At 62.4% G+C, this 57,671-nt stretch carries 45 protein-coding genes and 1 tRNA gene (1 of these 46 running past the window's edge); 38 read left to right on the top strand and 8 right to left on the bottom strand.

Annotated features, from left to right (window positions below):
* Together folP and GT571_RS09120 are read left to right on the top strand one after the other, a co-directional pair.
* Positions 1–167, top strand: the final stretch of a protein-coding gene (gene folP, locus GT571_RS09125; RefSeq protein ID WP_161156810.1) for a dihydropteroate synthase. The gene continues 1,564 nt to the left of window position 1, outside the view; only the last 167 of its 1,731 coding nucleotides appear in the window; its start codon lies off the left edge, out of view; its stop codon occupies positions 165–167.
* Entirely contained in the window at positions 168–869 is a 702-nt protein-coding gene (locus GT571_RS09120) for a hypothetical protein (RefSeq protein WP_161156808.1), read from the top strand.
* Between the two features lie 20 nt (positions 870–889).
* Here the strand turns inward: GT571_RS09120 and GT571_RS09115 are convergent, their stop codons facing one another.
* Complete coding sequence (locus GT571_RS09115; RefSeq protein ID WP_161156806.1) at positions 890–1,663, bottom strand: type III pantothenate kinase; 774 nt, start codon at positions 1,661–1,663, stop codon at positions 890–892.
* Positions 1,664–1,860: 197 nt separating this feature from the next.
* Here GT571_RS09115 and GT571_RS09110 point away from each other — a divergent pair.
* The 8 genes from GT571_RS09110 to GT571_RS09075 all read left to right on the top strand — a co-directional run bounded on the left by GT571_RS09110 (position 1,861) and on the right by GT571_RS09075 (position 11,237).
* A tRNA-Met gene (locus GT571_RS09110) sits at positions 1,861–1,937 on the top strand.
* A 608-nt stretch (positions 1,938–2,545) separates the two neighbouring features.
* The gene (gene bilR, locus GT571_RS09105; RefSeq protein ID WP_240136256.1) at positions 2,546–4,576 is read left to right on the top strand and encodes a bilirubin reductase, long form; all 2,031 of its coding nucleotides are present in this window, start codon (positions 2,546–2,548) and stop codon (positions 4,574–4,576) included.
* Positions 4,577–5,025: 449 nt separating this feature from the next.
* On the top strand, positions 5,026–5,421 hold the full coding sequence (locus GT571_RS09100; protein WP_161156802.1) for a helix-turn-helix domain-containing protein: 396 nt from the start codon (positions 5,026–5,028) through the stop codon (positions 5,419–5,421).
* 180 nt (positions 5,422–5,601) lie between these two features.
* Positions 5,602–8,484 (top strand): proton-conducting transporter transmembrane domain-containing protein, encoded by a 2,883-nt coding sequence (locus GT571_RS09095; RefSeq protein WP_161156800.1) that lies wholly within the window; start codon positions 5,602–5,604, stop codon positions 8,482–8,484.
* A 12-nt stretch (positions 8,485–8,496) separates the two neighbouring features.
* Positions 8,497–9,075, top strand: a complete 579-nt coding sequence (locus tag GT571_RS09090) for an NADH-quinone oxidoreductase subunit B family protein (protein WP_117648242.1) — start codon at positions 8,497–8,499, stop codon at positions 9,073–9,075.
* Positions 9,075–9,794 carry an NADH-quinone oxidoreductase subunit C gene (locus tag GT571_RS09085; protein WP_117648241.1) on the top strand — a complete coding sequence of 240 codons (720 nt, stop codon included), beginning with the start codon at positions 9,075–9,077 and terminating at the stop codon, positions 9,792–9,794. The genes GT571_RS09090 and GT571_RS09085 overlap by 1 nt, the downstream gene beginning before the upstream one ends.
* Positions 9,795–9,799: 5 nt before the next feature.
* Complete coding sequence (locus GT571_RS09080) at positions 9,800–10,888, top strand: hydrogenase large subunit (RefSeq protein ID WP_161156798.1); 1,089 nt, start codon at positions 9,800–9,802, stop codon at positions 10,886–10,888.
* Positions 10,889–10,895: 7 nt separating this feature from the next.
* The gene (locus GT571_RS09075) at positions 10,896–11,237 is read left to right on the top strand and encodes a 4Fe-4S dicluster domain-containing protein (protein ID WP_117648239.1); all 342 of its coding nucleotides are present in this window, start codon (positions 10,896–10,898) and stop codon (positions 11,235–11,237) included.
* Between the two features lie 299 nt (positions 11,238–11,536).
* Here GT571_RS09075 and GT571_RS09070 read toward each other — a convergent pair whose 3' ends face one another.
* Complete coding sequence (locus GT571_RS09070; RefSeq protein ID WP_161156796.1) at positions 11,537–12,166, bottom strand: response regulator; 630 nt, start codon at positions 12,164–12,166, stop codon at positions 11,537–11,539.
* The gene (locus GT571_RS09065; protein WP_161156794.1) at positions 12,163–13,308 is read right to left on the bottom strand and encodes a sensor histidine kinase; all 1,146 of its coding nucleotides are present in this window, start codon (positions 13,306–13,308) and stop codon (positions 12,163–12,165) included. Before GT571_RS09065 ends, GT571_RS09070 begins: the two co-directional genes overlap by 4 nt.
* 196 nt (positions 13,309–13,504) lie before the next feature.
* On the opposite strand from GT571_RS09065, the gene GT571_RS09060 reads away from it, so the two are divergent.
* The 5 genes from GT571_RS09060 to GT571_RS09040 all read left to right on the top strand — a co-directional run bounded on the left by GT571_RS09060 (position 13,505) and on the right by GT571_RS09040 (position 20,314).
* Positions 13,505–14,443, top strand: a complete 939-nt coding sequence (locus GT571_RS09060; RefSeq protein ID WP_161156792.1) for an ABC transporter ATP-binding protein — start codon at positions 13,505–13,507, stop codon at positions 14,441–14,443.
* Between the two features lie 9 nt (positions 14,444–14,452).
* Positions 14,453–15,640 carry an ABC transporter permease gene (locus GT571_RS09055; protein ID WP_161156790.1) on the top strand — a complete coding sequence of 396 codons (1,188 nt, stop codon included), beginning with the start codon at positions 14,453–14,455 and terminating at the stop codon, positions 15,638–15,640.
* Positions 15,627–16,832 (top strand): ABC transporter permease, encoded by a 1,206-nt coding sequence (locus tag GT571_RS09050; protein ID WP_161144991.1) that lies wholly within the window; start codon positions 15,627–15,629, stop codon positions 16,830–16,832. The genes GT571_RS09055 and GT571_RS09050 overlap by 14 nt, the downstream gene beginning before the upstream one ends.
* A 93-nt stretch (positions 16,833–16,925) precedes the next feature.
* On the top strand, positions 16,926–17,639 hold the full coding sequence (locus tag GT571_RS09045; RefSeq protein WP_161144992.1) for an ABC transporter ATP-binding protein: 714 nt from the start codon (positions 16,926–16,928) through the stop codon (positions 17,637–17,639).
* 8 nt (positions 17,640–17,647) lie between these two features.
* Positions 17,648–20,314 (top strand): ABC transporter permease, encoded by a 2,667-nt coding sequence (locus GT571_RS09040; RefSeq protein WP_161144993.1) that lies wholly within the window; start codon positions 17,648–17,650, stop codon positions 20,312–20,314.
* 48 nt (positions 20,315–20,362) lie between these two features.
* Here GT571_RS09040 and GT571_RS09035 read toward each other — a convergent pair whose 3' ends face one another.
* Complete coding sequence (locus GT571_RS09035) at positions 20,363–20,662, bottom strand: transposase (RefSeq protein ID WP_338400878.1); 300 nt, start codon at positions 20,660–20,662, stop codon at positions 20,363–20,365.
* A 62-nt stretch (positions 20,663–20,724) separates the two neighbouring features.
* Between GT571_RS09035 and GT571_RS09030 the strand changes: the two genes are divergently transcribed.
* From GT571_RS09030 to GT571_RS09020, 3 genes are all read left to right on the top strand, one after another.
* A protein-coding gene (locus tag GT571_RS09030) for an IS3 family transposase (RefSeq protein ID WP_417575370.1) occupies positions 20,725–21,866 on the top strand; the annotation gives its coding sequence in 2 pieces (ribosomal slippage) (positions 20,725–20,983 and positions 20,983–21,866; 1,143 coding nt in all).
* Between the two features lie 438 nt (positions 21,867–22,304).
* Positions 22,305–24,131: a magnesium transporter gene (locus tag GT571_RS09025; protein ID WP_425458738.1), complete on the top strand. Its 1,827-nt coding sequence runs from the start codon at positions 22,305–22,307 to the stop codon at positions 24,129–24,131.
* 74 nt (positions 24,132–24,205) lie between these two features.
* On the top strand, positions 24,206–25,402 hold the full coding sequence (locus GT571_RS09020; RefSeq protein WP_006235731.1) for an Nramp family divalent metal transporter: 1,197 nt from the start codon (positions 24,206–24,208) through the stop codon (positions 25,400–25,402).
* 544 nt (positions 25,403–25,946) lie between these two features.
* On the opposite strand, the gene GT571_RS09015 is transcribed toward GT571_RS09020, so the two are convergent.
* On the bottom strand, positions 25,947–28,163 hold the full coding sequence (locus GT571_RS09015; protein WP_161156788.1) for an acyltransferase family protein: 2,217 nt from the start codon (positions 28,161–28,163) through the stop codon (positions 25,947–25,949).
* A gap of 187 nt (positions 28,164–28,350) precedes the next feature.
* On the opposite strand from GT571_RS09015, the gene GT571_RS09010 reads away from it, so the two are divergent.
* From GT571_RS09010 to GT571_RS08965, 10 genes are all read left to right on the top strand, one after another.
* Positions 28,351–29,313 carry a ribokinase gene (locus GT571_RS09010; protein WP_161156786.1) on the top strand — a complete coding sequence of 321 codons (963 nt, stop codon included), beginning with the start codon at positions 28,351–28,353 and terminating at the stop codon, positions 29,311–29,313.
* A 30-nt stretch (positions 29,314–29,343) separates the two neighbouring features.
* Positions 29,344–30,318, top strand: coding sequence for a nucleoside hydrolase (locus GT571_RS09005; protein ID WP_161156784.1), 975 nt, complete (start codon positions 29,344–29,346; stop codon positions 30,316–30,318).
* A gap of 203 nt (positions 30,319–30,521) precedes the next feature.
* Positions 30,522–31,532 (top strand): LacI family DNA-binding transcriptional regulator, encoded by a 1,011-nt coding sequence (locus tag GT571_RS09000; RefSeq protein ID WP_117769779.1) that lies wholly within the window; start codon positions 30,522–30,524, stop codon positions 31,530–31,532.
* A 257-nt stretch (positions 31,533–31,789) separates the two neighbouring features.
* The gene (locus GT571_RS08995) at positions 31,790–33,190 is read left to right on the top strand and encodes an L-fucose/L-arabinose isomerase family protein (RefSeq protein ID WP_161156782.1); all 1,401 of its coding nucleotides are present in this window, start codon (positions 31,790–31,792) and stop codon (positions 33,188–33,190) included.
* A gap of 2 nt (positions 33,191–33,192) precedes the next feature.
* Positions 33,193–34,029, top strand: coding sequence for a transketolase (locus tag GT571_RS08990; RefSeq protein ID WP_192934687.1), 837 nt, complete (start codon positions 33,193–33,195; stop codon positions 34,027–34,029).
* The gene (locus GT571_RS08985; RefSeq protein ID WP_161156780.1) at positions 34,022–34,963 is read left to right on the top strand and encodes a transketolase family protein; all 942 of its coding nucleotides are present in this window, start codon (positions 34,022–34,024) and stop codon (positions 34,961–34,963) included. Before GT571_RS08990 ends, GT571_RS08985 begins: the two co-directional genes overlap by 8 nt.
* A gap of 56 nt (positions 34,964–35,019) precedes the next feature.
* Positions 35,020–36,510: an FGGY family carbohydrate kinase gene (locus GT571_RS08980; RefSeq protein ID WP_161156778.1), complete on the top strand. Its 1,491-nt coding sequence runs from the start codon at positions 35,020–35,022 to the stop codon at positions 36,508–36,510.
* Between the two features lie 152 nt (positions 36,511–36,662).
* Positions 36,663–37,151: an S-ribosylhomocysteine lyase gene (locus GT571_RS08975; RefSeq protein WP_161156776.1), complete on the top strand. Its 489-nt coding sequence runs from the start codon at positions 36,663–36,665 to the stop codon at positions 37,149–37,151.
* Positions 37,152–37,295: 144 nt separating this feature from the next.
* The gene (locus GT571_RS08970; RefSeq protein ID WP_161156774.1) at positions 37,296–37,940 is read left to right on the top strand and encodes a DUF4867 family protein; all 645 of its coding nucleotides are present in this window, start codon (positions 37,296–37,298) and stop codon (positions 37,938–37,940) included.
* Positions 37,941–38,283: 343 nt separating this feature from the next.
* A complete protein-coding gene (locus GT571_RS08965; protein ID WP_161156772.1) occupies positions 38,284–39,714 on the top strand; it encodes a 6-phospho-beta-glucosidase in 1,431 nt (476 codons plus the stop codon).
* Between the two features lie 154 nt (positions 39,715–39,868).
* Here the strand turns inward: GT571_RS08965 and GT571_RS08960 are convergent, their stop codons facing one another.
* Together GT571_RS08960 and GT571_RS08955 are read right to left on the bottom strand one after the other, a co-directional pair.
* The gene (locus GT571_RS08960) at positions 39,869–41,380 is read right to left on the bottom strand and encodes a nucleoside hydrolase-like domain-containing protein (protein ID WP_161156770.1); all 1,512 of its coding nucleotides are present in this window, start codon (positions 41,378–41,380) and stop codon (positions 39,869–39,871) included.
* 266 nt (positions 41,381–41,646) lie between these two features.
* Complete coding sequence (locus GT571_RS08955; protein WP_161156768.1) at positions 41,647–42,984, bottom strand: prolyl oligopeptidase family serine peptidase; 1,338 nt, start codon at positions 42,982–42,984, stop codon at positions 41,647–41,649.
* A 490-nt stretch (positions 42,985–43,474) separates the two neighbouring features.
* Between GT571_RS08955 and GT571_RS08950 the strand changes: the two genes are divergently transcribed.
* The 9 genes from GT571_RS08950 to GT571_RS08910 all read left to right on the top strand — a co-directional run bounded on the left by GT571_RS08950 (position 43,475) and on the right by GT571_RS08910 (position 53,492).
* The gene (locus GT571_RS08950) at positions 43,475–44,902 is read left to right on the top strand and encodes a PTS transporter subunit EIIC (RefSeq protein WP_161156766.1); all 1,428 of its coding nucleotides are present in this window, start codon (positions 43,475–43,477) and stop codon (positions 44,900–44,902) included.
* Positions 44,903–45,111: 209 nt separating this feature from the next.
* Positions 45,112–46,425: a glycoside hydrolase family 140 protein gene (locus GT571_RS08945; RefSeq protein ID WP_161156764.1), complete on the top strand. Its 1,314-nt coding sequence runs from the start codon at positions 45,112–45,114 to the stop codon at positions 46,423–46,425.
* A 336-nt stretch (positions 46,426–46,761) separates the two neighbouring features.
* Complete coding sequence (locus tag GT571_RS08940; RefSeq protein WP_161156763.1) at positions 46,762–48,306, top strand: helix-turn-helix transcriptional regulator; 1,545 nt, start codon at positions 46,762–46,764, stop codon at positions 48,304–48,306.
* Positions 48,307–48,374: 68 nt separating this feature from the next.
* Entirely contained in the window at positions 48,375–48,872 is a 498-nt protein-coding gene (locus GT571_RS08935) for a helix-turn-helix domain-containing protein (RefSeq protein ID WP_099431658.1), read from the top strand.
* 20 nt (positions 48,873–48,892) lie between these two features.
* Complete coding sequence (locus GT571_RS08930) at positions 48,893–49,744, top strand: IS3 family transposase (protein WP_099431659.1); 852 nt, start codon at positions 48,893–48,895, stop codon at positions 49,742–49,744.
* Between the two features lie 164 nt (positions 49,745–49,908).
* The gene (locus GT571_RS08925; RefSeq protein ID WP_117637196.1) at positions 49,909–50,358 is read left to right on the top strand and encodes a hypothetical protein; all 450 of its coding nucleotides are present in this window, start codon (positions 49,909–49,911) and stop codon (positions 50,356–50,358) included.
* A 20-nt stretch (positions 50,359–50,378) separates the two neighbouring features.
* The gene (locus GT571_RS08920) at positions 50,379–51,938 is read left to right on the top strand and encodes a zinc ribbon domain-containing protein (RefSeq protein WP_161156762.1); all 1,560 of its coding nucleotides are present in this window, start codon (positions 50,379–50,381) and stop codon (positions 51,936–51,938) included.
* A 76-nt stretch (positions 51,939–52,014) separates the two neighbouring features.
* Complete coding sequence (locus GT571_RS08915; protein WP_117634531.1) at positions 52,015–52,770, top strand: hypothetical protein; 756 nt, start codon at positions 52,015–52,017, stop codon at positions 52,768–52,770.
* Positions 52,771–52,805: 35 nt separating this feature from the next.
* A complete protein-coding gene (locus GT571_RS08910; RefSeq protein WP_117634529.1) occupies positions 52,806–53,492 on the top strand; it encodes a hypothetical protein in 687 nt (228 codons plus the stop codon).
* Between the two features lie 79 nt (positions 53,493–53,571).
* Here the strand turns inward: GT571_RS08910 and mgtA are convergent, their stop codons facing one another.
* Positions 53,572–56,340, bottom strand: a complete 2,769-nt coding sequence (gene mgtA / locus GT571_RS08905; protein ID WP_161156761.1) for a magnesium-translocating P-type ATPase — start codon at positions 56,338–56,340, stop codon at positions 53,572–53,574.
* 435 nt (positions 56,341–56,775) lie between these two features.
* Between mgtA and pyrE the strand changes: the two genes are divergently transcribed.
* Positions 56,776–57,456 carry an orotate phosphoribosyltransferase gene (gene pyrE, locus GT571_RS08900; RefSeq protein ID WP_117655467.1) on the top strand — a complete coding sequence of 227 codons (681 nt, stop codon included), beginning with the start codon at positions 56,776–56,778 and terminating at the stop codon, positions 57,454–57,456.
* Positions 57,457–57,671 lie beyond the last annotated feature (215 nt).

Genomic DNA, 57,671 nt, shown 5'->3' with positions numbered 1-57,671 from the left:
AAAAGCTGCGCCTGCCGCATCCGCTGATCGGCGAGCGTGACTTTGTGCTGGTGCCGCTCGAGGATCTGATGCACGACCCGGCGCGGTTCTTCCGCTACAACGGCGTCGAGGTCAAGGAGCCCGAGGACCGCGTGGGCCATATCGTGGGCGAATTGGGGCGTATGTAGATGATTGAGATGAATGCTGTAGCCGTCGGTACCGAGCTTGACGCCGCGCGTGACGCGGGCCGCGAGGGCGTGTCCGCGGGCTGGTGCGCGTGGAGCGCGGGCGATGCTTCGCTGACGTTTTCGCTGGTTGTGCGCCCCGATGTGAACATGCACGCCTTCCACGGCCTGCCGTTTGTAGCGGCGATGGGCATGATGGACGCGCTCGTGGGCACGGCGTCGACGCCGGGCCTGGGCCTTGCCGGCAAGGTGGGTATCCAGTGGCCGAGCGATATCGTGTGCGGTGCGCCTGCGTTTGAGACGTCGCTCGCGCGTGTTGCCGTGAACGGCGGTGCCGGTGCTGCGGGCATCTTCGGTGCCGTGACGGTGGATATTGAGCGTTCGGCGCTGAGCGAGCTTGGTGTGGACGTGGCTGACGAAGCGCTGGTCGAGGCATTGGCCGCCGCCGTGCTGGTCCGCGTGGACACCTGGGCAGTTGCCGCCAACACGCCGCAGGGCGCCGCCGGCCCGCTGGCTCCGGTGCTGGGCGAGTACTTTGACATGGTGCCACTGCTGGGTCGTCAGGTCGCGGCGGTGTCGCCCAACGGCCTGCCGCTCGCGGTGGGCGTGTTTGCGGGCCTGGACATCTGGGGTCGCGCGACCATCAAGACCGACGCCGGCGAGCAGGAGTTTCCGCCCGAGGCCGTACGGATTCGCGGTCTGTAGCGTCTCGGCTTCGCCAGAGCCTACGCTAGCTTCTGCATGCGGCGGTAGATTTCGCAGATGCCCTTGATGGTGAGTTGGCCGTCTACCACGTCGAAGGCGTCGGTCGAATCGGCGACGATGCTGGCGAGGCCGCCCGTGGCGATAACGGTGGCATCCTCGCGGCCCAGCTCGCGCTTCATGCGCGCGACCAGGCCCTCGGCCATGGCGGCGGCGCCCATCACGGCGCCCACCTTGATGCACTCCTCGGTATCGCGGCCGATGGCATGCTCGGGCGCCTCGAGCGGCACGCTGGCGAGCTTGGCGGCACGGGCAGCAAGCGCGTCCATGGAGATGCGGATGCCCGGCGCGATCGCTCCGCCAATGTAATAGCCGTCCTCGTCGATGACGTCGATATTGGTTGCGGTGCCAAAGTCCACCACAATCGCCGGCGCGCCGTAGAAGGTCTCTGCCGCAACGGCGTTGGCGACGCGGTCGGCGCCCACGGCCTGGGGACGCGCCGCCCGCAGCTTGGTCACCGCGGCCGTCTGCGGCCCGATGACGATGGCGTCCGCGGCAATGCGGTCGGCCACGGCGTGCCACTCGCGCGAGAGCTGCGGCACCACGCCGGCAAAGGCGATCGCGTCGACCGCATCGAGCGAAAGGCCGTACATCTTAAAGAAACCCATCAGGCGCACATGAATCTCGTCGGCGGTATAAGAGCGGTCGGTGGGCATGCGCCACGACTGCACCAGCTCGTCTCCGTCAAACAGGCCCATGGCCGTCTGCGTATTTCCCATATCGATAGCGAGCAGCATGTCTACTCCCGGTGTTGGCATAAAAGGACGCGCACCATTGTATACGTGCCGTCGACGGCGCTCGGCTGCGATTCGTTTACGGTGATAGGGGCTGAGGGGTTTTAAATATGAAGGAATTATGCTCTACGAGATTTTCCTTGCCGCTTACCGAACTCCCGCGTAATATTCTTTTTTGCGCACATGAGGCGCCCAGACATTGCGGGGTGGAGCAGTCTGGTAGCTCGCCGGGCTCATAACCCGGAGGTCGTAGGTTCAAATCCTGCCCCCGCGACCAAGAACTTGCAGCTCGTCGGCCTGGCCGGCGAGCTTTTTTGTTATTTCGGGACCGTGTTTTCGGTCCAATTCTCAGCCTCTCAAACAAAATCTCGATCTGTAACATCTAGACCCGATTTGGGCGGCTAGGTGTTACAGATCGAGATATACCGGTGGGTTGGATCCCGTTTGTCTCAATCTGTAACATCTGGGGCCCATTTTGCCGAGTAACCGTTACAGATCGAGATCTTTCGGCAGGCTAGATTGGTTTGTCTCGATCTGTAACAGGCAGGGGCCAACAGTGGGTCTAGATGTTACAGATTTAGATTGTTGAGGATGGGTTGAGAGGAATGTCTCGATCTGTAACATCTAGGGTCGTTTTTGGCCTGTAGGTGTTACAGATCGAGATTTTCCGACGGAACGCTCTCGTTTATCTCGATCTGTAACAGTAAGACCCGGTTTTGCTGAGTAACTGTTACAGATCGAGACAAACCGACGGGCCGCCCCGCCCCATCCACCTGCCGCTACCTGCTATCCGCCGATTTCCGTTGTGCTGCTGCACTTCCATGTCATATCCTCTAGACAACTACGCGGCAACATCGCCGCCGCGCCTATAAGAGAGGAATGTCCATGACCGCACCTGCATCCAAGCTGCTCCAGCCCATTACGGTTGGCCCCCTTGAGCTCAAGAACCGCATTATGTTCCCGCCGCTAACCACCGGCTATGAGGAGCGCGACGGCTCCATCGGCGAGCGCAGCCTGGCCTTTTACGAGCGTCTGGCCCGTGGCGGCGTGAGCTACATCGTCATCGGCGACGTTGCTCCCGTTATGACCGCAAGCCCCACGCCCAAGTTGGCGACCGACGCCCAGATCCCCACGTTTAAGGCGCTGGCCGACGCCGTTCACAAGCACGGCGCCAAGGTCGCGCTGCAGCTGTTCCACCCCGAGTACGACGTGCCCGGTGTCGGCCGCATGGTCATGGGTTCCATGGCCGCCGCCAAGGCCGCGCAGGAGGCCAAGGCCGCCGGCGACGAGGAGACCTTCGCCGCCAAGATGGCCGAGTCCAACGAGATCCGCAAGCAGGCATATGCCAAGCTGCACCACGATATGCAGCACTTTGTGAACGAGGCGAGCGTAGAGCAGCTCACCCAGATCAAGGAGGCCATCGCCGCCTCGGCCGCTCGCGCGCAGCAGGCCGGCATTGACGCCATCGAGGTCCACGGCGACCGCTTGGTGGGTTCGCTATGTTCGGCCATCCTCAACAAGCGTACCGACGAGTACGGCGGTTCGTTCGAGAACCGCGTTCGCTATGCGCTCGAGGTCGTCGCCGCCATTAGGGAGGCCGCGCCGCAGCTGATGGTGGAGTACAAACTGCCCGTGATCATGGAGAACCCCGACGGCACGCCGCGCGGCAAGGGCGGCCTGCAGCCCGATGAGGCCTGCGAGTTTGCCAAGCTGCTCGAGGGCGCCGGCATCGACATGATCCAGGTCGCACAGGCAAACCACACCGGCAACATGGGCGACACCATTCCGCCCATGGGCGCCATGCCCTACAACTGGACGCTGCCCGTGGCCGAGCGCGTCAAGGCCCTGGTCTCCGTGCCGGTGGCAACCGTCGGCCGCGTGGTTTCGGTCGAGGCCGGCGAGAAGATTCTGGAAGACGGTTCGGCCGATATCATCGCGTACGGCCGCTCGCTCATGTGCGACCCCGACATTGCGCTGAAGGCCGCCACGGGTGAGCCCATTCGCGAGTGCCTCAATTGCAACAAGGGCTGCGTCGACGCGATTCAAAACCGCAAGTACATCTCGTGCGTGCTCAATGCCGAGAACGGCGACGAGGCGACCATCGCCATCAAGCCGGGCGAGGGCGACAAGAAGGTCGCCGTGGTGGGCGGCGGTATTGCCGGCTTGGAGGCCGCGCGCGTGGCGGCCAAGCGCGGCTACGACGTGACCGTCTATGAGGCGAGCGATCACTTGGGCGGCCAGATTGTGCTGGCAGCCGCGCCCCCGCGCAAGGACGAGATCATGCGTTCGGTCGAGTATTACGAGAAGATTCTGCCCGGCCTGGGCGTGAAGGTCGAGCTCAACCATGCCGCTACGGCCGAGGATCTCAACGCCGCCGACGCCGCGATTGTGGCCGTGGGCGCACACGACGTGGTCATCCCCGTTCCGGGTGCCGACTCGGACAAGGTCGTCTCGAGCTGGGACGTGCTGGCCGGCAAGGTGGAGCTCAGCGGGCGCGTCGCCGTCATTGGCGGTGGCCTGGTGGGCACCGAGACTGCCGAGTACCTGCTGCAGCACGGCTGCGAGGTGGCGATCGTCGAGATGCTCGACAAGATTGCCGCGGGCGAGTCCGAGACCATTCTGCCGCTGATCATGAGCGACTTCGCCGCCCACAACGTGGAACAGCACGTTAAGACCCGCCTGACCGCCATTACCGACGAGGGCGTGGAGGCCGTGCACACCACCGAGGACGGCCCCGAGGAGCCGGTGAAGATCGCCTGCGATTACGTGGTGATGGCCGTGGGATCCAAGGCCAACGCGTTTGACCTGGATGGCGTGACGGTGCCCGTGACCTGCGTGGGCGACTGCTCGGGCGAGCGCACCGCCGACATTGCGAGCGCCATTCGCACGGCGTATCACGCGGCCAACGAGCTGTAGTTGAACATCGCGGCCAGGCAGGGCGGTAGCACGGATCCGCCTCGCCCGGCTGTGTCCCGTCGGGTGTCAACCGGTGCGGGGCCTGCAAGCGCAGCAGGCCCCGCCCTTTTTGTTTTGCTCCGGTGGATGGCAATGCGCGGTAATCATGAGGAGTAAGGACGTCTACTGCCTTGCCGATTACTCAAAATTATTGGGGGAGGGGTTAATAATCATATCAGCTATAGCAAAGGACATAAAGAGGTGTCAATTTTGTTGACAGGCGAATGACGATTGGCTGCGAGCTAGCTACCAGCGTAAATAATCGATAAAGAAATGTCGTAAATTGGTACCAAATGCCCAGATAACGCCGCATCTTTTTTAATTAACTGTTACGCGGGAACAGCAAAATGCTACTATCTAACATGCACGTAAGAAAGCAGGTTAACGGTTAAGGCTAAGAAGTGGCAGGTATGTCGGAAGCAACAAGGACTCGCGCGCATGCGCCCGAGGTTAGGCAGCGCGCTGTCGAGGTCCTCCAAGAGGGGGTCGGTCATCGCGCCCTCGCCGCGGAGCTTGGCATTCCCCAGGCCACGGCTCGTCAGTGGGCCCGCGCGTATGCCGTGGGCGGTGCCGACGCCGTTCTCAATGCCGGTTCGCATCATCACACCTATTCGTACGACGTAAAGCTCGCCGTGGTTAAGGACCGCTTGGAAAACGGCCTGACGGTTCGCGAGGCCATGATCAAGCACAAGATTCCTAGCGAGTCTTCGGTCAAGGCTTGGTGCCGCCAGTATCGCGAGAGCGGTGAGTCCGCACTGGTCGATAAGCCGTGCGGTCGCAAGCCGCGCGTTAAAAAGGCGGAATAGCGAACGGGATGGTGCGCCCACGGGGGCGCATTTTTCTTGCCGCCCCTCTGCTCCAATGCGGGCGTGCCCTTACCCCGTACGCCTAAAACTCCCCAGTTGACCGAAAACCTGCCGCCGCTACTCCTCAATTGAGCTATAACGTTAAACAATTGCAGCGTTTTTGCATGGGGGAGTGATGATATGACGCTACTGTATTTCCTTACCCTGTTTCCGCTGGTACCGGCACTGGGCATGCTGGTCGCGCGCGGCGACCGCGCCCGCGATGCGGTGGGGCTCATAGGTTCCGGCATTATTATGGCGGTGACAGCTGTAGTCGCCGTCATGTTTTTTGGCACGGGTCCGCAGAGCTTTGAGGTTGCCCCCGGCACCTCGCATGTGCTCTCGATCATCAGCTCCGCCATCGACGTCGTCCTGTGCGCCGTCATCCTGTACAACGCGTACAAATATAGGAACGCGCTCACCACGGTGCTCGGCATAGTCCAGCTGGTGGGCTCGCTCGCCTTTGCAGCCATGACGCTGCCCGCGGCCGAAGCCGTCACGGCGACGCCGCTCTACCTGGACTACATGAGTGTGATCATGGTCCTCGCCGTCGGCATTGTCGGCAGCCTAATCTGCGTGTATGCCCTGGGCTACATGAAGGACTTCCAGGCGCACGATGAGCGCGAGGCAGCGCTGCGCGGGCAGACCGCGCCCGACCGACGTCCGCAGTTCCTGGCGCTCATGTTCCTGTTCCTCTCGGCCATGTTCGTCATCGTGACGAGCGACAACCTTGAGTGGCTGTTCTGCGGCTGGGAAATCACCACCGTGTGCTCGTTCCTTATGATTGGCTACACGCGCACGCCCGAGGCTATCAAGAACGCCTTCACCCAGATCATCCTCAACATGCTGGGCGGCATCGCGTTTTTGGCCGAACTCATGTACCTGCACGTTAACGGCATGCCGCTGACCATCTCGGGCATGATCGAGCTTTCCGGCGCCGGAACCGCGCAATCCGCGCTGCTGGTGATGCCGGTCGTTCTGCTGTCGCTCGCCGCACTCACCAAGGCCGCACAGATGCCGTTCCACACTTGGCTGTTGGGTGCCATGGTTGCCCCCACGCCCACGAGCGCCCTGCTGCACTCGTCCACCATGGTCAAAGCCGGCGTGTTCCTGATGGTCAAGCTCAGCCCACTCTATGCCATCTATCCCGTGACCGGCTTTATGGTCACGAGTGTGGGTGCCATCACGTTTTTGCTCGCTGCCCTCATGGCCATCTCGCAGAGCAACGCCAAACGCGTGCTCGCGTACTCCACCATTTCCAACTTGGGCCTTATCAGCGCCTGCCTGGGCGTCGGCGCGCCCGAGGCCGTGTGGGCCGCGATCTTCCTGATCCTGTTCCATACGGTGGCAAAGTCGCTGCTGTTCCTGTGCGTGGGCACGGCCGAGCATCATATCGGCAGCCGCAATATCGAGGACATGGACGGTATGTTCAGCCGCATGCCGCACCTGACGCGCCTGATGATGCTGGGCATTATGGGCATGTTCGTGGCCCCGTTTGGCATGCTCGTGTCCAAGTGGGGCGCCCTGGTGGCGTTTGCCCAGACCGGCAACGTGCTCATGATCATGGTGCTTGCCTTTGGCTCGGCCGCGACGTTCTTCTTCTGGGGCAAGTGGCTTGCCAAGCTTTCGGGCGTCGACCCCACGGCTCAAAACGTTGAGGTCAATGTCCATAAGACCGAATGGATGGCCCTCAACACCATCGCCGCGCTGCTGATTCTGTGCTGCGTGGCGTTCCCGGTTATCTCGAGCGGTCTGGTGTCGCCTTACTTGGCCATGGTGTTTGGCCGCGTGCCGTACGTTATTGGCAAGGATGCCATGTATCTGATGGTGGTTATCGTGGCTTTTATCGCCGTGGTGCTGCTGACTTCATTCCGCGTGAGCAACAAACCGCACGTAAACGTATATCTTTCGGGTGTGGGAACCGACAATTACCGCCATTTCCGCGGCTCGATGGGACGCGAGGTGAAGGCCGAAAAGCGCAATTGGTACTCGGTGGACGCCCTTGGCGAGAAGCGTATTGGTCCCGCGGGTAGCGTCGTGTGCTGCAGCATTATCTTGTTTGCGCTGCTGTGTTGCGCGTGGATTGGGCCCGAGAGACTTGCCATGAGCGCGCCCTCGGTGCTGCGCGGTAAGTATTTCGAAGGCTCGGGTGTCGTGGGCATTTTTATAGGTACCGTGGTGTTTGCCCTGCTGGCGCCGCTTGTGGGTGGCCTGATCGACGGAGTCGACCGCAAGCTGTCCGCTCGCATGCAGGGCCGCGTGGGCCCGCGCCTGCTGCAACCGTTCTACGACGTTGCCAAGCTGCTGCGCAAGGCCCCTGCCAGCGTAAACACCATGGACGATACCTATATGGCATGTGCGCTCATCTTTACCGTGGTAGGCGGCGGCATCTTTGTGTCGGGTTCCAACACGCTGCTGTGCGCTTTTATGGTGACGCTCGCCGCGATCTTTGTGGTGCTGGCGTCCGCCTCGACGCAAAGCCCGTTTGCGCAGGTCGGCGCCGATCGCGAGCTGCTGCAGGTTATGAGCTACGAGCCCGCCGTTCTGCTGATGAGCGTGGGCCTGTACCTTGCCACCGACAGCTTCGATTCCATTGCCGTGACGGGGCAGTCGGCCCCCATCATCGTGTACAGCGCGCCCATTTTCCTTGCGCTGCTCGCGGTGCTTACCATCAAGCTACGCAAGTCGCCGTTCGACCTTTCGTACTCGCATCACGCGCATCAGGAGATTGTCCAGGGCGTCGCCACCGAGATGAGCGGCAGCACGCTGGCCAAGATGACCCTTATGCACTGGTGCGAGACCGTGCTGTTTTTGATGTGGGTGGGCATGTTCTTTGTCTGGGACAACCCGGTGAGCTGGGTGGTCGCCCTGGTCGTGATGGTCGCGACGTATTTTGTCGAGGTACTGATCGACAACACCTTTGCCCGCAGCACCTGGCGCAGCTGCTTTAAGCTCGGCTGGGGCGTGGCGCTGGTGTTTGGCCTGCTCAACCTTATGCCCATCCTCGTCGACGTGTTTATTTAGGAGGCAGCATCCATGGATCATAAAATGTCGCGCTCGCCGTGGGTTATTCATTACGACGGCTCGAGCTGCAACGGATGCGATATCGAGGTGCTGGCCTCGCTCACGCCGCTGTTCGATGCGGAGCGCTTTGGCGTGGTCAACACCGGCAACCCCAAGCATGCGGATATCTTTTTGGTGACGGGGTCGGTCAATGCCCAGAACCTGCCCGTCGTGCGCCAGATCTACAACCAGATGCTCGAGCCCAAGTGCGTTGTGGCGTGCGGCATTTGCGCGTGCTCGGGCGGCGTGTTCCGCGATGCCTACAACGTGATCGGCGGCGTGGACCGCGCGATTCCCGTGGACGTGTACGCGCCCGGGTGCGCCATTCGTCCCGAGACCGTGATCGATGCCATCGTGGAGGCGTGCGGCATCCTGGACCAGAAGGAGGCCGTGATGCGTGCTGGCGGTGACCCGCTTACCGTGGGCGGCGCCGCAACCTGGGACGGTGGCGTTGGGCTGGGCGAGGACGGGTTTGTGGCCGCGGGGGCCGGGGCCGGTGTCGACGCAGGCACGGCTGACGGTGCGCCCGCCGCTGCAAAGGAGGCCGAGTAATGCAAAAGGCTATCTATACTACCGTCGGGATCGACGAGCTCCTGTCGCATGTCCAGGCGCTCAAGGGCGTCGGCGCGCGCTTTGTGCAGATGCACGCCGAGCGCTGTGTGGACGACGGATCGTATCGCCTGGTCTATACGTTTATCAACGTCCGCGCCGCGCAAGAGCAGATCGCGCGGGACGGAAACTATGCGATCGAGAACCTGGTGGTCGAGGGTATCGACCAGTACCAGGAGATTCCGTCCATCAGCTCGTACTATCCGGCGGTGTTTCCGTTTGAGAACGAGGCCCACGACCTGTTTGGTCTTGCCATTACCGACATGCAGATTGACTTTAAGGGCTTTTTCTACCAGGTCTCGACTGCCGAACCCATGAGCGTCATCACGCCCGAGGTGAAGACTGCTCGCGAGAAGGCCATGAAAGTCCGCGCGGCCGCCGAGGCCAAGGCGCGCAAGGCCGCGGCCGAGAAGGCTGCCGCTACCGCGGCCGCCGCGGGGAAGGGCGCTGTGGGCGCTGGCGATGCTGCGGGTGCTGCCGTCGCTCAGCCCGCTGCGGCTGCCGGCTCCGATGCTCAACACGATGAGGCTGCTGCGAAGGCCGCGCTCAAGGCCGCCGAGATGGAGGCAAAGCTCGCCGCCATGGATCCCGAGAAAGCGGCCAAGGTCCGCGCGGCGCTTGCCGCCAAGGCCGCCCGCGATAAGCAGAAAAAGGAGGCGTAAGGTCCATGGCACATCGCTCTGTTATTCCGTTTGGCCCGCAGCACCCAGTACTGCCCGAGCCGCTTCATCTGGACCTGGTGATCGAGGACGACCGCGTCATCGAGGCAATTCCGCAGATCGGCTTTGTGCACCGCGGACTCGAGAAGCTCACCGAAAAGCGCGATATGTATCAGTTTGGCTACATCGCCGAGCGCATCTGCGGCATCTGCGCCGTGGGCCACAGTTGCGGCTATGCCAGCGCCTGCGAGCGTATGCTCGACATCGAGGTGCCCGGCCGCGTGCGGTATATCCGCACCATCTTGCATGAGCTTTCGCGCATCCACTCGCATCTGCTGTGGCTCGGACTGCTCGCCGACGCCTTTGGTTTCGAGGCGCTGTTCTATCGGTCATGGACCCTGCGCGAGCAGATTCTCAAGATCTTTGAGAGCACGTGCGGCGGTCGCGTGATCCTGTCGATCAACGAGATCGGCGGCCTTAAGCACGACATCGAGGACTCCGAGCTGGCGGGTATTGTCCAGACACTCGATGCCATGCGTCCCGACTACGAGGCCCTGGTGCATACGTTTTTGGACGACGCCAGCTGTGGTGAGCGTCTGCATGGCGTGGGCGTGATCAGCAAGAAAGACGCGCTGGAGCTTTCGATGGTCGGACCGTTTGGGCGCGCCTCGGGTGTGGATTACGACGTGCGCATGTTTGGCGACGGCGCCTATGCGGATCTGGCCGCGTTTGAGCCCATCGTGGCAACCGACGGCGACTGCTATGCCCGCTGCCAGGTGCGTTGCGCCGAGGTCACGCAGGCCATGGATATCATCAAGGAGCTTGTCGGTAAGATTCCACACGACGGCATCGGCGGGCGCACCAAGCTTACGCCGGCCGACGGCGCGCGCGGCGAAGTTGTGATTGAGCAGCCGCGCGGCGAGGCGTACTACTATGTACGCGGCAACGGCACCAAGAACCTGGACCGTTTTCGCGTGCGAACGCCGACGTCGCAAAACCTGGCGGGTCTGACACATGCGCTGCAGGGCGTGCTCCTTGCCAACGTGCCCATGATTATCCTGACCATCGACCCCTGCATTAGCTGCACGGAAAGGTAGGCGCGGCATGAGTTTGCTGACATTTGCCAAGACGGCCTTGGGTTCTATGGTCAAGCAGCCGGTCACGGTGTGCTATCCGCAGGAGAAACTGACGGCGCCCGAGCGCCTGCGCGGGCATATTGTCAATGACATGGACGTGTGCATCTGCTGCGGCATGTGCGCTCGGCGTTGTCCGGCGGGCGCACTCGCGGTCGATCGCAAAGGCGGCACCTGGTCGATTGACCCGTACGCCTGCGTGGTGTGCGGCGAGTGCATCGAAAGCTGCCCCAAACACTGCCTGACTATGGATACCGCCCGTACCCCAGTCGCAGCGGATAAGACTCCCACGGTAGAAACCAAGCCGGAATAGCTCTGGAATAGAGCTGGAATAGGGGCCGGTGGGGCAAAAATGCCCCACCGGCCCCGCGCGTGAACTCGCGGTTGGGCCGCCCGAACAAAACTATGTCGGTTTACTACGATGAATTCGATATTCCCGACCATGACTGCATTTTTCTAAATATTGCAAACGTTCTACCTGCGGTTTTGCAAGCGCGCAATTTGTCGTGGTCGAAGGTGGGCGATTCATCGTAGTAATCCGGCATAGTTTTGAAATGACATCAAATCGATAACAGCCATTTTGCTCTGCCCGAGCGGTTGACCGTTGGGTAATTACCCTCGCAGGTAGGCGATGGCGATTTGGGTGCGGTTGCGCAGGCCCATTTTGGCCAGGATCGAACTGATGTGGTTGCGCACGGTGCCTTCGCCCATGTATGCCGTGGCGGCGATCTCCTTGTTGTCGAGGCCGCGGGCGATGAGCTCGGCGACTTCGAACTCGCGGTCGGTTAGGCTGGCGAAGGCCGCGGGCCGGCGGGGCGTGCCCGCCTCGATGCCCGTTCCGTCAAAATCGATGTCCTCGATTGCCTTGCCCTCGAGCACGCGTTTGCCGTCCATGACCTGCGTCAATGCCGGCGGAATGGTAGCGACATCGGTTTTGATCAGGTAGCCGCGGGCGCCCAGTTTGAGCGCCGACACAATGTACTCGTCATCCGAGAATGTCGTCAGAAACACCACTCGTGCCGCAGGGTCGCGCTCAAGGATCTCGCGTGCCGCCGAAAGTCCGTCGCGCCCCGGCATCTGAATGTCGAGCAGCGCGATATCGGGCGCGTGCTCAGCGTAGAGCGCGACCGCGTCGTCGCCATTGGCGCCGGTGCCCACTACCTCGATTTGCGGCTGGGCGCCCAGGATAATCTTGAGCGAATCGACTACCAAACGGTCGTCGTCGACAACGATGAGCCTCATCGGCCCTCATCTCCTTGCTGTTTGGGAACGGTGGCGAACACGCGCCAGCCGCCGGCGCCGGCGCGCGGGCCGGCGGTGAAGGTGCCGCCAAGCGCCTCGATGCGCTCGCGCATGGAGGCGAGCCCCATGCCCTCCGCGGCGCCGCGATCGTTTGCTTGGACCCCGCCCGCGCCATCGTCGGTAACGATGAGCTGGTAAAACGACGGATGCTCCATGCATCGTACGGTGACAGCATGGGCGCAAGCGTGGCGCATGGTGTTGGAGAGCGCCTCGCGCAGGACCGCCGCAAAGCAGTTGGCGACGTTTGCGGGCGCATGTTCGGCCAAAACTTCAAGCTCAATCTGCGGGCCGCCGTCCGAGCGCGCGCCTTCAACAATGCGTTCGAGTTGCACGGAAAGGTCGACGGCATTGTCGTTGAGCGCGTGGACGCTGGTGCGCACAAGCTGGAGTGCCTCGTCAACCGTGCGTTTAACGTCGGCGAAATCGGCGGCGACGCTGGGCTCGTCGGCGTGGACCACGCGCAGGGCTTCGGCCTGCAGTGAGGCGCGCGTGAGCTGGTGCCCGACGTTATCGTGGATCTCGCGCGCGATGCGGGCGCGTTCGGCGAGTGTCGCAAGCTCGACTTCGTAGTCCTGGCGATCGGCAAGATCGCGATTGCGCGCCTCGAGCACGAGGGCTCGTTCCTGCAGCTCGTCGCGGGTGCGGCGCATGCGCTGCTGCTCGCGCTCCAACTGGGCGGTGCGTAGCGATAGCAAGGTGGCGGCAACCGAAAGGATGGCGGTCAGCAGGAGCGTTCGGGCGGTGAGCGCGTCGGCGCGAAGGTCCGCGACGAGCGCAAAGGCAAGGGCGGAGCCAATGCCCAGCGCGACCCAGGCGTGCTCACGGCGCACGCGCCGCGCGATGTCATAGAGGGCGAGAGGCACAAACGGCACAAACGGCGGCACGAAGACAGCCGCGATGATGTAAGCGTAGCTCGCGGCCTCGCTTGTGCGCCGGGCGCGTTCTTCCTGTGCGACCTCGGCCAGCGAGGTGGCAATAACACCAAGGCAAAACGCCGCGACCAGGCGAGCGTCCACAGCAAGGCCCATAGCGGCCGCAATGCAGCACGCCAGCACGATCGATTTGTCGAAAAGCCTGTTCATGCGGGTATTGTACGCGATGCTGCGCGCGGGGGAGGCGCCGCCTACGCAACCGTGACATTCCTCCCGCGCGGCAAAGCGGGGCGCCGGCGGGCCACGCGACCAAGCCCCGCACTTGTGACAAAGCTCACTGGCGCGCGCCGGCGGCTCCTGCGATGATGCAATCGTACCGGGCCGCAAGCAACAGAAGGGCCGCCTCATGACAGACATCGCCCACGTCGAAAACCTCGTCAAGCGCTACGACGACCTTATTGCGCTCGACCACTTTAACCTGAGCATCGCCCCCGGCGAGATCTTTGGCCTGCTGGGCCCCAACGGCTCGGGCAAGACCACGTCCATCAACTGTATTCTGCAGCTGCTTGCCTACGACAAAGGCGCCATTGAGCTGTTCGGCGAGCCCATGACACCCACCCGCTACGACCTCAAGCGCCGCATCGGTGTAGTGCCGCAGCAGGTGGCGGTGTTCGACGAGCTTACGGTGCGCGAGAACATCGACTATTTCTGCAGCCTTTACGTTAGCGACCGCAAGCGCCGCCGTGCGCTGGTGGACGAGGCGATCGACTTTGTCGGCCTGGGCGACTTTGCCAAGTTCCGCCCCGGTAAGCTCTCGGGCGGCCTGGCCCGCCGCCTCAACATTGCCTGCGGCATCGCGCACAAGCCCGAGCTCATCTTTTTTGACGAGCCCACGGTGGCGGTCGACCCACAGAGCCGCAACGCCATCCTGAAGGGCATCTGCCGCCTGCGCGACGAGGGCGCCACGGTGGTGTATACCAGCCATTACATGGAGGAAGTCGAGCAGATTTGCAGCCGCATCATGATCATGGACGGCGGCCGCGTGCTGGCGCAGGGCACCAACGACGAGCTCAAGCGCATGATTCAGATGGGCGAGCGCGTGACCGTCGAGGTCGGCGCCGTCGAGCCCGCTACGGTCGAGCGACTGCGCGCCCTCGAGCACGTGCTTTCGGTCGAGCTGTCCGGCGGCGAGCTCGTCTGCACCTGCGAAGCGAGCCCGCACAACCTGGTCGACATCCTCGACACGCTGCGCGCCGCCGACGTGGCGCTCGGCCGCGTGTGGAGCGAGCCGCCGACCCTCAACGACGTGTTTCTCGAGATCACCGGCCGCGAGCTGCGCGACTAGGGGGCGGCCATGTTCAACACCATCATCACCACGGTCAAGGCGCTGCTGCGCCGGCCGAGCACGTGGGTCTGGGGTGCTCTCTTTCCCATCGCGCTTTCCACGATGTTCATGTTTATGTTTGCGAATCTGAGCTCCGACGGCACGGTCGATCCGGTGCCGGTGGCCGTTGTCGCTGACGAAGCCTGGGACGCTTCGACCTTTAAGGACGTGGCGACGTCGCTCGGCGAGGAGGGCGACGATCAGCTGCTCGAGATTCACGAGTGCGACGACGCAGCCGATGCGAACCGTGCGCTTAAGGCTGGCGAGGTCGCGGGCATCTATACGGTCGACGACGCAGGCGTACCCAAGCTCACACTGCTATCGAGCTACGACAGCTCGCGCGCATCATCGGTGCTCACCGATCGCAGCATCCTGGAGACGGTGGCAAGCTCGTATACACAAAATGCCGAGCTCATGTCCCAGATTGCCCAGGACAACCCGGCGGCACTTGCCGACCCCGAGGCGGTTGCGCGCGCCCTGTCGCTCGAGGGCGGCACCCGTCGCGTGAGCCTTACGCGCACCACGCCCGACGGCACGGTCATCTACTATTACGCGCTTTTTGGCCTGGTCGCGATGATGTCTGCCGAGTTTGCCGCCTTGAGCGTCGTCGATTTGCAGCCCAATCTGTCGGGCCTTGGCGCGCGTCGCTGCGTGGGCGGTCTTTCCAAGACGGCGTCGCTGGCCGGCATCTTTGTCGGCTCGTGGCTGGTTTCCTTCGCCTCGATGGCGATCGCAATCGGCTACGTGCGCCTGGTCGTGGGCGTCGACTTTGGCGGGCGCGAGGGGCTGTGTCTGGTGGGCGGCGCCGCTTCCGCGCTTGCCGCCACGGGCCTGGGGCTCTTTGTGGGTACGCTTCCCGTTAAGGGCGGCAAGGCGTCCAAGTCCGGCATCCTTACGGGCTTTGCTACCACGTGCGCCCTGTTCGCCGGCCTCTACGGCGAGCCGGCGATGGCGCTTGCCGACGACGTCGCCCGCGCCTGCCCGGCCGAGTGCTGGCTCAACCCCGTCAAGCTTATCTGCGACATGTTCAACCGCCTGTATTTCTTTGAGGACCTGGGCCCCTTTGCCGTTCGCGCCGGCGCACTGGTCCTTATGGCGCTGCTGTTCGTTGCCGCCGCCACGCTGATCTTTGGAAGGAGCCGCTATGAGCACCTTTAAGACCGCGCTTCGCATGGCGCTCGCGCACCCGTTCTACCTGCTTATCTACACGGTGTTCATTTCGCTGATGGGCGTATTCATCGCGGCATCGGTGAGCTGGAACTCGTCGCAGCTCACCGAGTACAAGCCCTACGATGCCAACGTGATTGTGGTCGACCGCGACGACAGCGACCTTTCGCGTGCGCTTACCAAGCATCTGGGTTCGCGCTTTGAGCTGGTCACGGGCGTCGGCGACGACACCTACGACCTTGCGGACGCGCTCTCCAAGAGCAACAGCGCCAAAGGTAGCGCCGACTGCGTGTTCTTTATCCCGGAGGGGTTTGAGGGCGATCTTGTTGCAGCCGCCCGCGCGGGGGAGTCCCTGCCCAAGCTCGATGTGACCTACGGTGCTGGCACCATGGCGGCGGCGCTTTCGTCTGCCGAGGCCTCGCGCTGGATCTCGCTCGCGGGCGCTGCGGCGGCGCTTGAGCCCGCTGCTTCTAACGGCGACGTTGCCAAGGCCGCTGAACATGCGGCCGCGAAGCGCGCCAAGGTCGAGATCGAGCAGGTCAAGGTCGACTCGACTGCCGCCGCCACGCTCGAGTCGTACTTTAACTTTGGCGCGTACGCGATCATCTCGTCGGTCATCGTGTCGGTGGGACTGGTGTTCTCGGGCATGAACGAGCCCGAGCGTGTGCGCCGCATGGAGGCCGGCCCGGTCTCCGAGCGCCAGCGCTCGCTTGCCGTGTTTGCGGCCGCCGCCGTGCTCACCGTCTGCATCTGGTTCGTGTCGAGCATGATGGGCGTCGTGGGCTTTGCCGGCGCGGTTGCCGAGGTCGGCGTGGGTCGTGTGTGCCTGGCGCTGGCGGCGACGTTTGCCCTGGCGTGCACGCCTCTGGCCGTTGGCTTTGCGCTGTCGAGCCTGGGTGCGCGCGAGGAGCTGCTTAACGGTGTGGGCAACCTGCTTGGCATGCTCATGACGTTTTTGGGCGGCGCTTGGATGCCGCTGTCGCTGATGGGCTCGGCCGTGCAGACGGTGGCGCACTTTGTGCCGACGTATTGGGTGAACGACGCGATTGGCAAGGCGCTCGCTTCGGATCTGACGTCCACCGTGTTGGGTGACATCGCTTGCGACCTGGGCGTCACCGTGCTCTTCGCCGCCGCCATTGCCGCCGTAGGCCTGGCCCTCTCACGCGCCAAATCCCGCGCTTAGTCTGAAATAAATCCTAGGCCTCGCCCCAAAATAGTTCGCCAAGGTTTACTATTACGTTCATAAAGTAGTACGAGGCTAACAACGGGGGATACCATGGCAACGCAGGAAGCCTATGTCCAGGTCAAGGATCTCAAAAAGCACTACGGCGACGGTGATGCGCGCCTGACGGTACTCGATGGCATCGACACGTCCATCAATCGCGGCGAGATCTGCGTCATGCTGGGACCCTCGGGCTCGGGCAAGTCGACCTTTCTCAACCTGATCGGCGGCCTGGAGGATGCCGACGGCGGCTCCATCATGGTGGACGGCTGCGACCTCACGGTGCTCAAGCCTGCCGACCTGGGCGAGTATCGCCGCCGTGAGCTGGGCTTTGTCTTCCAGTTCTACAACCTGGTGCCCGACCTCACCATCAAGGAGAACATCGAGGTCACGGCGCACCTGTCCAAAAACCCGCTCAATGTCGACAACCTGCTGCGTTCGCTGGGCCTTTACGAGCACCGCAACAAGTTCCCGCGCCAGGTCTCGGGCGGCCAACAGCAGCGCTGCGCCATCGGCCGTGCGCTCGTCAAAAACCCGGGCCTGCTGCTGTGCGACGAGCCCACGGGCGCGCTTGACTATAAGACGTCCAAGGAAATCTTGCAGCTCATGGAGGATGTCAACCGCACCTACGGCTGTACCATCATCATTGTCACCCACAATGCCGCCATCGCGCGCATGGCCAATCGCGTGCTGCGCCTGCGCGACGGGCACATCGTCGAGGATGAGCTCAACGAGTCGCCCGTCGCGGCCGCCGAACTCGATTGGTAGGCGGCGCCATGACACCTCTCGCAAAACGTCTCCCGCGCGAGCTGCGCCGCAATATCGGCAAGTACCTGGGCATCTTTTTGCTTATGTGCGGAAGCATCGCTCTCACCTCGGGCTTTTTGCTCGCAGCGCATTCCATCGGCTGCCTTATCGACGACATGCGCGATGCGTACACGATTGAGGACGGCCGCGTGACCACCTCCTTCGAGGTCACCAAAGACCAGCTCAAGGCCGCCGAGGACGCGGCCGACGACGTCGGCGGCGTCACGCTCTACAAGAATTTTTCCATCGACGCCATCATCAAAAAGACCGCCGGCGACGACGGCACCAAGCGCACGCTGCGCACCTATGCGCACCGCACCAAGGTCGATATCGCGTCCTACTGTGAGGGCAGGGAGCCCAAGGCGGACGACGAGGTGGCCATCGACCGTGTCTTTGCCACCAATAACAACCTGTCCGTGGGCGATAAAGTCGAGCTCGAGGGTCGCACCTACACCATCTGCGGCATCATGACCCAGCCCGATAGCCAGGCGCTGTTCCTCAACAATTCGGACTTTACGGTGAACACCATCACCTATGGCGTGGCCGAGGTCACCGACGCCGGCTTTGCCGCGCTCGAGGATGCCGGCGGCGCGCCTGCCTACACGTACTCCTTTACCTTTACCGATCGCGACCTCCCCACCGCGGATCGCATCGATGCGGAGCAGGATATGGTCGAGGTACTGACCGATGCCGATGCGCGCGTGGACGATCTGATCGATGCTGATTCCAATCAGGGCATTGGCTATGCGCGCGATGACGTGGACGGCGACTCCATGATGTGGATGACGCTGCTCGACATCATCATCGTGATCATGGCGTTCGTCTTTGTGGTCCTTACCGACGCCACCATCGAGGAGGAGAGCGCCATCATCGGCACACTGCTCGCCAGCGGCTATCGCCGTCGCGAGATCGTACTGCACTACCTCGCGCTTCCCGCCATCGTGGGCATGCTCGCGGCGCTGTTGGGCACCGCGCTCGGCGTTGCGTTCTTTACCGAGCCCATGCGCGGCCTCTATTACGGCTCGTACAGCCTGCCGCCCTTCCAGGTGTACTGGAGCTGGGAGATCTTTGTGAAGTGCGCCGTGGTTCCCGTCGCCGCGCTCATCCTCATCACGCTGGTGGGTCTGCTTCGCAAAATGGGCAAGACGCCGTTGCAGTTCCTTCGTCACGAAGCGAGCGGCAAGTCGGGAACCAAGCGTGGCCTGCAGCTGCCGGAGCGCATGGGCTTTGTTTCCCGCTTCCGCCTGCGTATCTTCCTGCGCAACCTGGGCAACTTCGCCACGCTTTTCGTGGGCATTGCGTTTGCCTCGCTGCTGCTGCTCTTTGGCCTGGCGATTCTGCCCACGATGACGCACTACGCGGACAACCTCGAGACAAGCCTGGTCGCCGAGCACCAGTACACGCTCAAGGCCCCGCTGGAACTCGAGGGCACCGCCGAGGAGCGCGAGCAGTGGTCGGCACTCGAGCGTTTGCAGTCGGTTGACGGCGCACTGCTTTCTGCCGCTCAGGATGCCGATGACGAGCTTGACGACGCGGCCGATGCAGCGCAGGCGGCAGCCGATGCCGCGACCAGCGCTCCGTCTGCCGAGAGCCTGGCCGCGGCGCAGGGTGCGCTTGCAAACGTCCAGGACAAGAAGGATGCGCTTTATGCGCGCCTCGATGACCTTGCCGATGCCCTCGGCTGCGACCGCGACGAGGCTATCGACCTGATCGACAAGGCCTCTAAGATCGACACTGACAACGACGACATTCACCCGGTTAACACGACCGATAACGGTGCAGACAAGATTGCGCAGACCGAGAAATACGCCGTTTACCAGCTGCAATACGACCGCGGCGATGGTAATGGGCAGGAGACGATTTCCGTCTACGGCATCTCGCCCAACTCGCGCTATTGGAAAGATCTCAACGTCGGCGATGGGCGCGTTGTCTTTGGCGGTGGCTTGCTCGACAAGTTTGGCTGGAGCGAGGGGCAGAAGGTCACGCTCGGCGACAAGTGCGAGGGCAAGGACTATTCGCTGGAGTACACGGGCAAGGACGCCACCTGGGGCTCTAAGTCGGATATGAATGTCTATATGAGCATCGACGACTTTAACGAGCTGTTCGGCAACGATGCCGCCTACTTTAACGGCTATGTGAGCGACGAGAAGCTCGACCTCGATGCCCGTTACTTTGCCGGCGACACCACGCCCGACGACATGCGCGCCGTGGGTGACCAGTTCATCGGCATGATGAGCAAAATGATCGGCATGATGGTCGGGCTCGCGGTGTTTATCTTCCTGCTGTTTATGTACCTGCTGACCAAGGCTGTGATCGACCACAGTGCCCGTTCGATCAGCTACATGAAAGTCTTTGGCTATCGCGATAGCGAGATCTCGCATCTGTACATCCGCTCGATCACGTTGTGCGTGGCGGTGTCGCTCGTGCTGAGCCTGCCCGTGATCATCGGCTCGCTCACGGCTGTCTTCCGATCGATGCTGCTTGCCTACAACGGCAATATCGAGATCTACGTGCCCGCTTGGTCCATGGCGGCATGTGTTGGCATCGGCTTTGCAACCTACCTGGTCGTGGCACTGCTGCACACGCGCTCCATCAAGCGTGTGAGCCTGGCCGAGGCCCTCAAAGTGCAGGAGTAACCCCTTATTGGTCATTGGGTGTTCCTATAGTTTTGTCAACCGTCGGGGCTACTCCCGGTAGGGCACCCGGTCGCGCATCACGGCGTATATCGCCCTGAGCCGCTTCCTCGCGACGGCCTTGAGCGCCCGCCCGTGCCCCATGCCCCGCGCCCTGCAGGCCCGGTAGTACTCGCCGTAGCGCCCCGAGGACCTCACCAGGCTGTTGCACGAGAAGATCAGCAGGGACTTGAGCCTCGCGTCGCCGCGCCTGGACGCCCTGACCGACCTCACCGACGTGCCGGAGCTCCTCACCCTCGGGGCTATGCCGCAGTACGAGGCCAGGTGGTCGTGGTCCGGGAACCTCCCGATGTGGATTGGCTACACTGATGTGGACAGTTCCGGGAGGGGCGCAGGAGACGGGAGGGCCGTATATGAGGGACCCCAGGCACCCGAGGCATTTCACCGACGAGTTCAAGAGGCAGATAGTCGACCTCTACAACGCCGGCAAGCCCAAGCGCGAGATCATGGACGAGTACGACCTCGGCAAGAGCACCGTGGAGAGGTGGATCAAGTCGATAAACGCGACCGGCTCGCCGCGCGCCGCGGACAACCGCACGCCCGAGCAGAACCGGATCCTGGAGCTCGAGCGCGAGAACCGCAGGCTCCGGATGGAGGTCGACGTCTTAAAACAAGCGGCGCTGATATACGCTCGAAAGTGAGGGCCATAGCGGCCAACGAGGGCCGCTACCCCATATCAGCGCAGTGCAGGCTCCTCGGCGTCGCGAGGTCGACGTACTACTCCATGCGCTCGCGGGCCGACCGGCCCGCCGCGCCGGACCCCGCCGCGCCGGCCGTGGTCGCGGCCCACGCCGCCAGCAAGGGCCGGTACGGCTCGCGCAAGATAAAGGCGTCGCTCGAGAGGTCGGGCGTCACCGTCAGCCGGCGCCGGGTCTGCCGCATCATGAGGGAGAACGGCCTGGTCAGCGCATACGGCAGGAAGAGGTTCAAGGTGCACCCCGGGGCGGTCAACGAGGCCGACGTGCCCAACGTCGTCGCGCGCGGCTTCGGCGGCAGGGCGCCGCGCACCCATATATGCAGCGACCTGACCTACGTGCGCGTCGGGGCCTCGTGGAACTACGTCTGCCTGCTCGTCGACCTCTACAACAGGGAGATCGTCGGCCACTCCGCCGGGCCCAGGAAGGACGCCCGGCTGGTCAAGTCGGCGTTCGCGACGCTCTCCTTCCCCATCTCGGACATCGAGGTCTTCCACACGGACCGCGGCAGCGAGTTCGACAACGCCGAGATCGACCTGATGCTCGAGGCCTTCGGCATTGAGAGGTCGCTGTCGGCCAAGGGCTGCCCCTACGACAACGCCGTCGACGAGTCGACCAACAGGATACTGAAGGCCGAGCTCGTCCACCGCGAGACGTTCGGCACGACGCGCGAGCTCCGGGCCAAGCTCTCGGACTACGTGCACTGGTACAACAACTTCAGGATCCACTCGACGCTGGGCTACATGTCTCCGGTCGAGTTCAGGGAGGCGGGGCTGTCCCTCCCGGAATCGTCCAAATAGGTGTTGCCAATCCACTCAAGGCCGTCGCGAGGAAGCGGCTCAGGGCGATATACGCCGTGATGCGCGACCGGGTGCCCTACCGGGAGTAGCCCCGACGGTTGACAAAACTATAGGAACACCCAATGACTATGTCACGGATGCGTCAGCGTTTGGTATGCCTGCAATGTGCAGCGCATAAATTCGATGCCGCAGGGCGATGCTGATGCTATAGTTACTGCGGTTAATGAGGGTCAAGAGAAAGGTTACAGGTGAAATCCAAACCTCGACCATACAGTCGATGACCCCATGCAGGTGCTTTTTGCGCATGCACGGGGTGTAAGCGTCGAGCGGCGTGCCGCCCGCGCATGCGTATACATATCCAGAAGCCCCCAGACGCCGCACGCGCGGCCGCGTCCGGAGGAATAATGATGGGGAGCACCATTGAATTATCTGAGTGAGATGCTCAAATTGCCGGTCTTGGACGTCGACGGCGAAAAGCTCGGCGTGGTCAACGATTTTGGTATTGCTACCGGCGAAGTTTTTCCGCACGTGACGTCGCTCGCGTTCCGCGGACCCGGCAAGACGCCGTTTATGATCAGCTGGCGCAAATGGGTCGACCGTATCGACGAGACGGGTGTACACCTTAAGACGTCGGCCACCGAAATCCGTTTTTCGTACCTGCAGCCGACCGAACTCTTGCTTGCCCGCGACGTGCTCAACAAGCAGATTGTCGACACGCAGGGCATGAAGGTTGTGCGCGTAAACGACATCAAGTTTTCCATGTCGGGCGAAAACCAGCTGCGCCTGCTGGGTGCCGAGGTCGGTGCTCGCGGTCTGCTACGCGCCATCAGCCCCGCGCTCGAGCATATCGTCGAAGGCTTTATGAAGCACCTGGGCAAGCCGCTCAGTGAGGACATCATCGCTTGGTCCTACATGGACCTGCTCGACCGCTCGACCAAGAACATTCAACTCTCGGTGTCGCACAAGACGCTCGGCGAGCTGCACCCTGCCGACATCGCCGACATTATCGAGCAGCTCGACCCGCGCCTGCGTGCGCAGGTGTTTGCGCAGCTCGATACTGCCCAGGCCGCCGAGGCCATCTCGGAGTTCGATGACGACGAGCTTATGACCGAGATGCTCGAGGGCCTGTCCGACACGGACGCATCGTCGATGCTGGCCATGATGGACCCGGACGACGCTGCCGACCTGATCGACGAACTCGATTATGAGAAGGCCGAGAAGCTCCTGCGCCTGATGGGCGTCAAGGAGGAGAAGGCGATTCGTAATCTGCTGGGCTACGAGGACAACACCGCCGGCCGCATCATGACCTCGGAGTTTGTCTCGCTGCCCGCCACGGCGACGGTCGGCGACGCCATCGAGGCGATTCGCAAGCTCGACGAGGACTTTGAGAGCGTCTATTACGTCTATACCGAGGACCCGAGCGGCATGCTGACGGGCGTGCTTTCGCTGCGCACGCTGATCGTGGCCGACCGCGACGCCACGCTGGGCCAGCTCGCCTATCGCGATCTGGTCTACGTGTCACCCGACGAGGACCAGGAAGACGTGACGGACGAGATGACCAAGTACGACCTGGTTGCCATCCCTGTCTGCGACGAGAACCGTCATATCCTGGGCATCGTGACCTTCGACGACGCCATGGACGTTATTGCCGAGGAGCATCAGGAGGACCTGCAGATCGCCGGTGTCGGCTCGGGCGATAGCGCGTCGGACGACTCGACGAACGTGCTCAGCTGGTTCGTGCATCGTCAGTACTGGGTCGTCGTGTGGGGCATCGCCTCGTGCATCATGGCAACGGTGCTGGGGACGGCGCTGGGCTCCGCGCATTTGGTGGTGTTCCCCATGTGCGCCATGCCGCTCGTGTTGCTGGCTGCCTCGCGTATGGTGTCGTTCGTCAAGAACTACTTCCTGGAGTATGACGGTCACGACGACGAGCCCAAGCCGTATCTGGGGTTCTTCTTCCAGAGCACGGGCATGGGCCTGATTCTGTCACTCGTGACCTATCTGTGCGCCCAGCTGGTGCGCACCGCTGCGTTCCCCGATGCGCCCATGTTTGAGGAGCAACTCTTTACCGGGTGCTTTAATATCGCTGCCATCATTTGCCTGGTTGGCAACATGAGCGCCGTGATTTACCTGATGGTGCTGTTCTGGCGTGACGAGCATGACCTCAACACGTCGGGCACCGCCATGAACGTTATTGCCGTCATGATCTCGTGCGTAGCGTACTGCGCCGCTGCGGTGCTGCTCACCATGTCGGTCATGGGGTAGGTGGTCGCGTGCAAAATACGAAGCAAAAGCCGAGCACCAAGCAAAAGCTGACCATCGCGGCCATCTTTGGCGCCATGGGCCCCGGTCTTCTGGCGGCGCTTTCGGGCAATGACGCTGGCGGCATCGCCACGTATTCCAGCGCGGGCGCCAGCTATGGCTATAAGATGCTCTGGATGCTTCCCGTCATGACCGTGCTGCTTATCGTGACGCAGGAGACCGCGGCGCGCTGCGGATGCGTCACGGGTAAGGGCCTGGCGTCGCTCATTCGCGAGCGCTTTGGCGTGCGCAAGAGCGTGCTGGCCATGGCAGCGCTGTTGATCGCCAACACGGCGGTGACCATCTCGGAGTTCGCGGGTATCGCGAGCGGCCTTGCTCTGTTTGGCGTTCCGGCGAGCATCTCGGTGCCGCTCGTGGCGCTGCTGGTGTGGATGCTTACCATGTCGGGCAGTTTCCAGCGCATCGAGAAGATTCTGCTGCTGGTAAGCTGCGTGTTCGTGACCTACATCGTCGCCGCGTTTATGGCCGGCCCCAACTGGGGCGAGGTCGCGGTCGACCTGGTCGTGCCTAACATTCAAAATGATCCCAGCTACGTGTCGCTCGTGGTCGCAACGATCGGTACCACCATCGCGCCGTGGATGATTTTCTTGGCGCAGAACAACGTGGTCGATAAGAACGCGGGCGAGGACGATATCGTGCTGCAGCGCATCGATACCGTGAGCGGCTCGCTTGCTGCCGATGTCATTGCCGGCTTTATTATCATCACGACCGGTACGGTGTTGTTCCCGGCGGGCATTCAGATTAGCGATGCTGCCGATGCTGCCCGCGCGCTGGAGCCTATTGCGGGTCAGTGGTCCACGGTACTGTTTGCCTCGGGCCTGGTCGCGGCGAGCTTCTTGGCTGCCTGCGTGCTGCCGGGCGTTACGTCGAGCGCTATCTGCGAGGCATTTGGCTGGGAGCGCGGTGCCGACCGCAGCTGGGACGAGGCCCCGGTCTATCGCGGCATCATTACGGCCATCATCGGCATTTCTGCCGTGTTGGTGCTCATGCCTGGCGTCGATTTGTTCCAGATTATGATGACCTCGCAGGTCATCAACGGCGTGCTGCTGCCCGTAGTCTTGGTATTCCAGGTGGTTATCGCGGCGGATCGCCACATTATGGGCGCCAATCGCAACGGCCGCGTATGGAACGTGCTCACTTGGGCGACTATCGGCGTGATTACGGTGCTGACGGTCGTCATGTTTGTGCTGCAAGCGATGGGCTACAGCGCGTAGCGTCTACTTTTGCTTCCGAACAGGCCGCAGCGATGGGCTGCGGCCTGTTTTTTGTCTGCTATAGGGCGTTAGTTATATGTCAGTGGGCAAAAAATACCAAATATGAGTACTGTTGCTAAGTGAACAGCATTTACATCCAAGAAGATAATGAACATAACATATATTATGTTCATTAAAATTGGTTCCGATACGCCTTAAACCAGTCAGGTTGGCTGCTTTAGGGGGCTGTAGGGGTCGCCCGAACGTCATTTTGGATGGTTTTGCCTGCGACTAAAATGGTAACAGTACTCATATTTGCCCTTTTTTGCCCACAGACCTTTGAGGTTGCGGCGAAAAGGGCTTGTTTTGATTGTTTGGGGCAGGTGCGAGGCACGGAAACGATGTCTGGAGCGGCGGAGCGGCTTGGAATTCATCCGGAGAGGTCTTCATTGGCTACGCCAGGAGTGCCTCCAAGTGGCGGTACAAAAGGAGCGCCCCTAACTGCCGCAGGGGGCGTCGGCCACGGCCGACGCCCCCTGCGGGTGTACGCAGATTTTGCTGCGCGTTACTTGTCGGTGCCCAGCTTGTGTGGCTTGTAGGCGAGGGCATTGACGAGTGCGTCGGCGGCGGACTTGACGGCTGCCGGCTGCGGATCGTTGACGTGGTCCTCGGGGTGCACGGGCAGGTCTTTCTTGACTGCATCGTGGATCAGGTTGAGGTACTCGGTCACGCCGGTAGTCGACAGGTGCGTGCCGTCGCCATCGAATAGGTCGTTGCGGTTGGCGCTGTGCCCGTACCAGTCGATAACGCGTACATTCTTGTAGCGCGTGGCGGCGTTGGCGATAGCCTGGTTGGTGGAACCCACCCACGGCTGCGGACTGCGTGTGTTCACAAACGCGACGATGCGCTTGTCGCCGGCATCGGCCATGATGGCATCGATCTGGTCATCAGTTACCAAACCATTGGTGCCCAGGGCAAAGACCACGATCTTGCCGGCAAGGTTCTGCTGGATATAGCCCTCAAATGTCGCGCGGCCCGCATCAAACTGGCGGCCCTTTTCGGCATCGATATGGCTGTGCGGGAACACGCCGTCAAAGGTGTCCACGGCACGCAGCGACACGGAGTCACCGATCATCAGCAGGTCGTAGGATCCATCGGGGAAGCCGTCGTTGTCCTTGTCGGTGTCGTCGGCCGCCTGCTGGTCGGTGGGCGCGGTGTTCTTGGCTTCCTTGTTGAGGACTTCGGCGCCCTCGCCGCTCAGCGCAGACGTCTCGGGCACAAAGATCAGGCCACCCAGTGCAACGACCAACACGACAGCGCAGGCTGCGCAGACAGGGACGTGCGCGCGCACCCAGTTGGCGGGCGTGGTGGTGCCATCGCGGAATTCGGATACGGTGCGCCCAAAGGCACCCTTTCTAAACGGCGTCTCGATAAAGCGATATGAGCATTCGGCTACGGCGACCACCAACAACACCTGCAAAATGTACTGCCACCACGGCGTATCGTTGATGTTGGCGACCGGGTTCATGAGCAACAGTAGCGGATAGTGCCACAGGTAGATGCTGTACGAGCGCTTGCCAACCCACACGAGCGGCTCGGCGGACAGCGCGCGGGCAACCATTCCCTGGGGCTGCACGCAGGCCGCGATGACCATGAGCGTGAGGATGGAGCATAACAGCGTGCCGCCGCGATACTGGAACGCGGTGTAGCCGTTGGTGAGCGCGACCATGGCGGCAAGGCCAACCAGACCCACGACGCCCAACACATCGATGGATGCGGGCGAGGACCAAAAGCGCACGAGGGCGCTCGGCTGTGCCGGGACGTTCTCGGCTGCGTCGTCGGTCGTAGCGTCATGCTTGCCCTCGGCGTTCTTGCCGTGCTTGGCGGCGCCAGCCAGGCGATTGAGCCCCAAACGATGAGCGAGACGCACCGGCGCCAGGTCGCGATCGGGGATAAAGGCCATCCAGGCACCCAGCAGCAGCGAGAACACGCGGGTGTCGGTGCCGTAGTACACGCGGCTGGGGTCGGCGGCAGGGTTGTAAAGCACCATCATGGCGAGGGCAGATACCGCGGCAAGGCCCAGAACCACGCGGCGCGTGTTGGGTTTGCTCACATGCATGGATACCATGGCAAACAGCAGTGGCGGCCAAATCAGGTAGAACTGTTCCTCGATGGCAAGCGACCAAAAGTGCGTGAGCGGCGAGGGGTCGCCCAGAGCATTGAAGTACGAGGCGTTTTGGGCAATCTGCCACCAGTTGTTGAAGAACAGCAGCGACGGCAGGATGTCGGGGCGCATCTTGGTGAGCATCACGTGGTTAAAGATGGTGCACAGCGCGCAGGTCACGAACACTACCGTTACCACGGCGGGGACCAGGCGACGGATGCGGCGAATCCAGAAGCTCTTGAGGTCGATGCGGCCGGTCTTAGCGACTTCGTTGAGTAGCAGGCGTGTGATCAGATAGCCCGAAAGCACAAAGAAGATCGTGACGCCGAGCAGACCGCCCTGCGCCCACGTGAGGTTGAGGTGATAGAGCACCACCGCGACGACGGCAAGCGTGCGCAGGCCGTCGAGCGCGGGGATGTAGCGGGACTTGGGGCGAGCAGGCGTCTGCTCCGCGGCGGGAGTGTTGGCGCGGCCCGCGTTGTTGGCAGAAGCGCGATGGGGGCTCGCGGTGCGTCGCGGCTCGTTGGCGCGGCGCCCGCCCTTCACGCGTTCGTGCGGCGCCGGCTCGTTGCCCGTGCGGCGTCGACCGCGCGAGCCCGATTGCGAGAGTTGTTCCATAAAACATCATCCAATGACGAGAATAATCAGCACGCCTTCATTGTAGCTGCCTGCTCCTGTGAATGCTTGCTGCTGGCGCAAGCTCAAGCGCGCGTCCACATCAAAGTGAACTAAAGTTATAGGGGGTGCGAGAGTGCACGATCGACGGCCGACGGTGGGCATAAGGCCCGCAGATGAGGAGGTTTCCATGGCAGATCGCGGCATCGTTGCGGTGTTCGGCAGTATGAACATGGACCTTTCGGTGGCGTGCGAGCGCATACCGCGTGCGGGCGAGACCGTCGGCGGCAGCGGGTTTATCACCAACGCCGGTGGCAAGGGCGCTAACCAGGCCGTCGCCGCCGCGCGCATGGGTGCGCACACGTGCATGATCGGCGCGGTCGGTCGCGACGCGTTCGGCGCGTCGCTCGTGACGGGGCTCCAAGACGCCGGCGTGGACTGTGACTTTGTAGTGCATCGCGATGACGTGGAGACGGGAACCGCGACTATCATTCGCTGTGAGAGCGACAACCGCATCGTGCTGTCGCCGGGCGCCAACCATGCGCTTGCGGGCGAGGACGTTGCCCGCGCACTGAGGCGCTTGGTGGCCGACGAGCTCGACGGCGATGCCAGCGAGATTGCCCCGGCTGTCGGAAGCGTCTTTATTGCCCAGGGCGAATGTGACCTTGCGGCGACGGCCGAGGCGCTTGCTTGTGCTCACGAGCTGGGGTTCTATACGATCTTTAACCCGGCGCCCGCCTGCGACCTGTCGGCAGGAGCGTGGCCTGCGGTCGACCTGGTCTGCCCCAACGAGACCGAGTGCCAGATGCTGACGGGCATTCTGCCCACAGATGATGCGAGTTGCGTCGCCGCGCTCAATGCGCTGCTCGACAAGGGCGCCGGGGCTGCGGTCATCACGCTGGGCGGCGCCGGCTCGGTTACGCTCGGCGATGGCGGTGAGCCGCTGCGCATGCCGGCGCTTTCGAGTACGGTAGTCGATACCACGGCCGCGGGCGATACGTTTATCGGCGCGTTGGCGGCGGCTCGCCTAGAGGGCCTGCCGCTCTTTGAGTGCATGGCGGCGGGCGCTCGCGCCTCGGCGGTGACGGTATCGCGCCTGGGCGCTCAGCAATCGATTCCCACGCGCGCCGAAGTTGAACATTGGTTTGGTTAAACGATAAAGACGGAGAAGCGGAGTAGAACAATGGCAATCAAGAAGCTGATCCTTGATCTGGATATGGGCGTTGACGATGCGATGGCGCTGGCCTATGCCATCGCGAGCCCCGAGGTGGAGCTCGTGGGCATCACCACGTGCTTTGGCAACGTGCGCGTCGAGCAGTCGGCGCACAATTGCTTGGCGGTGCTCGATCTGCTGGGTCGCCCCGAGGTTCCGGTGTACCTGGGTGCCGACCGTCCTCTGCAGGCGACTGAGCCCTATACGCCGCCGGCGTCCACCGCGCTCATTCACGGCAAGAACGGCATCGGCGGCGCGAGCGTGCCCGCGTCGCCCTACGAGCCGGTGGGGGCGACCTCGGCCGACGGCAACGCTGCGGTCGATTATCTGATCGATGCCGCGCGCACCTATGGTCCCGATCTGGTCTACGTAGCGACTGGCCCGCTCTCCAACCTGGCGCTCGCCCTGGAGCGCGATGCGGCGGCGATGATGTCCATCGGCCGCGTGGTCGTGATGGGCGGCGCCCTTACCGTGCCCGGCAACGTGAGCGCGGGCGCCGAGGCCAACATGGCGAGCGACCCCGAGGCAGCCGACGCGGTGCTGCGCTCGGGCCGTAAGCTCACCATGGTGGGTCTGGACGTGACGCATCGCGTGGTGCTCACGCGCCGCGACATTGCCGGCTGGACGGGTTCGGGAACCATGGCCGGCTGCGCATTTGCGAGCATGGTCGAGCACTACATTGGTTCGTACGAGATGAACGCGCCCTACCTGGGCGGCTGCGCGCTGCACGATCCGCTGGCGGTTGCCGTGGCGATCGATCCAACGCTCGTGGGTGCGCTCGGCTGTAACCTGCGTGTTGACTTGCTGGGTGAGTATCGCGGCCGCACCATCTGCGATGAGCGCCGCCTGTCCGATCCGGACAAGAGCGCGCTTGTGGCACTGACCGTGGACGCCTCACGTTTCCTCGTGGAGTTTAAGGCACGCATGGCTCGCATCCTTGGCTAAACGGTTTCTGTGCCCCGTTCCAGATTAGCTACCGAGTAAAAACGCCCGTTGGGGGAATAGTCGCGTCGCTTTGCTTGACAACAGGCTAAACTAGCTATTAAACATTTACTATTCTGTTTAGATTGAATTTGCGGTCGTTTAGTTGTCGAGTCACGGGGCGGTCAGGCCACGATGCTCGACCGCGACCGTTGCTGGGGGGAACAATGGCTAAAGCAAGTGTTCGCGAGATCAGCCGCATCACCGGTTTTTCGCCTGCGACCGTGTCCAACGCGCTCAACCGCAAGCGCAGCGTGAGCGAGGAGACCGCCAAGGTCATCCTGGAGTGCGCACAGTCGCTCGGCTACCAGCAGTCGACGCAGCTCGAGAGCATCCAGTTTGTGCTCGCGCGCAAGACGGGCGCCATCCTGGACGAGAGCACCTTCCATCCCGCGGTTATTGAGGGCGTGGAGCGCCAGGCGCGTCGCCACGGCATGAGCACGAGCTTTGTCTCGCTCGACTTTAGCGACCTGGACGCCGTGCGTCCGCAGGTCGAGGGCCTGATCGCCGACCCGTCTGCCGCCATCGTGCTGATGGGTACCGAGCTGGGTGAGGAAGATTACGCCCTGTTCGCCAACGCTGCCGCCCACCTGATCGTGCTCGACGGCTGGAGCGACCGCCAGTACTTTGATGCCGTAGTCATTGCCAATACCGATTCGGTGCTGCGCGCCGTGGACTACCTTATCGAGAAGGGTCACAGGCAAATCGGCTATCTGGCAGGCGATCTTCGTATCCGCAACTTTAAGGATCGCGAGCGCGGCTATCGCCAAGCACTTGAGGATGCGGGCCTCGAGGCAAACCCGGCATGGCGCGTCACGCTGGGCACCACGCTCGAAGGTGCCTATCGCGATATGGGTGCATGGCTCGACAGCGTCTCACGCGACGACCTGCCGACGGCTTTCTTTGCCGAGAACGACGTGCTCGCCGTGGGTGCCATGCGCGCGTTCAACGAGCACGGCATTCGCGTGCCCGAGGATGTCTCGATCATCGGCTTTGACGACCTATCTCTGGGCGCCTTCTCCAACCCGCCACTCACCACGGTGCATGTTCCCAAACACGAGGTGGGCGAGATCGCGGTGCGCCGCCTGGTGGGCAACATCCGCAATCCCAAGAGCTATACCTGCAAAACGGCCGTGTCGACCTATTTTGTCGAGCGCCAGAGCGTGCGCGAAATCTAGGCGGAGACGGCATTGCCTGCAGCGTGCCAAAGCTCGCTAGGGCAGTTAACATAGTGCCATTCAGAAGAGGATCCTTCGGGGTCCTCTTTTTGTTTCCCTTGTATGTTCAGTTTGTTTACATACCGTTTAGGCTGATTTCTCTACCGTCTACGGGTATTTCGCGCTAAACTTCTAAACAGAAGAGTAAAACATTTAGTAAACAGAACAAAACGAAACATGCGTCTGTTTACTGAACATGTGACTAGGGGAGGACGTACATGGACAAGATCAAGCTCGGCTTTGTGCCCACGCGCCGCAGTATCTTTAGCGCGCCGGACGCGATCAAGTATCGCGGTCTGACGGCTGATCGCCTGCGCGAGATCGGCGTCGACATCGTGGATATCGACGACATCAACGACGAGGGCCTGCTGTTCGACGACAGCCATATCGCGCCTATCGTCGAGAAGTTCCGCGCCGAGGGCGTCGACGGCATCATGCTCTGCCACGCCAACTTTGGCACCGAGTACGTTTGCGCTCGCCTTGCCCGCGAGCTCGGCTTGCCCGTGCTGCTGTGGGGCCCGCGCGATGAGCGCCCCGAGCCCGACGGCACCCGCCTGCGTGACAGCCAGTGCGGCCTGTTCGCCACCGGCAAGGTCCTGCGTCGCTTCCAGGTCCCCTTCACCTATATGACCAACTGCCGCCTGACCGATCCCGAGTTCGAGCGCGGCGTCTGGGACTTCCTCGCCGTGTGCAACGTGGTCAAGACCTTCAAGCACACCCGCATCCTGCAGATGGCCACCCGTCCGTTCGATTTCTGGTCGACCATGTGCAACGAGGGCGAGCTGCTCGAGAAGTTCAACATTCAGCTTTCGCCCATCCCCATGACCGAGCTTGTCCAGGCCGTGCGCGACGCCCAGGCCGACGAGCAGGCCATGGCAGCCATGCTCGCCCACATTGCCGACAGCTTTGAGATCTGCATCCCCGAGGATAAGGTCCCCGCTGTGGCCGGTCTTGCCATTGCCATGAAGCGTCTGGTCGAGAAGTACGGCTGCAACGCCGGTGCCATCCAGTGCTGGAACGCCCTGCAGGACGAGCTGGGCATTATGCCCTGCGCCGCCAACGCCATCCTCAACGAGATGGGTATCCCTGTCGTCTGCGAGACCGACATCCATGGCGCCATCACAGCGCTGATGGTCGAGGCCGCCGACCTGGGCCGTCACCGCGGCATGTTTGCCGACTGGACCGTGCGTCATCCCGACAACGAGAACGGCGAGCTGCTGCAGCACTGCGGCCCCTGGCCCTGCAGCTGCGCGGCCGTCAAGCCCAAGCTCACTTACCCGCTGGCTTTCGATCACCCCGGCGCGCTGACGGCCGAGGCCAAGCACGGCGACCTCACCCTTGCCCGCTTTGACGGCGACAATGGCGAGTACTCGCTGCTGCTGGGCAACGCCCGCGGCATCGACGGCCCGGCCGGTATGGGCACCTACCTGTGGGTCGAGGTCGACAACCTCAAGCGCCTCGAGGCCAAGATCGTCGAGGGTCCCTACATCCACCACTGCGTCGCCATTCACGCCAACGTGGTGCCGGTGCTCTACGAGGCGTGCAAGTACATCGGCATTGTCCCCGACCTGTACGACCCCATCGAAGAAGACGTCAAAGCTTACCTGCGAGGAGAGTAGAAATGGCAACTATCGAAGAGCTTGAATCCCTGCGTTGGGACCTTCGCCGCGATTGCGTCGATATCATCATGGCTGGCGCCGGCGGGCACATCGGCGGCGACATGTCGGTCATCGACGCCCTCATGACCCTCTACGCCAACCACCTCAACATTTCGCCCGAGACCGTCGACGATCCCAACCGCGATCGCTTCGTGCTCTCCAAGGGCCACGCCATGGAGGCCTACTACGCGGTGCTCTGCCACGAGGGCTATCTGGACCTCGACGACGTCAAGGCCCGCTTCTCTAAGTTCGGCAGCCCCTACATCGGCCACCCCAACAACAAGCTCAAGGGCATCGAGATGAACTCGGGCTCGCTGGGTCACGGCCTGCCCGTGGCCGTCGGGATGGCGCTTGCCGGCAAGATGGATGGCCGCGACTACCGCGTCTACACCATCATGGGCGACGGCGAGCTTGCCGAGGGCTCGGTCTGGGAGGGCGCCATGAGCGGCGGCAACTACCAGCTCGATAACCTGTGCGCGCTCGTGGACCGCAACCGCCTGCAGATCAGCGGCAGCACCGAGGACGTCATGAAGCAGGACTCGCAGGAGGAGCGCTGGGCCGCCTTCGGTTGGAACGTGCTGTCCATTCCGGGCAACGACATTCAGGCCATCGACGCCGCGCTGACGCTTACGGCCGAGACCAAGGGAAAGCCCACGGTTATCATCCTCAACACGGTGAAGGGCTACGGCTCGCCGGTTATGGAGGACAAGGCCGCCTGGCACCATCACCTGCCCAACGATGAGGAATATGCCCAGATCATCGCCGATTTCGCTGCCCATAAGGAGGCTATCAATGGCTAACAAGATCGCCAACCGCAAGGCTATCTGCGACACGCTGCTCGAGGCCGCCGCAACCGATAAAGACATCGTCGTCCTGTGCTCCGACTCCCGCGGCTCCGCATCGCTCACGCCGTTCTTCGATCAGTATCCCCAGCAGTCCATTGAGGTCGGCATCGCCGAGCAGGACCTGGTGAGTATCGCCGCCGGTATGGCCTCGTGCGGCAAGAAGGCCTGGGCCGCCTCGCCGGCGTCCTTTGTGACCACGCGCTCGTATGAGCAGTGCAAGGTCGACGTTTCGTACTCCAACACCAACGTCAAGCTCATCGGCATCTCGGGCGGCGTGTCCTATGGCGCCCTGGGTATGAGCCACCATTCTGCGCAGGATATCGCCGCTATGAGCGCGATTCCCAACATGCGCGTGTATCTGCCGAGCGACCGCTTCCAGACCGCCGAGCTTGTGCGCGCCCTGGTAGCCGACAACAAGCCGGCCTACATCCGCGTGGGGCGCAACCCGGTCGAGGACGTGTACACCGAGGACGAGTGTCCGTTCCAGATGGATCGCGCCACCTGGGTGCGTCGCGGCACCGATGTGACGCTCGTCGCCACCGGCGAGATGGTCCACCACGCCGTGGACGCCGCCGATCTGCTGGCCGAGCAGGGAATCTCGGCAACGGTGCTCGACATGTACTGCGTCAAGCCGCTCGACGCCGAGGCCGTGATCGAGGCCGCCGGCGCCACGCGCGCCGTCGTGACCGTCGAGGAGCACAGCCCCTTCGGCGGCCTGGGTTCCATGGTCGCGCAGGTCGTGGGCGAGCATTGCCCGCGTCCGGTCAAGTGCCTCTCCCTGCCCGACGCGCCGGTCATCACCGGTACGAGCCCCGAGGTCTTTGCGCACTACGGCCTGACGGGTGCCGGAATCGCGCAGACCGTCGCCGAGTTCTTGCCCGCAGAGTAACTGGAATGTGACAAAGGGACCGCCCCTTTGTCACATTCGTTTTGAAAGGGGTGGCCATGGGCCGCTACATCATCGGAATCGATCAATCCACGCAGGGCACCAAGGCGCTGCTGGTGGACGAGGGCGGCCATTTGATTCATCGTGCCGATCGCTCGCATCGCCAGATTGTCAACGAGGCCGGCTGGGTGAGCCATGATCCAGCCGAGATCGCCGCCAACGTGCTGGCCGTGGCGCGCGCCGTGGTGGAGGAGACCGGGGTCGATCCGGCCGACGTCGCCGGCATCGGCATCTCCAACCAGCGCGAGACTACCGTTGCCTGGAACCGCACGACGGGCGAGCCGCTGTGCGACGCCGTGGTGTGGCAGTGCGCCCGCGCCCGCGAGCTGTGCGACGAGCTGGCCGCGCGCGAGGGCGTGGCCGAGCTGGTGCGCGACACGACGGGTCTAGTGCTCTCGCCCTACTACCCGGCGGGCAAGATGGCCTGGATCCTCGCGAACGTTCCCACGGCTGCCGAGGCCACTGCAGCGGGCGAGCTGTGCCTGGGCACCATCGATGCCTGGGTGGTCTGGACGCTCACGGGCGGCGCGGAGTTCCGCTGCGACTGGTCCAACGCCAGCCGCACGCAACTCTTTGACCTGCGCCGTGGCTGCTGGAGCGAGCCGGTGTGCGAGGCCTTTGGCGTTGACGTGGCCTGCCTGCCACAGGTGACCGATTCCGATGGCCTGTTCGGCATGACGGACCTGGGCGGCTTTTTGCCGGCACCCGTGCCCATTCACGGCGTGCTCGGCGACAGCCATGCCGCCTTGTTTGCGCAGGGCTGCCATAGCCGCGGCATGGCCAAGGCGACCTATGGCACCGGCAGCTCGGTCATGATGAACGTCGGCGACGAGTTCGTCGCCAGCTCGCACGGGCTTTCGAGCTCGCTCGCATGGCGCATGGACGGCGTGACCGAGTACGTGCTCGAGGGCAACGTGAGCTACGCCGGCGCCGTCAAGACGTGGCTGCGCGACGACCTGGAGCTCATCAACAATCCCGAGGAAGTCACCGACCTGTGCTATGCCGCCAATCCGGCGAGCCGCGTTTACTTTGTGCCGGCGTTTACCGGCTTGGGCGCGCCGCACTGGGCGAGTGACGCCGAGGGCTGCGTTTTTGGCATGACACGCACCACGGGCCGCGCGGAGTTCGTAAAGGCCGCCGATGAGTCGATTGCCTATCAGATCTTCGACGTCATCGATGCGATGGTCGAGGATTCGGGCGCGGCGCTGGCCGAGCTTCGTGTTGACGGCGGCCCCACGCGTGACGCGTACCTGATGCAGTTTGAGAGCGACCTGGTTGGCTCGCCCATCCGCATCGCGAGCAACGACGAGATGAGCGGCCTGGGTGCGGCCTGGGCCTGCGGCATTGCGCTGGACATGTACACGCGCGATGTCGTCGACGTCTACGGCGCCCGCGGCATCGTGGAGCCGTCGATGCCCGCCGACGAGCGAGCCAAAAAGATAGCCGGCTGGCGCCATGCCGTAGCCGCCACCATCTCGTACACTGCCTAGCATGATTTTTCTGGGACGGGGATTAAAAACCCATCGATCCCCGTCCCAGGTAGCTTATTTGGGACGGGGCTTTTTTGACTGGTATGATTGGTGCGACCATTCGAACCAGCTAAAAGAGCCCCGTCCCAAATTGACTATCGAGAGGATCTGCCATGGAGCGCATCGCGAGCTTTTCCGTTGACCATCTGCTGCTTGAGCCCGGCGTGTATGTGAGCCGCATCGACCGCGATTCGACGACTGGCGCCGCCGTCACCACCTTTGACCTGCGCCTGACCACGCCCAATAAGGAGCCGGTCATGAACACCGCCGAGTGCCACACCATCGAGCACCTGGGCGCGACGTTCCTTCGCAACCATGCCGAGTGGTCGAGCCGCATTGTCTACTTTGGCCCCATGGGCTGCCGCACGGGCTTTTACCTCGTCGTATTTGGCGAAGTGACGAGCGAGGAGATCCTGCCGCTCGTGCGCGAGCTGTTTGAGTTTGTTGCCGACTTTGAGGGCGATGTCCCCGGAGCCGCTCCCGAGGAGTGCGGTAACTATCTGGACCAGAACCTCCCCATGGCAAACTGGCTCGCGCGCCGCTACCTCGACCGCGACTTGGCCGATATCGACGAGAAGCACCTGCATTATCAGCAGGCATAAGGGCTTTATCGTCCAAAACGCGCGCATTGGGCGCCTTCGCTTATGCGGGGGCGCCTTTTTGTTGAGTGGTCGGGATGAGCGTTCAAAATCGCTCATGATTGTTCTAGAATGTTCGTATAGTCACATTTACGAACAGGAGTGAACATGCATATCTACTCTGTCAGCGATCCCGAGTTCAAATCCTATGGCAACGTTTGGGATGACGTTCCGTCCGAGCTCACATCGCCCGTGCTCGAGGCGCTCTCTGCCACGCCCATTCCCGAGGGCAGCAAATACGTAGCAAGTGCGCCGGAGCTCGAGGGCGTCAAGGATGCCGATAAACTGGGCTTTCTCATGTTTGGCGGCCGTCCCTTCCAGCTCGGTTGGTGCAACGGCCACAACACGTGTCTCAACTGCCTGGAGTACCACCGTGCGAGCGAGTTCAACCTGGGGGCGCGCGACTTTATCCTGCTCGTGGCGCATCGCTGGGAGATCGAGGATGGCAAGCTCGATACCGCGTGCGTCAAGGCGTTCCGCGTGCCGGCGGGCAAGGTCGTCGAGGTCTTCAACACCACGCTCCACTACACGCCCTGCATGGTCGACGACGGCGGCTTCCAGGTGATGGTGGCGCTGCCGGCGGGCACCAACGGTCCGCGCCCCGAGGCTGCGGCCGACATGCCCATGGCCGGCGACGCTTACTGCTATTGGAAGGCCGACAAGTGGGTCCTCTGCCACGCCGACAGCCCCAAGGCAGCCGAAGGCGGCTACGTAGGCCTCATCGGCAAGAACCTCGACATCGCCTGCGACTAGCATCTTCCGTCTCGATTTGTAACATCTAGCGGGCTAAATCGTCTCTACCTGTTACAGATTTAGACAAACTGCGGGGGCTGCCCGAAAATCTCGATCTGTAACACCAAGCCCGGTTTTGGCTGCCTACCTGTTACAGATCGAGACAAACCGCCCCAAACCACCACAAAGGTGCCTGTCCCCTTTGTGGTGGTTTGGGGCGACGGTATCAGAAAGTGTCAGGCAGGGGCGGCTGCCGGGTCGCCGTGTGCGAAAAGAAGTGTCGGCCTGCGTCGTTGCCGTTGAGTAGCGCGCTGTTTACGGGGATACTGAAACCACGACAAACAGCGTGTGAAAGGATTGATGCATGGCTTTCCGTAAAGACTTCCTGTGGGGCGGCGCGACGGCTGCCAACCAGTGCGAGGGCGCCTACAACGTGGACGGCCGCGGCCTTGCCAACGTGGACGTGGCTCCGCACGGCCCCGAGCGCTATGCGGTGGTCTCCGGCCAGCGCAAGATGCTCGACTTCGAGGACGGCTATTACTATCCCGCGCAGACCGGCATCGATTTTTATCACCATTACAAGGAGGACATCGCCCTCTTTGCCGAGATGGGCTTTAAGACCTTCCGTATGAGCCTGGCTTGGACCCGCATCTTCCCCAATGGCGACGAGACCGAGCCCAACGAGGCCGGCCTGGCATTTTACGAGGACGTATTCCGCGAGTGTCAGGCGCACGGCATCGAGCCGCTCGTGACCATCACGCACTTCGACTGCCCGATTCACCTCATCAAGGAGTACGGCGGTTGGCGCAACCGCAAGCTCATCGACTTCTACAAGAACCTCGCGACCACGATCTTTACCCGCTACAAGGGTCTGGTGAAATATTGGCTCACCTTCAACGAGATCAATATGATCCTGCACCTGCCGTTTATGGGTGCCGGTTTGGTCTTTGAGGAGGGCGAGAACAAGGAGGCCGTCGAGTACCTGGCCGCCCACAACGAGCTCGTCGCCAGCGCTTGGGCAACCAAGATCGCTCACGAGATCGACCCTGAGGTCAAGATCGGTTGCATGCTTGCCGCAGGTAGCTACTACCCCTACAGCTGCCGTCCGGGCGATGTGCGCCAGGCGCAGATTGACAACCAGAGCAACTATTTCTTCGTCGACGTCCAGAGCCGCGGCTACTATCCGGCCTATGCCGTCAAGAAGCTCGAGCGTCTAGGCATCGATGTGGGTATGACGGACGAGGACCGCGAAATCCTGGCCGCCAACACCGTCGACTTTATCAGCTTTAGCTATTACAGCACCCGTTGCTCCGCCGGTGCCGATAACCCCGATGTCGAGCGCACCCAGGGCAACGCCTTCGCCGGCGCCAAGAACCCCTACCTGCAGGAGAGCCAGTGGGGCTGGGCCATCGATCCGCTGGGCTTCCGCATCACCCTCAACGACCTGTACGACCGTTATCAGAAGCCGCTGTTTGTAGTCGAGAACGGTCTGGGCGCCAAGGATGTTGTCGAGGAGGATGGCTCCATCAACGACGACTACCGTATCGACTACCTGCGCCAGCATATCGCCGCGATGCGCGATGCGGTGACCGTGGACGGCGTTGACCTGCTGGGTTACACCACCTGGGGTCCGATCGACCTGGTGAGCGCCAGTACGGGCGAGATGTCCAAGCGCTACGGCTTTATCTACGTCGACCGCGACGACGCTGGCAACGGCACCCTCAAGCGTTCCAAGAAGAAGAGCTTCGACTGGTACAAACACGTCATCGAGACGAACGGCGAGGACCTGGCCTAAGGCTTTCCCAACAACCAGAGCCTCCTAACCAAGGCGCCCGGCGAGCAGTTAATGCCCGCCGGGCGTTTTGCCGTCTGCGCAAGGTGGTCATTGGGTGTTCTTAAACGACTAGTCGCTGGGGACACTCCTTGCCGAATGTGGGGTCTGCCACTCGCTACGCCACGGTTACGGCGACCTGGGCGTAGCGGCTGCAGGGGCGCTCGGCGCGCGTCTGCACGGTGAGGGTAAGCACAAAGCGGTCGCCGGGTCGTGCGTCGGAGGGCACGATAAAAGCGGTGCTCACCGTGCATTCCTGCCACAGCGAAAGATCCTGCGCGCCTGCATAGCTCGATGGGTCTACGGCCACATCCCAATGTGCATCGAAGCCCTTGCCGTCGGGGTCGACGATGGTCGCTGTAAGGTTGACGCGCTCGCCGGCTGTGGCGCTGCGGTCGGCAGTGACCTCGACAACATGCGCCGGATGCGAGCAGATGGCCGGATCATGGGCACACCATTGCGCGCGGGCGGCAAAGTCTTCCTGATAGGCACGCAGATAGGGATTGAGATTGTCGTCTGCGGGCGTGCCGATGGAGGCAAAACCGGCGGGCGCGTTCGCATCGGGATGCCCATCAAAAAACATGCGTCCCAGCAGCGTATCGAAGCCGCGGTCGTCGATACCGCGCAGGCCAAACGGCAGCAGCGGAATATAGGTCATGCTGTCGCCTTCGGCCATAAAATCGCCGCGCTCAAACTGCATCGCGGGCATGCCTTCCAGGCCCCAATCCAGACGGGCATGCTTGCCAAACTGAAAGCGCTCAGGCTCGTTTTCGTAGACCTTACCATCGCCATAGAGCATATAGCGTGCCATGAGGGGGCCGTTGCCCTGCGTGAGATTCTGCTCGGGCCAGGGAGCCTTAAACAGCGGCAGCGTATCGGGCTGAGCTGTTTTGGCGTCGAAATAGTTGCCATACATATAGGGCGTACGCCAAAAGATGAGCTCGGGAAAGAGCTCGCGCCCATGGTCGAGCCACGAGTTGTCCTGTCCCACGCCATCGGCAACGCCCATCACGCGCACCTTCTGATAGACCTGCTGCTGCACGGCGGGCCACTCGGGCGTGGCGCGATAGCGCTCGGCAATACTCATGAGGGCGCGAACGATCGTATTCATGCCACCCCAGCTGAGCAACCATAACGTACGCGGATCATCATCCAGAATCGCCTGCGCAATTACGCGAGACCCCTCAGTTTCCTCAGTCACATCACCCTCAAAGGCAACATTTCCCACAAAGGTGCGCTCGATCATCTGGGCGGGCGTGGGAAACGGCGGCTCACCGGCAGCGGCCGCATTTGCCTGCAACTGCGGCCAAGCCTGGGCATATTCATTACTCCAGAGACTCTCAATCCAATGCTCGGGAAACGGCCGATACTCACGAAGCTCGCCGGCTAGCGGATCGGGCTCATGAGGCACAACAGCCCACTCATAAGAGCGCCGCCCTTTGGTCCGCCAATGCGAATTCACCTCGCCGAGTGTATGAACCCCATCCCCAAGAAAGTGATACTGCGAAGCCGTATACACCACAGCCTGAACATCAAGCAAGTTGAGATACAGAGCCAAATGAACAAGCGAGTTCATATCATCGACTTCCATATCAGTGGTAACAATCACCCGAGTCAACTTCTGGGACATAGGAACAGCTCCAATCAAAATCAATTCAGCCAGTTACGCGCAAGACAAGACGGGACCCACGCCCCCATCGCCCGCGACCCGGCGGCCCGCCGGAAGCGGCCGACCAGCGTTTCGAACAACGTTAACTTAGGGGGCTCTGACCTTTAGTTTTGTAAACATTCCGCAGCGCGAGCCCCGCTTATCCGATGCTCCGAAGGAGCAGGATAAGCGGGGCTCATGCGCGAGGACGTTTACAAAACTAAAGGTCAGAGCCCCCGATGGGATGGTTACCTCGAAACCCTGGCCGACCACTCCCAGCAGCCCACCGGCTCGCCGTCGATGAGTACGTTGCCCCCGTCGAAGTCTTGATAACACAGGTCGTTGAATTGGTGGATCCACACGCCGTGGTTGAACGTCTTCTTGGCCGAGCCGTCGGCCTCGCGATACACGCCGGTCAGGTCCTCGACATGGCTAAAGTAGGTGAGATGCACGTTGGCGCCGGCATCGCGCAGGCGCGCGAACAGCGGCAGCACGGTCTGTTGCGGGTGCACGAGCTCGTCGCCCTTGGAGTGCGTAAACCACAGCGGCGTCTTGGCGAGCGCGGCTACGTCCTCGTCCGTGGCGTTGTACCACGGGGCGCAGCAGGGAAGGCCCGCGGCGAAGAAATCGGGGTAGTCGGCGCACAGGCGCAGGGTCATAAAGCCGCCGTTGGAAAGACCGGCGACCACGATGCGGTCGGTGTCGATGCGGTCGGCATGCTCGGCGACAAACTCATCGATAAGTGCCTTGAGCACGGGGGAGTAGATGCTCTGGTTGGAGTGACCAAGCTGCTCGACGCCGTTGTCCATCCAAAACGTGGGCGACTGCGGCACGAGCACCCAGGCAAAGCCGCCAAAGTAGCGCTGGATCTGCGCCTGGCTGATGGCCGTCACGCGGTTGCCGATATAGGCGCGCGTGGCGCCTTCGCCCTGCGTGGCGCCCTTGCCCTCGCCGGCGCCGTGCAGATACACCACGAGCGGTGCCTTTTGGGGCATGGCCGTGGCCTCGGGCGCAAAGGGGTTGAAGCATGCCGAGTCCTCGGCCTTAAAGCTGGGCTCAAAGAAGCCGTATGCGAGCGCGATACCGTCGACGGCGGTCTTTTGCGTGGCGTTGCTCCAGCCTTTGAGCGCGGGGCAGATATCGCCACGGCAGGTGTCGAAGACCAGGCCGCAGGTGGGATCGTCGCCGTCGTTGCCGGGAAGAGCTGTGAGCTGCGTGATGCGCAGCTGGTCATCGAGCATGCGCGAGCCCATGACGCCGCCTTCGATGGTCTTGGTCAGGCGCTGCTCGGCGACCTCGAGTGCCACATGGGTGCCCACGGCGAGCTTACGTCCGTTCTCGTCGCACGGATATGCGGCGAGAATGTCGATGTAACCCACGGAGGGCGCGGCATGGTCGGCGCCGCGCTCCTTGCGCATCAGAACCTCGCCCGAGCGCTCGTGACGCTCTACATATATATGGAAGGTGTTCGTGTCGATGTCGTTGGCGCGCACGGTGCAGGGCAGGTCGAGTACGACCTTGCTGATCCAGGGGCCAAAGTCGCCCAAGGTGGTGACGGTTGCGTAGGTACACAATTTGAGTTCCATGAGCTGCCTCCCTTGCGCCGCTAGTGGGAAACAAAAGCGGCAATACAATCTAAACATGTTTAGTTTAATCCAGAATTGCAGAACAAGCTGATAAACTCGGTAAACGGCAAAATTGAACACGCCATGAACTACTAAACATATGTTTACTAGCTTCTAGCAGGGCTTCTGTTGATGAGTTAACAGGTCATAGAGGTGTTTATCAAAATAAAAGCCCACGTAAAGAGCCATATATCAATAGACAGCCAAAGAGACCATCTCCCGCCATTGGAATACGTTCACCCCCGATTTCCTACCGTTCGCCGGACTCTGCACGGTAAAATTGCCACAAATGAGGCGCTCCGTGTAAACTAAAGCCCGTAAACGTTCAGTAAACACTTTGTTTACGACAGCGTATCCAAGGGTCCGGCAACCGTAAGGGGTTATAGTCGCCGGGCCAAAGGCGTGCCTAAGCCCAAGGGGGCTGGCACACGAAGATATGGGGAGGGGTCCCATGGCAGTAGATAACAAGCAGATTGCCACCGATGTCCTCGAGCTCGTGGGCGGTGCGGAGAATGTCACCGTCGCCACCAACTGCATGACGCGCCTGCGTCTGACGCTCAAGGATAACAACAAGGTTGACGTGGAGAAGATCAAGAAGGTCAAGGGTGTTCTGGGTTGCCAGTTCGCCGGCAGCCAGCTCCAGGTCATCATCGGCCAGAACGTGCCCAAGGTGCTCGCCGAGTTCGTCGCCATCTCCGGCGTCAAGCAGGGTGAGGCCGTCAACGAGAACCTCGATGCTCCCAAGGAGAAGTTCGAGCTCAAGAACCTGCCGAACATCATCCTCGACTATCTGTCCGGCTCCATGACCCAGCTCATCCCGCTGCTCATGGCCGGCGGTCTGTTCCGTACCATCGCGGCCGTCCTCGGCCCCACCATGCTCGGTGTGCTCTCGGCCGACGACCCGACCTATACGTTCCTCTACACCACGCTGTACGAGGCCACGTTCACCTTTATCCCCATCTACCTGGGTTATGCCGCGGCTAAGAAGCTCGGCGCCAGCCCCGTGCTCGGCATGCTGCTCGGTGGCGCCCTCATGGCTCCGTCCGTTGTGACGGCTGCCACGCAGGAGGGTGGCGGCATCATCTCCGTCTACGGCATCCAGATCGCTGCTGCCAACTATCAGCAGTCCGTCCTGCCGATCATCCTTTCGGTGCCTGTCCTCTACTTCGTCGAGAAGTTCTTTAAGAAGGTCATGCCCGACGTGCTCTCCACGGTCTTCACGCCGTTTTGCACCATGATCGTTACCATCCCCATCGCCTTCATCGTCCTCGCCCCCATCGGCAACGAGATCGGTACGCTGATCGCTAACGCGCTCTTCGGCCTTGCTGATCTTGGCGGCATCGGTATTCTGATCGTCATGGCCGTCCTCGGCGCCTTCTGGCAGCTCTTCGTGGTCTGCGGCATGCACATGCCCGTCATCCTGCTCGCCCAGGTTCAGATCATCGCTGCCGGTTACGATCCCTTCGTCTTCGTTTCCACCAACTGCGCTATGGCCGCTGTCTGGGGCTGCGCCTTCGGTGCCTTCCTCAAGATGAAGAACCCCGACGAGAAGTCTCTCGCCATCGGTTACGTCATCTCCGCCATCGCCGGCGGCGTCACCGAGCCCGCGCTCTTCGGCATCCTCATGCGCTTCCGTCGCACCATGTTTGGCATGTTCATCGGCGGTGCTATCGGCGCTGTGTTCTCCGGCCTCATGGGGGTTACCTACTACCTCGCAGGCGGTGCCTCCAACTTCCTGGTCTTCACCAACTACCTGCAGGGTGGCCAGATGAACACCGTCTGGGCTATCGTCGGTATGGCAATCTCCTTTGTCATCGCCGCTGCCGTCGTCTTTGTCTCCGGCTTCTCCAAGGAGGAGCTCGCCGAGATGGAGGCCTAAGGCCAAGCCATTCGGTCGCATAAGACCTCACCTACACGACAGGGCCCCGTCAGGCGTAAGCCCGGCGGGGCCCTTCTTGCAAGGTAGACTGATGGAGGCGGGTGAGATTCGCCCGCGAGGGTTTGCCAAGCGGCGGGGGCTTTCGCGCGGGGTTATCGCGAAAGCCCCCGGCGGTTCGCAAATCCTTTATCAAACGAAAGGACATGCAGATGAGTTTGGGAAAGCTGACCGTCAACGGTCGCCAGGACGGCTTTTTGTGCGAGGGCAAACCGTTCTTCTGGTTTGCCGATACGTGCTGGAGCGCATTTACGAGCATCGCCGAGGACGACTGGGATTACTACCTGACCCGCCGTGCCGAGCAGGGCATGAACGTGCTGCAGATCAACACGCTGCCGCAGTGGGATCGCTGCTGTCCCGATCTGGGCATTTGGCCCTATGCCAGCGAGGACGGCGTGCACTTTGATTGGTCCTGCCCCAACCAGGCGTATTGGGATCGTGCCGCCGCCATGTGCCGCGCGGCCGTCGAGCACGGCATTCGTCCGGCGCTCGTGCTCATGTGGTGCAACTACGTGCCCGGTACCTGGGGTGCCAAGATCGCCGAGCGTTGCGGTGCCGAGATTATGCCGCGTGAGGAGGTTCGCGCCCACGTTGCCCGCGTTGTCGAGAACCTGGGCGAGTTCGACCCTGTCTACGTGGTGACGGGTGATACCGACTTTGCCGGTGACGAGGCGATCGCCTATTACGAGGACGCGCTCGACGAGGTCGTCAAGCGCGCGCCCGAGGCACTGCACACCATGCATATCAACCGCGGTAACCGCACCATTCCGGCGCAGTATCTGGACCGTCTGGACTTTTATATGTTCCAGCCCGGCCACAACTACGAGGGCCAGCCCGAGGCATGGCGTCTGCCGCAGGACTTTATCGCCAGCTATCCCAAAAAGCCGATGGTCAACTCCGAGCCTTGTTACGAGCAGATGGGTGCGTCGCGCAATGTGTACTGGCGCTTCACCGCGCAGGATTGCCGCGCGAGCGTATGGTCGTCGATTCTTGCCGGCGCCAGTGCCGGCGTAACTTACGGCGCACACGGCGTTTGGAACTGGCAGACATCGCGCAGCCAAGGTTCGGTGCTGGGCGAGGGCTTTGACATGCCGTTCCGCTGGCAAGAGTGCCTGCAGTTTGCGGGTGTGTGGGACTTTGGCGCGATCGAGCACGTGCTTGCCGCCCTGGGCGCTACGGCTGCCGACGATGCACTTGCCGTGGTTCCGGCGCAGGAGCTCCTCGACGACGCGCGCGAGGCCATCCGTGTGGCGCGCGTTGGCGATCGCGTCGTCACGTACCTGCCGCGCACCACGGCGCTCAAGTTTAAGCTCGACGGCGCGCGTAGCTGGACGGCGACGGTCCTCGACATGGAGGACAAGCGCATCGCAAAGCTGCCCGTCCGTGACAACGGTGACGGCACCGTGCGCGTGGCGCAGCATCCCTTTGAGCACGACGCGCTGGTGATCCTGGCCCCCGGGCGCTAACGGCTCTTCTCCAACATTTACAACCCAGTCCCTTTCATTAGGCTGCGACGGAATGGTTCCTGCATGACGGCTTTAAGCTGCCAAGGGGAGCCATTCCGTCGCACCCTTTGTTTACTCATTGGGGACGTACTTAAATGAGTGCTTAAATGAGTGGCAGTTGGGGACACTCTTTGTCGAGCTAGAGACCGCGCGCCCCTTCTGGGTCATGCGGCTCAAAATCGCGGCGTCATGCGGACGGCTGGGGTCGAATTTGCAACATTTCGAACTTGGCTTCGATATTGAGATTGGTTCTTTATTAAAATGGTGTTCCGGACAACAAAGCGGGTGGGGGTTACCATGAGGGACCTGGGAGACACAACCGCATATTTGCGCCGGGGCATGCGGGAGATTCTGTGCCTAGCGCTGTTCTTCTTCACGTTTTTGGCGTGCGAGTATTTCTTTGATGCGCGCATGGCCGAGTTCGTGCCATCGAGTGAGGTCGTCATCTACGAGAGCATCGTTGTCGGCGCGAGCGTGATTGGCTTTTTCGTGCGCCCATTTCTGTACTATCGCCGTCCCCAGACGATCGATGCGACGAGCGATATTACGGGCGTGCTGTTGGTATCGGCGTTGCTGCTGATGATTATGGCAGTGCGGTTTGAGGTAGTAATTGCCGGCGGCCTGGTGGCGTGCTGCGCCCTGGGCTATTGCGGATCGACCGCCCATGCCAATCTTGCGCGGCGTTTTGCGCAGACGCCCTGCCTGGCGCGCGCCGTGGCGGTTTCCTATGCTGCGGGCATTTTGGTGCAGGTGCTCAACCATATGGTGATGCCTGCGGGCATTCCCCAGCAGTCTGTTCTCATTGCCTGTGCGATCGCGCTGGTGGGGCTGCTTCACGGTGCCCGCCGCGCTAAATTGCGTGATGAGCCTGCGCCCGAGTTCGAGGTCGGGATTGCCGAGCTATCGGTCGATGCGTCGGAGCGTGGCGCCAGGTGGCACGATGACCCCGAGGCAAAGGCGGCCTTTCAGGGCGCCGTGGTGCGTCTGACGGTGGCGACCGCTTGCCTCACCGGCGTGTTCGCGGCCCTCAATGCCGGCCTTACGACCTCGCATGCCGCTGGCGCTATCGATCTGGGCGACTGGCCGCGCTTGCTGCTGGTTGTGAGCGCCCTTGCCGCCGGCGTCCTGTATGACCTGCGTGGGCGTTCGTATATGAATATCATCATGACGTGCGCCGCCATGCTGTCCACGCTCTCGTTCTTTGTGCTTATCACCGATGGCAACGGTGGCAACACGCTTGCCGCCACGATTATCTTTTACCTTGGCACGGGCTTTTTCGTGGTGTTCTTCACCGCGAAGTTCGCCGCGATTTCGATGTATGCCCGCTGGGCGTATCTGTGGCCGTGCATGGGCCGTGTTATCAACAACGTTTGCTCGATACTCGTGACGGCTCCGGCGGTGGCGATTATCTCGAGTCAAAACGTGCTGGCGGCAGTGAGCGTCGTGCTCGTGCTGTTTGTCGGCATCGCGATTTCGCTGTTAGGGCAGTTTAGACAAGACGGTGAGGGCGAGGCGACGCACGGCGGGCTGGCGCTTGCCACCGACGATCTTGGCGTGAGCTGTGAGCCCGGCCAGGCCGACACGGTGCCCCTGGAGGCGCCGGAACTTTCGTTTGACGATCGGATCGATGGCTTCGTTGCCGCCTTTGGGCTCACCAAGCGCGAGCGCGATGTTCTGGAGGCGCTGGTCGTTTCGGACGACAGCGTGCAGGACGTGGCGGCGGCACTCTTCCTTTCGCGCTCCACGCTCTATCGCCACATCGCTTCGATCAACAAAAAGACCGGTGCCTCCTCGCGCGTAGCCCTCATCAACTTCTTCTGGTCCTGGACACCCCAAGACTAGCTAACCACCACAAAGGGGACAGTGAACTGCCTCCCATTTCTTGGACATCGGGAAATGGGAGGTTTTCCATGAGTATAGACCTCAGGGTGAAGCACGACCTGGAGTCCAGGAGGCGGGCCGTCGAGCTCTTCGACGCCGGCGTCGGCTGCAAACCGGCGGCAGAGGCCCTGTCCGTCCCCCGCGAGACCGTGAGAGAATGGCAGTGGGTATACCGGGCGTTCGGAAGCGAGGCGCTGCTGTCCATGGGCGGGAAACAATCCAGGTACACATTCGAGCAGAGGGTCGCCGCGGCATCGGCCGTGGTCGACGGCGGGATGGCGAAGACCGACGCCATGGCCGAGTTCGGGATCAGGTCGAAGTCCCCGCTGGAGCGCTGGTGCAGGCTCTACCGCGAGGGCGGCGCCGAGGCGCTGCGGCCCGGACCGAAGGGCAGGCCGAGGGGGTCGAGGTCGAAACCCCGGGCCCGCACCCGCGAGCAGGAGCTCGAGGAGCGCTGCCGCAGGCTCGAGGCCGAGGTCGCCTACCTAAAAAAATTGCGCGCCCTGGTCGAGCGGGACGGGCTCTGACCAGGGCGGCGGCCGAGGCGGTGGGGGCGCTGAGGGCGGAGGGGCACTCCCTGCGCCACCTGCTGGAGTGCTCGGGGCTCAGGAGGTCGACCTACTACTACGCGCTGGCGCACCCGCGGAGGCCGACCAGGCCCGAGCTGCGCGACGCCGCGGCCGAGATATTCTCGCGCACCGCCAACGGCTGCGGGCACCGGCAGATAGCCATGTGCCTGCGCGCCGAGCTGGGCGCGGTCGTGGCCGACAAGACCGTGCTCAAGATGATGCGCGAGATGGGCATCCGGTGCGGGATACGCCGCCGGGGCTCCCGCCGCCGGTACAGCTCCTACAGGGGGCTCGTGGGGAGCACGTTCGAGAACGTCATCGCGAGGGACTTCGGCGCCGAGGGGCCGTGGCAGAAGCTCGGCACCGACGTCACCGAGTTCAAGGTCGCCGGCGCCAAGGCCTACTGGGCCCCGGTGCTCGACTTCTGCACGAAGGAGATCGTGGCGAGCGACATATCGACCTCGCCGGACCTCGCCCAGCAGCACAGGATGCTCGACCGGCTCCTCGAGGCCCTGCCCGACGGGGCGGCACCGACCATGCACTCGGACATGGGCTGGCAGTACCAGCACGAGTCCTACACCTCCAGGCTGGAGGGGGCGGGCATCACCCAGAGCATGTCGCGCAAGGGGAACTGCGTCGACAACGCCGCCACCGAGCAGCTCTTCGGCCACGTGAAGGACGAGTTCTACCGCGGCAGGGAGTGGGGCAGCTTCGAGGACTTCAAGCGCGACCTGGAGGAGTACATAGTCCATTGGAACACGCGGCGCAGGCAGGTAAGATTGAAGGGCCTGACGCCGGAGGAGTTCCGGGACCGGGCCCTTGCGGCGTAGTCGCTATTTATTCAGTCCAAGTTTCGGGGCGCAGTTCACAGGCACCTTTGTGGTGGTTTTTTACCTGCAAAAATATGAATATGAGACATTTGTCACCTGCCGTTTTGGTGCTCAAAGGCATATGAATGTGATGCTGAGCAGAGCAGAACGGAGGGGGTGCACCTATGGCGTCTCGGGGTTGCGCGTCTAATAAAATTGCGGGCGCGCTTATCGCCGTGGTGGTCTTTGCCGCGGCGGTGACACTCATGCGAGTTTACGTTGCCGGCGAACATGGCGCTCAGGGAAAGACTGCCGCGCAAGTGTCGCTCAACGATTGCGCTGCCGTTCCGGTGGCGGTCAAGCTTATCGAGGACGGGGAGGCGCGGACGGCCTATGAGACCGACGATGACGAACTGGTCGCATCGACTTTTGCCGCGCTCGATGGCTGCACCGTGGGGGATGCGGTGGATGAGCGGACGAGCGATGCCGGCCGAACGCTCGTCTTTGTCTATACGGATGGCTCGGAGCAATCGGTAGAACTTGAGGGCAAAAACATCGTGCTCGATAAGACGGCGTATCGACTTAACGGTGCCGATGAGTTATGGCGGCAGCTTGCCGCAATCAAAAACAGCTAACGAAATTAGGGATGTACGGGATGAGTGACTTGAGATTCTGCCCGGCGTGCGGGGCGCAGCTGCCTCGGGTCGCCGGCGTGCCGGTGCGATTTTGCCCGGGGTGCGGCGTCCGACTTGAGGGCGTTGTGGGCTACTCGGGCGCCGTGGGGGCTACAGATGGGGCGACTGCCGATGACGATGCGGACGAAGGCGGCGACCCGAGTGTGGACGCGCCGGCGGATGCGCCGGTGGAGACTGCCGGCGTCGCGTCGTCTCGTGGCGCAGCCACGACGGATGCGCCTCACATCGGTGACCTTGAGCTTCATGCCGCATGCGATACCTCTGGCGGCCAGGCGCTCGCGCAGGTGACGCTGCCGCGGGGCTGGCATATCGAAGAAGCGCATCTTGAGCGCAGCGGCAGTTTCGACTGCCCGATTTCGGTTGGCGTGACGGCGGCGGGTCCGATGGGTGAGCGGATTATGTACCGCTCCGAGCTCTGCTACGTGGATGCGGGCGCCGTTGCCAAGCGTATCCCCACGCAAACCGAACGCAAGGTGTTTGTGCACGTGGAGGCAGCTTGCGACGAGCTGGCTCAGGCCTGTGCAGCACGGCTGGGCGCGCGGGCAGAGGTTGTTGCCGAGCAACCGTACCCATCGAGCGCGGCGGTCGATATCGAGCGCGAGCGTGCCCGCGTAAAGCGCGAGGCGGCAAACGACTTTGCAATCCAGGGCTTTTCGATGGAACCGAGTGATGTGGTCTATGAGTGCCGCATGCGTCGATATCGGCTCACGGGCGCTCCGGTGCCCACCGAGCTCGCGGTGGCGGCCAAAGTCGAGGGCTATATGTTTTCAATCGGCGGCGTCGCGGGTTCTATGGGTAAAGGTGTTGCCGCTGGGGCCGAGGCGCTGCTGGGCGCGGGCCTTTCGAGTGGGCTGATCGGCGGTGTTTTGGGCAAGCGCCTGCGCGAGCGCCAGGCGGCGGCAGCGGCGGGACAGGGCGTCGCGCAAGAACAGCCCACGGGTCGAGACGGTTGCCCGGACGGAGCGTCGTTCGAGCTGGGCGCGGCCGACCTGCTGCAGTGGCGTATCAGGGACAGCTTCTGTTTGGTTGCGCCAGAAGGTCGCCTGGACGAGGCAGCCACCACGGCGCTTGCATCAATGGCGTCGACTCTGCGGCTCAATCCGGCGATTGCACGCGAAGCGTCAGCTCAAAAGCAACAGATGGTGCTTGAGCAGCGCCAACGCACGCAGATGAACATTGCCCAGCAGCAACAGCAGTTTGCAGCCTGGCAACAGATGCATGCCTCGCAACAGGCGGCGTTCGACAGCTACCAGCAGGCGTGGTTCGATCGCAGCGACCGTCAGCACGCCGCGAATATGGCTGCCAGCGCCGCCAATTTTTCCAGCGCGGGCGTAGGCACGGGTGCGGCCTCGTATTCCGATGCCATTCGCGGGGTCAACCATTACGTCAGACCCGACGGCACCGATGTCGAGGTCTCGGTGATGGCCGACCAGGCCTGGGTCAACGGTTCGGGCGATGTGATCGGTACACGCGATGGCTTTGAACCCGGTTTTGGCTGGACGGAGCTGCCTCGTCAATAGCGTGAGGCGGCTTATGTGTGAATCGATGCCAGGTGTGTTTCTCGGCATTGTGATAAAGAACGGGAAAGGAACAATGATGAGGGAGACGGTACTTTCGCGCACGGCATTTGTCGCGGCGGCGGGAACGGCGCTGCTGACGCTTGTGGGGTGCGGCGGACAGCGGACGCAGGATGCGACGGGTTTTAACGACGACCGCCCGGTAAAGGACAAGATGGACGCGGGTGCGACGTCGGGCGATTCCGGCGACGCGGACCGCGGCCCGGGCGCGGACAGCGGCTCGGCGGATGCGTTCGATACGTGGTCGGATGATTGCTGGGATGCGCACCGCAACATCAGCATCGCGGCGCTCCTCGAGCTTAAGGGCTGGCAGTTGCAGGAGTTTGCCTCGCAGCAGGGCTATACCTGGCAAGACGCGCTCGAGATGTACGAGGACGAGGCGGGACACGTGCTCAGCGTCTGCAATATCAGCAAGGACGGCGCGACCGAATGGCTCGGCGAGGACGAAATCGGAAAGCTCGACAAGGGCGGCACCGGAAGCACCGTGATGTTCACGCTGCAACTTTCGGGCTATTCGAGCTGCGAGGATGTTATCGCGGGCTTTTCCGTGCCGGTCGAGGACCGGGCGCAGATTACTTCGGGCTCATGGATCGCGTGCGTATACGGTTCCAACATGGCGCGGCACGTTGCCATGGCGAGTCCGATGGAAAACGGTGACTACCGCTTGGATCTCATTACCGAGGAGGCTATCAAGACCGGTAGGTTTACCCAGGGCGGCGGTGCTCCGACGATAGACGAGTTTTGGCAGGAAAAGACTGGACGCGCGCTCGGCTAGGTGCGACGTGGCCAATACCATAGCGAGGAACGAACATGATGAATGAAGTGACGATGAACCGTGCGGCCTTTGTGGCAGGCGCGGGTGCGCTGGCTTGTGCGCTGGCTGGCTGCTCGGGCGGATTGGGCGGCGCGGGCGGTGCCAAGAAGGCGACCACGGCGGACGCCGCCTGTGTAGACGACAACGCCAACGTGACGGTCTATGCTGCGATCAACTTGGACGGCGCCGACCTGGTGCGCCTGCTCAAGCATCAAAACTATGAGTGGCAAGGCGAGAGCGTGGGCTACGGTGCCGCCGATGACGCGGGACTTTTCGCTTTTACCTTTTCTAAGATTTCGGATGACGTGGACGAACTTGCGAACAGCGCGATACCGCTTTCGGAGTCCGAGTACGAGGAACTTGAGCCGGGCGGCGGAGACGATAGCGTGGCGATTTTGCTCTCGGTGGGCGGCTATACGACGGGCAATCGTGCGCTCACCGGCGCAATCGGCGATGCGGCGATAGTGCAGGAGAAGTGCACAATCGACGATTCCGTGTATTGGCTGGTCAAGGCGCTCGACGGCAGCCGTTACGTGATTTCGGCCTACGACACCGAAGATGATGGCGACAGCGCGCATGACATCTATATCTATAGTGAGTCTTTTATTCACACCGGTTATCTGAGCGGCGGCGACCAAATCGATATTGACGAACTCTGGAGCCGCCTGACCAATGCCTCGTAGCGCACCAAAACCACCACAAAGGGGACAGTGAGGCGGGACTTTTTGACCGCCTGATGGGTCGAGCGTCACAACTCGTGCGTTACAGCAGCTCGCCGTGGCGGGCGATGTAGCGGCGCTTGGCCAGTTGGGTGAGCGCGATGTAGGCGGCGACAATGCCGATGAGCAGCGCGAAGAAGATTGGCGGCAGCGGCATGAGACCCAGCGCATCGGCGATGGGGCTTGCCGGTAGCCAGGTGACGAGCACCAGGCCCAGCACGGTGAGGAGGCACAGCGCGGGCGCGGCGTGGTCGCGCGGGCGTGGCAGGCGCGGGGAGCGCAGCATGTGGACCACGAGCGTCTGCGACCACATGGACTCGACAAACCAACCGCTCTGGAAGAGCGCCGTAAAGGCCGCCATGCCTGCGACGTCGCCTATAGCGGCAAGCTCTGCCCAGCTTGCGCCCACGGCGGCGGGGCACACCACAAAGAAGAGCGCGGCGAAAGTCACGATATCAAACAGTGAGCTCACGGGACCCAACTCGAGCATAAAGCCCTTAATGGACGCGGCATCCCAGGCACGCGGACGGGCAGTCCAGGCGTCATCGACGGTGTCCCACGGCAGCGCGATGCACACGATCTCGTAGACCAGCGACAGCAGCACCAACTGCAGAGCGCTCATGGGCAAGAATGGCAAGAACAGGCTCGCGACGGTCACGGATAGCACGTTGCCAAAGTTGGAGCTCACCGTGGTCTTGAGGTACTTGAGCAGGTTGCCGTAGGTGCGGCGGCCTTCGATGATGCCGCGCTCGAGCACGCCCAGGTCTTTCTGGAGCAAGATGATGTCGGCGGATTCCTTGGCGATGTCGACGGCGGAGTCGACCGAGATGCCGCAGTCGCTCGCGCGCATGGCGGCGGCGTCGTTGATGCCGTCACCCATAAAGCCCACGGTGTGACCGAGCAGCTCGCGCATGACGCGCACCAGGCGCGCCTTCTGCAGAGGCGAGAGCTTGGCGAAGAGGTGGGTGTTCTCGGCGCGCTCGGCAAGTTCGGCGTCATCGAGCGCATCGATCTCGGAGCCGAGCAAGACGTTGCTCGCGTCGATACCGATCTGTTCGCAGACGGTGGCGGCGACGCGGTCGTTGTCGCCGGTCAGGACCTTGACCGCCACACCCTTGGCCTCGAGCGTGGCGACGGCGCCCGCGGCACTCGCCTTGGGCGGATCGAGGAAGGCCAAAAAGCCCATCAACACCATGTCGCATTCGTCGGCAATGCCAAACTCGCCCACGCAGCGCGGATTGGTTTTCTGCGCCACGGCAATCACGCGCAGGCCCTCGGCGTTGAGCCCGGCGACCTGCTTGCGAATCTGGGCGAGCTTATCTTCGGTAAGCGGCTGGGCGGCGCCATCGACCTCGACAAAGGAGCAGATCTCGAGCATTTCCTCGGCAGCTCCCTTGGTGACCATCTGGGTTTTGCCCTGGGCGTCGGCGACAACTACGCTCAGGCGGCGGCGCGAGAAATCGAAGGGCACCTCGTCGACCTTGGTATAGCGGTCGCGCAGGCTCTGGCCCAGCATAGAATCGGGCACGACGGTCGAGGGCGTCACATCGGCACGGTCGATGACGGCCAGGTCGATAAGGTTTTTGAGGCCGGTCTGGAAGAAGCTGTTCAAAAACGCATGGCGCAGCACGCGCGCATCCTCGTTGCCGTCGGTGTTGAGGTAGCGCTCGAGCACGATGCGGTCTTCGGTGAGGGTGCCGGTCTTGTCGCAGCACAGGACGTCCATCGCGCCGAGGTTTTGGATCGCCGGCAGCTCCTTGACGATAACCTGGCGGCGGGCGAGGTCCTTGGCGCCCTGCGACAGGCTCGTGGTCACGATGACGGGAAGCATCTGCGGCGTGATGCCCACGGCCACGCTCGTGGCGAACAGCAGCGCGTCGATGACGTTGCCCTTGGTGGCGGCGTTGATGGCAAAGACGGCCGGCGCCATAACGAGCATGAGGCGTACGAGCAACATGGAGACGCTCGAGACGCCGCGGTCAAACGCGCTCTTCTCGCCGCGCCCGTTGAGTATCTTGGCGATGCCGCCCAGGTAGGTGTCCGAGCCGGTGGCAACGACAAGCGCCATGGCGGTGCCGTTTTGCACGGAGGTGCCGGTAAAGACGATGTTCTTGCAGGCAGAGAGTGGTAGCGCGGAGCCGTCGGCACCCTCGACGACGGTGATGGCAGCGGTCTTCTCGACGGCCTCGCTCTCGCCGGTGAGTGCGGACTCGATCACAAACAGGTCGCGCGCGGTGATGATGCGGGCATCTGCCGGCACCATGTCGCCGGCAGAGAGGCGGATTACATCGCCGGGGACGAGCTCGTCGAAGGGGATCTCGACGCGCTCGCCGTCGCGCAGGGCACAGCAGGTGCTGGAGACCAGGTCCTTAAGGGCCTCGGCCGCATTGCCGCTGCGGGCTTCCTGGATAAACTTCATGCCGCCCGATACCAGCAGCATGATGCCGATGACGATGACCGTGGAGGGGTCACGCTGCAGCTCGGGCACGGCGAGCACGTCGATGTAGAGCGAGACCAGTGCGAGGGCGGCGAGGATGCCAGCGAAGGGATCGACGAACGCGTCGGCGATGCGGCGGGCGAGCGTCTTGGTCGGCGCTTCGATGGTGTTGGGGCCGACGGCGCTCAGGCGCTCGGCGGCGTGCTCGGCGGTGAGGCCGTCGGCTGTGGCGTCGAGCAGCACGAGGGCATCCTCGGCGCTATGGGTGGCGGCGAATATGGTGTTCTTGGACATGCCGGTATGAGCGGCGGGGCGCGCCGTGCGGCGGCGCTTGGAGATGGCTTCGAGTACCGTGGCGGTTTTGAGCATCAGCATAGGGTCCTCCTTGTTGAAGGGAGTTAGCGTACGTGTCGTATGTGCTTCAAAAAACCTAGATGTCGCTCACGTCATGCTTTCGAACCACCACAAAGGGACAGGCACCTTTGTGGTGGTTTTGACGATCGGCTGTTGGCGCTTATGCGTGCGCGGAATCCTCGCGGCGTGCCGAGGGCGACATGCAGGTTTTTCGACTATGACTGCCTTCCATGGCACACCTCCTTAAGGCCGGGCGCGGCGCGCTTTGGGTATCTCGTACCCGTTACAATCCGCCCGTATTCTTGATGAGGGGGTTTGCCGTGTCAACCCCAATGTTTGGAAAACCATTGCCCCTGACAAAGCCTTTACAGAATGCCGAGGCCCCAAAGCGCGCCCGCAACGCGCCCTGCCTGCGCTAAACTGGAAGGCACGTACGCGATTACGAGAGGAGCCCGCATGGAGGCTTACAAGCAAGAGTTCATCAAGTTCATGGTTGAGTCCGACGTTCTTAAATTCGGCAGCTTTACGCTCAAGAGCGGCCGTCAGTCCCCGTTCTTTATGAACGCCGGCGCCTATGTGACGGGCTATCAGCTCAAGAAGCTGGGCGAGTATTACGCCCAGGCCATCCACGATAACTTTGGCGACGACTTTGACGTGCTGTTTGGACCGGCCTACAAGGGTATTCCGCTGGCCGTCGTGACCGCAATTGCCTACCACGAGCTGTACGGCAAGGAGGTCAAGTACTGCTGCGATCGCAAGGAGGCCAAGGACCACGGCGCCGACAAGGGCAACCTGCTGGGCTACGAGCCCCAGGACGGCGACCGCGTGGTCATGGTCGAGGACGTCACCACCAGCGGTAAGTCCATCGACGAGACCTATCCCAAGGTCAAGGCTGCTGCCGATGTCGAGATCAAGGGCCTCATCGTGTCCCTCAACCGCATGGAGGTCGGCAAGGGTGGCGTGACCACCGCGCAGAAGGAGATCGAGGCCAAGTACGGTTTCCCCGTCGCGAGCATCGTCTCCATGGCCGAGGTCGTCGAGACCCTCTACAACCACGAGATCGACGGCAAGGTCGTCATCGACGACGAGCTCAAGACCGCTATCGACGCCTACTACGAGCAGTACGGAGCACGTTAGTTACGGCGTTTTACCAAACGCCGTAACTGCTCGACGCTGCAAACCCGCCAGAGCGGCAATCTGCCTTTCAACTTCGGCGGCATGACCAGAAGGTCAATGCCGCCTCGTTTCAAGGCACCTTGCTCGCCCTGGCGGGTTTTCGCTCATATGACCCAATCCGCTGTCAAGAGCCACAATGGCCCCGCCGACCGCTTGCAATCGGTCGGCGGGGCCTG

The sequence above is a fragment of the Collinsella aerofaciens genome (genome assembly GCF_009876115.1).
GTDB classification, from domain to species: domain Bacteria; phylum Actinomycetota; class Coriobacteriia; order Coriobacteriales; family Coriobacteriaceae; genus Collinsella; species Collinsella aerofaciens_N.
This window is presented reverse-complemented; position numbering and strand designations above follow the sequence as displayed.

What these genes read in the sequence shown, in the direction of transcription:
- GT571_RS08965 (WP_161156772.1), top strand. Translation starts at nt 38,284, where the DNA reads ATGGCTTTCCGTAAAGACTTCCTGTGGGGCGGCGCGACGGCTGCCAAC.
- GT571_RS08950 (WP_161156766.1), top strand. Translation starts at nt 43,475, where the DNA reads ATGGCAGTAGATAACAAGCAGATTGCCACCGATGTCCTCGAGCTCGTG.
- GT571_RS09080 (WP_161156798.1), top strand. Translation starts at nt 9,800, where the DNA reads ATGGCACATCGCTCTGTTATTCCGTTTGGCCCGCAGCACCCAGTACTG.
- GT571_RS09000 (WP_117769779.1), top strand. Translation starts at nt 30,522, where the DNA reads ATGGCTAAAGCAAGTGTTCGCGAGATCAGCCGCATCACCGGTTTTTCG.
- GT571_RS09040 (WP_161144993.1), top strand. Translation starts at nt 17,648, where the DNA reads ATGACACCTCTCGCAAAACGTCTCCCGCGCGAGCTGCGCCGCAATATC.
- GT571_RS08970 (WP_161156774.1), top strand. Translation starts at nt 37,296, where the DNA reads ATGCATATCTACTCTGTCAGCGATCCCGAGTTCAAATCCTATGGCAAC.
- GT571_RS08995 (WP_161156782.1), top strand. Translation starts at nt 31,790, where the DNA reads ATGGACAAGATCAAGCTCGGCTTTGTGCCCACGCGCCGCAGTATCTTT.
- GT571_RS08985 (WP_161156780.1), top strand. Translation starts at nt 34,022, where the DNA reads ATGGCTAACAAGATCGCCAACCGCAAGGCTATCTGCGACACGCTGCTC.
- GT571_RS08925 (WP_117637196.1), top strand. Translation starts at nt 49,909, where the DNA reads ATGGCGTCTCGGGGTTGCGCGTCTAATAAAATTGCGGGCGCGCTTATC.
- pyrE (WP_117655467.1), top strand. Translation starts at nt 56,776, where the DNA reads ATGGAGGCTTACAAGCAAGAGTTCATCAAGTTCATGGTTGAGTCCGAC.
- GT571_RS08935 (WP_099431658.1), top strand. Translation starts at nt 48,375, where the DNA reads ATGAGTATAGACCTCAGGGTGAAGCACGACCTGGAGTCCAGGAGGCGG.
- GT571_RS09050 (WP_161144991.1), top strand. Translation starts at nt 15,627, where the DNA reads ATGAGCACCTTTAAGACCGCGCTTCGCATGGCGCTCGCGCACCCGTTC.
- GT571_RS08980 (WP_161156778.1), top strand. Translation starts at nt 35,020, where the DNA reads ATGGGCCGCTACATCATCGGAATCGATCAATCCACGCAGGGCACCAAG.
- GT571_RS08945 (WP_161156764.1), top strand. Translation starts at nt 45,112, where the DNA reads ATGAGTTTGGGAAAGCTGACCGTCAACGGTCGCCAGGACGGCTTTTTG.
- GT571_RS09095 (WP_161156800.1), top strand. Translation starts at nt 5,602, where the DNA reads ATGACGCTACTGTATTTCCTTACCCTGTTTCCGCTGGTACCGGCACTG.
- bilR (WP_240136256.1), top strand. Translation starts at nt 2,546, where the DNA reads ATGACCGCACCTGCATCCAAGCTGCTCCAGCCCATTACGGTTGGCCCC.
- GT571_RS09055 (WP_161156790.1), top strand. Translation starts at nt 14,453, where the DNA reads ATGTTCAACACCATCATCACCACGGTCAAGGCGCTGCTGCGCCGGCCG.
- GT571_RS09120 (WP_161156808.1), top strand. Translation starts at nt 168, where the DNA reads ATGATTGAGATGAATGCTGTAGCCGTCGGTACCGAGCTTGACGCCGCG.
- GT571_RS09075 (WP_117648239.1), top strand. Translation starts at nt 10,896, where the DNA reads ATGAGTTTGCTGACATTTGCCAAGACGGCCTTGGGTTCTATGGTCAAG.
- GT571_RS09015 (WP_161156788.1), bottom strand. Translation starts at nt 28,163, where the DNA reads ATGGAACAACTCTCGCAATCGGGCTCGCGCGGTCGACGCCGCACGGGC.
- GT571_RS09115 (WP_161156806.1), bottom strand. Translation starts at nt 1,663, where the DNA reads ATGCTGCTCGCTATCGATATGGGAAATACGCAGACGGCCATGGGCCTG.
- GT571_RS08920 (WP_161156762.1), top strand. Translation starts at nt 50,379, where the DNA reads ATGAGTGACTTGAGATTCTGCCCGGCGTGCGGGGCGCAGCTGCCTCGG.
- GT571_RS09010 (WP_161156786.1), top strand. Translation starts at nt 28,351, where the DNA reads ATGGCAGATCGCGGCATCGTTGCGGTGTTCGGCAGTATGAACATGGAC.
- GT571_RS08955 (WP_161156768.1), bottom strand. Translation starts at nt 42,984, where the DNA reads ATGGAACTCAAATTGTGTACCTACGCAACCGTCACCACCTTGGGCGAC.
- GT571_RS09100 (WP_161156802.1), top strand. Translation starts at nt 5,026, where the DNA reads ATGTCGGAAGCAACAAGGACTCGCGCGCATGCGCCCGAGGTTAGGCAG.
- GT571_RS08940 (WP_161156763.1), top strand. Translation starts at nt 46,762, where the DNA reads ATGAGGGACCTGGGAGACACAACCGCATATTTGCGCCGGGGCATGCGG.
- GT571_RS09045 (WP_161144992.1), top strand. Translation starts at nt 16,926, where the DNA reads ATGGCAACGCAGGAAGCCTATGTCCAGGTCAAGGATCTCAAAAAGCAC.
- GT571_RS09005 (WP_161156784.1), top strand. Translation starts at nt 29,344, where the DNA reads ATGGCAATCAAGAAGCTGATCCTTGATCTGGATATGGGCGTTGACGAT.
- GT571_RS08915 (WP_117634531.1), top strand. Translation starts at nt 52,015, where the DNA reads ATGAGGGAGACGGTACTTTCGCGCACGGCATTTGTCGCGGCGGCGGGA.
- GT571_RS08910 (WP_117634529.1), top strand. Translation starts at nt 52,806, where the DNA reads ATGATGAATGAAGTGACGATGAACCGTGCGGCCTTTGTGGCAGGCGCG.
- GT571_RS09085 (WP_117648241.1), top strand. Translation starts at nt 9,075, where the DNA reads ATGCAAAAGGCTATCTATACTACCGTCGGGATCGACGAGCTCCTGTCG.
- GT571_RS08990 (WP_192934687.1), top strand. Translation starts at nt 33,193, where the DNA reads ATGGCAACTATCGAAGAGCTTGAATCCCTGCGTTGGGACCTTCGCCGC.
- GT571_RS08960 (WP_161156770.1), bottom strand. Translation starts at nt 41,380, where the DNA reads ATGTCCCAGAAGTTGACTCGGGTGATTGTTACCACTGATATGGAAGTC.
- GT571_RS09060 (WP_161156792.1), top strand. Translation starts at nt 13,505, where the DNA reads ATGACAGACATCGCCCACGTCGAAAACCTCGTCAAGCGCTACGACGAC.
- GT571_RS09070 (WP_161156796.1), bottom strand. Translation starts at nt 12,166, where the DNA reads ATGAGGCTCATCGTTGTCGACGACGACCGTTTGGTAGTCGATTCGCTC.
- GT571_RS09090 (WP_117648242.1), top strand. Translation starts at nt 8,497, where the DNA reads ATGGATCATAAAATGTCGCGCTCGCCGTGGGTTATTCATTACGACGGC.
- GT571_RS09065 (WP_161156794.1), bottom strand. Translation starts at nt 13,308, where the DNA reads ATGAACAGGCTTTTCGACAAATCGATCGTGCTGGCGTGCTGCATTGCG.
- GT571_RS09025 (WP_425458738.1), top strand. Translation starts at nt 22,305, where the DNA reads ATGCTCAAATTGCCGGTCTTGGACGTCGACGGCGAAAAGCTCGGCGTG.
- GT571_RS08975 (WP_161156776.1), top strand. Translation starts at nt 36,663, where the DNA reads ATGGAGCGCATCGCGAGCTTTTCCGTTGACCATCTGCTGCTTGAGCCC.
- mgtA (WP_161156761.1), bottom strand. Translation starts at nt 56,340, where the DNA reads ATGCTGATGCTCAAAACCGCCACGGTACTCGAAGCCATCTCCAAGCGC.
- GT571_RS09020 (WP_006235731.1), top strand. Translation starts at nt 24,206, where the DNA reads ATGGGCCCCGGTCTTCTGGCGGCGCTTTCGGGCAATGACGCTGGCGGC.